The organism is Dactylosporangium sp. NPDC050588 (assembly GCF_040654975.1).
Classification (GTDB): Bacteria; Actinomycetota; Actinomycetes; order Mycobacteriales; family Micromonosporaceae; genus Dactylosporangium; species Dactylosporangium maewongense.
Genome location: NZ_JBFAJA010000092.1, coordinates 1 through 55031, shown reverse-complemented (window position 1 = coordinate 55031; position 55031 = coordinate 1). Strand labels below are relative to the sequence as shown.

Annotated in this window: 48 protein-coding genes; 28 read left to right on the top strand and 20 right to left on the bottom strand. The window is 71.4% G+C overall.

All coding sequences use genetic code 11. From position 1 onward, the window contains the following. Positions 1–34: 34 nt before the first annotated feature. Complete coding sequence (locus AB0I21_RS46375; RefSeq protein ID WP_360570683.1) at positions 35–1252, bottom strand: heparin lyase I family protein; 1218 nt, start codon at positions 1250–1252, stop codon at positions 35–37. A gap of 48 nt (positions 1253–1300) precedes the next feature. After that, positions 1301–2620, bottom strand: coding sequence for a discoidin domain-containing protein (locus AB0I21_RS46370; protein ID WP_360570681.1), 1320 nt, complete (start codon positions 2618–2620; stop codon positions 1301–1303). 217 nt (positions 2621–2837) lie between these two features. Here AB0I21_RS46370 and AB0I21_RS46365 point away from each other — a divergent pair, with 217 nt between their 5' ends. Beyond that, entirely contained in the window at positions 2838–3146 is a 309-nt protein-coding gene (locus tag AB0I21_RS46365; protein ID WP_360570680.1) for an alkaline phosphatase D family protein, read from the top strand. Positions 3147–3272: 126 nt separating this feature from the next. On the opposite strand, the gene AB0I21_RS46360 is transcribed toward AB0I21_RS46365, so the two are convergent. The 5 genes from AB0I21_RS46360 to AB0I21_RS46340 all read right to left on the bottom strand — a co-directional run bounded on the left by AB0I21_RS46360 (position 3273) and on the right by AB0I21_RS46340 (position 11236). Further along, the gene (locus AB0I21_RS46360) at positions 3273–4163 is read right to left on the bottom strand and encodes an NAD(P)-binding domain-containing protein (RefSeq protein WP_360570678.1); all 891 of its coding nucleotides are present in this window, start codon (positions 4161–4163) and stop codon (positions 3273–3275) included. A gap of 1914 nt (positions 4164–6077) precedes the next feature. Continuing rightward, on the bottom strand, positions 6078–7472 hold the full coding sequence (locus tag AB0I21_RS46355) for a sugar porter family MFS transporter (protein ID WP_360570676.1): 1395 nt from the start codon (positions 7470–7472) through the stop codon (positions 6078–6080). Between the two features lie 194 nt (positions 7473–7666). Then, positions 7667–8884, bottom strand: coding sequence for an alanine racemase (locus AB0I21_RS46350; protein WP_360570674.1), 1218 nt, complete (start codon positions 8882–8884; stop codon positions 7667–7669). After that, positions 8874–10460, bottom strand: coding sequence for a D-aminoacylase (locus AB0I21_RS46345; RefSeq protein ID WP_360570672.1), 1587 nt, complete (start codon positions 10458–10460; stop codon positions 8874–8876). Before AB0I21_RS46345 ends, AB0I21_RS46350 begins: the two co-directional genes overlap by 11 nt. Before the next feature lie 11 nt (positions 10461–10471). Beyond that, positions 10472–11236, bottom strand: coding sequence for an IclR family transcriptional regulator (locus AB0I21_RS46340; RefSeq protein ID WP_360570670.1), 765 nt, complete (start codon positions 11234–11236; stop codon positions 10472–10474). 148 nt (positions 11237–11384) lie between these two features. On the opposite strand from AB0I21_RS46340, the gene AB0I21_RS46335 reads away from it, so the two are divergent. From AB0I21_RS46335 to AB0I21_RS46265, 15 genes are all read left to right on the top strand, one after another. After that, entirely contained in the window at positions 11385–12878 is a 1494-nt protein-coding gene (locus AB0I21_RS46335) for a M81 family metallopeptidase (protein WP_360570668.1), read from the top strand. 9 nt (positions 12879–12887) lie between these two features. Continuing rightward, positions 12888–13346 (top strand): RidA family protein, encoded by a 459-nt coding sequence (locus AB0I21_RS46330; RefSeq protein WP_360570666.1) that lies wholly within the window; start codon positions 12888–12890, stop codon positions 13344–13346. Between the two features lie 177 nt (positions 13347–13523). Next, positions 13524–14717, top strand: a complete 1194-nt coding sequence (locus tag AB0I21_RS46325) for a sugar ABC transporter substrate-binding protein (protein WP_360570664.1) — start codon at positions 13524–13526, stop codon at positions 14715–14717. A gap of 12 nt (positions 14718–14729) precedes the next feature. Further along, positions 14730–16616, top strand: a complete 1887-nt coding sequence (locus tag AB0I21_RS46320) for an ATP-binding cassette domain-containing protein (protein WP_360570662.1) — start codon at positions 14730–14732, stop codon at positions 16614–16616. After that, positions 16613–17395 carry an SDR family NAD(P)-dependent oxidoreductase gene (locus AB0I21_RS46315; RefSeq protein ID WP_360570660.1) on the top strand — a complete coding sequence of 261 codons (783 nt, stop codon included), beginning with the start codon at positions 16613–16615 and terminating at the stop codon, positions 17393–17395. The genes AB0I21_RS46320 and AB0I21_RS46315 overlap by 4 nt, the downstream gene beginning before the upstream one ends. A gap of 63 nt (positions 17396–17458) precedes the next feature. Then, positions 17459–18745, top strand: coding sequence for an aspartate aminotransferase family protein (locus tag AB0I21_RS46310; RefSeq protein ID WP_360570658.1), 1287 nt, complete (start codon positions 17459–17461; stop codon positions 18743–18745). Between the two features lie 3 nt (positions 18746–18748). Further along, positions 18749–19957, top strand: coding sequence for an enolase C-terminal domain-like protein (locus AB0I21_RS46305; RefSeq protein WP_360570657.1), 1209 nt, complete (start codon positions 18749–18751; stop codon positions 19955–19957). After that, entirely contained in the window at positions 19957–20718 is a 762-nt protein-coding gene (locus AB0I21_RS46300; protein WP_360570655.1) for an SDR family oxidoreductase, read from the top strand. The genes AB0I21_RS46305 and AB0I21_RS46300 overlap by 1 nt, the downstream gene beginning before the upstream one ends. Next, complete coding sequence (locus AB0I21_RS46295) at positions 20715–22196, top strand: M81 family metallopeptidase (RefSeq protein ID WP_360570653.1); 1482 nt, start codon at positions 20715–20717, stop codon at positions 22194–22196. Before AB0I21_RS46300 ends, AB0I21_RS46295 begins: the two co-directional genes overlap by 4 nt. Continuing rightward, positions 22193–23227, top strand: a complete 1035-nt coding sequence (locus tag AB0I21_RS46290) for a hypothetical protein (protein WP_360570651.1) — start codon at positions 22193–22195, stop codon at positions 23225–23227. The genes AB0I21_RS46295 and AB0I21_RS46290 overlap by 4 nt, the downstream gene beginning before the upstream one ends. Before the next feature lies 1 nt (position 23228). Then, entirely contained in the window at positions 23229–24095 is an 867-nt protein-coding gene (locus AB0I21_RS46285; protein WP_360570649.1) for an SMP-30/gluconolactonase/LRE family protein, read from the top strand. Further along, positions 24092–25129 (top strand): alcohol dehydrogenase catalytic domain-containing protein, encoded by a 1038-nt coding sequence (locus AB0I21_RS46280; RefSeq protein ID WP_360570647.1) that lies wholly within the window; start codon positions 24092–24094, stop codon positions 25127–25129. The genes AB0I21_RS46285 and AB0I21_RS46280 overlap by 4 nt, the downstream gene beginning before the upstream one ends. A gap of 15 nt (positions 25130–25144) precedes the next feature. Next, on the top strand, positions 25145–26242 hold the full coding sequence (locus AB0I21_RS46275; RefSeq protein WP_360570645.1) for an alcohol dehydrogenase catalytic domain-containing protein: 1098 nt from the start codon (positions 25145–25147) through the stop codon (positions 26240–26242). A gap of 11 nt (positions 26243–26253) precedes the next feature. Beyond that, entirely contained in the window at positions 26254–27252 is a 999-nt protein-coding gene (locus AB0I21_RS46270; protein WP_360570643.1) for an alcohol dehydrogenase catalytic domain-containing protein, read from the top strand. Then, complete coding sequence (locus AB0I21_RS46265; protein ID WP_360570641.1) at positions 27249–27989, top strand: SDR family oxidoreductase; 741 nt, start codon at positions 27249–27251, stop codon at positions 27987–27989. Before AB0I21_RS46270 ends, AB0I21_RS46265 begins: the two co-directional genes overlap by 4 nt. 61 nt (positions 27990–28050) lie before the next feature. Here the strand turns inward: AB0I21_RS46265 and AB0I21_RS46260 are convergent, their stop codons facing one another. From AB0I21_RS46260 to AB0I21_RS46215, 10 genes are all read right to left on the bottom strand, one after another. After that, complete coding sequence (locus AB0I21_RS46260) at positions 28051–28929, bottom strand: slipin family protein (protein ID WP_360570639.1); 879 nt, start codon at positions 28927–28929, stop codon at positions 28051–28053. Positions 28930–29160: 231 nt separating this feature from the next. Continuing rightward, on the bottom strand, positions 29161–30687 hold the full coding sequence (locus AB0I21_RS46255) for a M1 family metallopeptidase (RefSeq protein ID WP_360570637.1): 1527 nt from the start codon (positions 30685–30687) through the stop codon (positions 29161–29163). 216 nt (positions 30688–30903) lie between these two features. Beyond that, complete coding sequence (locus AB0I21_RS46250; RefSeq protein WP_360570635.1) at positions 30904–31884, bottom strand: DUF2804 domain-containing protein; 981 nt, start codon at positions 31882–31884, stop codon at positions 30904–30906. A gap of 47 nt (positions 31885–31931) precedes the next feature. Beyond that, positions 31932–33176 carry an iron-containing alcohol dehydrogenase gene (locus tag AB0I21_RS46245; RefSeq protein ID WP_360570634.1) on the bottom strand — a complete coding sequence of 415 codons (1245 nt, stop codon included), beginning with the start codon at positions 33174–33176 and terminating at the stop codon, positions 31932–31934. 54 nt (positions 33177–33230) lie between these two features. After that, the gene (locus tag AB0I21_RS46240; protein ID WP_360570632.1) at positions 33231–34691 is read right to left on the bottom strand and encodes an NAD-dependent succinate-semialdehyde dehydrogenase; all 1461 of its coding nucleotides are present in this window, start codon (positions 34689–34691) and stop codon (positions 33231–33233) included. Between the two features lie 113 nt (positions 34692–34804). After that, positions 34805–35881 carry an ABC transporter ATP-binding protein gene (locus AB0I21_RS46235; protein ID WP_360570630.1) on the bottom strand — a complete coding sequence of 359 codons (1077 nt, stop codon included), beginning with the start codon at positions 35879–35881 and terminating at the stop codon, positions 34805–34807. Beyond that, a complete protein-coding gene (locus AB0I21_RS46230) occupies positions 35881–36948 on the bottom strand; it encodes an ABC transporter ATP-binding protein (RefSeq protein WP_360570628.1) in 1068 nt (355 codons plus the stop codon). The genes AB0I21_RS46235 and AB0I21_RS46230 overlap by 1 nt, the downstream gene beginning before the upstream one ends. Beyond that, positions 36948–37859 carry a carbohydrate ABC transporter permease gene (locus tag AB0I21_RS46225; protein ID WP_360570626.1) on the bottom strand — a complete coding sequence of 304 codons (912 nt, stop codon included), beginning with the start codon at positions 37857–37859 and terminating at the stop codon, positions 36948–36950. Before AB0I21_RS46225 ends, AB0I21_RS46230 begins: the two co-directional genes overlap by 1 nt. Then, on the bottom strand, positions 37859–38809 hold the full coding sequence (locus AB0I21_RS46220) for a sugar ABC transporter permease (RefSeq protein ID WP_360570624.1): 951 nt from the start codon (positions 38807–38809) through the stop codon (positions 37859–37861). The genes AB0I21_RS46225 and AB0I21_RS46220 overlap by 1 nt, the downstream gene beginning before the upstream one ends. After that, on the bottom strand, positions 38806–40170 hold the full coding sequence (locus AB0I21_RS46215; RefSeq protein ID WP_360570622.1) for an extracellular solute-binding protein: 1365 nt from the start codon (positions 40168–40170) through the stop codon (positions 38806–38808). Before AB0I21_RS46215 ends, AB0I21_RS46220 begins: the two co-directional genes overlap by 4 nt. A gap of 357 nt (positions 40171–40527) precedes the next feature. Here AB0I21_RS46215 and AB0I21_RS46210 point away from each other — a divergent pair, with 357 nt between their 5' ends. The 3 genes from AB0I21_RS46210 to AB0I21_RS46200 all read left to right on the top strand — a co-directional run bounded on the left by AB0I21_RS46210 (position 40528) and on the right by AB0I21_RS46200 (position 42842). After that, complete coding sequence (locus AB0I21_RS46210; protein WP_360570620.1) at positions 40528–41331, top strand: GntR family transcriptional regulator; 804 nt, start codon at positions 40528–40530, stop codon at positions 41329–41331. Between the two features lie 88 nt (positions 41332–41419). Next, positions 41420–41989, top strand: coding sequence for a DJ-1/PfpI family protein (locus AB0I21_RS46205; RefSeq protein ID WP_360570618.1), 570 nt, complete (start codon positions 41420–41422; stop codon positions 41987–41989). 19 nt (positions 41990–42008) lie between these two features. After that, positions 42009–42842, top strand: a complete 834-nt coding sequence (locus tag AB0I21_RS46200) for an alpha/beta hydrolase (RefSeq protein ID WP_360570616.1) — start codon at positions 42009–42011, stop codon at positions 42840–42842. Positions 42843–43053: 211 nt separating this feature from the next. On the opposite strand, the gene AB0I21_RS46195 is transcribed toward AB0I21_RS46200, so the two are convergent. Genes AB0I21_RS46195 through AB0I21_RS46185 form a run of 3 tightly spaced genes read right to left on the bottom strand, consistent with a single transcriptional unit; the run spans position 43054 to position 48500 of the window. Beyond that, positions 43054–44697: a glycosyl hydrolase family 8 gene (locus AB0I21_RS46195; RefSeq protein WP_360570614.1), complete on the bottom strand. Its 1644-nt coding sequence runs from the start codon at positions 44695–44697 to the stop codon at positions 43054–43056. Between the two features lie 12 nt (positions 44698–44709). Further along, a complete protein-coding gene (locus tag AB0I21_RS46190) occupies positions 44710–46083 on the bottom strand; it encodes a carbohydrate-binding protein (RefSeq protein WP_360570612.1) in 1374 nt (457 codons plus the stop codon). A gap of 35 nt (positions 46084–46118) precedes the next feature. Continuing rightward, a complete protein-coding gene (locus AB0I21_RS46185) occupies positions 46119–48500 on the bottom strand; it encodes a PQQ-dependent sugar dehydrogenase (RefSeq protein WP_360570610.1) in 2382 nt (793 codons plus the stop codon). 343 nt (positions 48501–48843) lie between these two features. Between AB0I21_RS46185 and AB0I21_RS46180 the strand changes: the two genes are divergently transcribed. From AB0I21_RS46180 to AB0I21_RS46140, 9 genes are all read left to right on the top strand, one after another. After that, on the top strand, positions 48844–49017 hold the full coding sequence (locus tag AB0I21_RS46180; protein WP_360570608.1) for a DUF6767 domain-containing protein: 174 nt from the start codon (positions 48844–48846) through the stop codon (positions 49015–49017). A gap of 35 nt (positions 49018–49052) precedes the next feature. Next, the gene (locus AB0I21_RS46175; protein ID WP_360570606.1) at positions 49053–49184 is read left to right on the top strand and encodes a universal stress protein; all 132 of its coding nucleotides are present in this window, start codon (positions 49053–49055) and stop codon (positions 49182–49184) included. A gap of 94 nt (positions 49185–49278) precedes the next feature. After that, positions 49279–49875 (top strand): universal stress protein, encoded by a 597-nt coding sequence (locus AB0I21_RS46170; RefSeq protein WP_360570604.1) that lies wholly within the window; start codon positions 49279–49281, stop codon positions 49873–49875. 2 nt (positions 49876–49877) lie between these two features. Then, positions 49878–50444, top strand: coding sequence for an RNA polymerase sigma factor (locus AB0I21_RS46165; RefSeq protein ID WP_360570602.1), 567 nt, complete (start codon positions 49878–49880; stop codon positions 50442–50444). Next, a complete protein-coding gene (locus tag AB0I21_RS46160; protein WP_360570600.1) occupies positions 50441–51283 on the top strand; it encodes a zf-HC2 domain-containing protein in 843 nt (280 codons plus the stop codon). The genes AB0I21_RS46165 and AB0I21_RS46160 overlap by 4 nt, the downstream gene beginning before the upstream one ends. Positions 51284–51303: 20 nt before the next feature. Next, on the top strand, positions 51304–52101 hold the full coding sequence (locus tag AB0I21_RS46155) for an ABC transporter ATP-binding protein (protein WP_360570598.1): 798 nt from the start codon (positions 51304–51306) through the stop codon (positions 52099–52101). Continuing rightward, a complete protein-coding gene (locus AB0I21_RS46150; RefSeq protein ID WP_360570596.1) occupies positions 52098–53441 on the top strand; it encodes a hypothetical protein in 1344 nt (447 codons plus the stop codon). The genes AB0I21_RS46155 and AB0I21_RS46150 overlap by 4 nt, the downstream gene beginning before the upstream one ends. Continuing rightward, positions 53438–54052, top strand: a complete 615-nt coding sequence (locus tag AB0I21_RS46145; RefSeq protein ID WP_360570594.1) for a hypothetical protein — start codon at positions 53438–53440, stop codon at positions 54050–54052. Before AB0I21_RS46150 ends, AB0I21_RS46145 begins: the two co-directional genes overlap by 4 nt. 176 nt (positions 54053–54228) lie before the next feature. After that, positions 54229–54978, top strand: coding sequence for a DUF2795 domain-containing protein (locus AB0I21_RS46140; RefSeq protein ID WP_360570592.1), 750 nt, complete (start codon positions 54229–54231; stop codon positions 54976–54978). Positions 54979–55031 lie beyond the last annotated feature (53 nt).

Below are 55031 nucleotides of genomic sequence, written 5' to 3'. Positions count from 1 at the left end.
GGCGGCGGGCCTCACCCGCCGCCGGCCCGCCGCGTCACTGGCTGAGCGCGGTCGCCTCGGTGATGCTGGCCCAGCCGTTGCCCTCGGCGTTGTTCCACCACGCGTACTTCACGTAGCGGGCCTGCCGGGCCGGGAACGTGGTGACCTCGGGCTGCAACGTCTTGCCGCTGCTGCGGCCCTCCCACGCCTTCACGTAGGTCACGTTGTCGACCGACGTGTAGATCGTGTAGTCGTTCCACCGCACGTCACCACGATGCCACGCCACCCCGGCACCACAGATGCTCCGCTGAGCACCCAGATCGACCGTCAGGAACGCCCCGAAACCGGAACCCGACCAGCGCGTCGTCAGGTTGCCGTCGACCGCGTTCTGCGGCGGGTTGATGGCCTCATAGGTGCTGGCCGACACCCCCGCCACCGGCTGCGCGCGGTTGCAGGGGCCACCGCCGGAGCGGGCCGGGTCGACGTCGGCGAACGTGGCGCGCTGGTCGCCGAGGCGCAGCGCGTCGTAGTACATGGTCCGCTGCGTGGTGTCCGACGGGTTCGTGCTGCCGGGTTTCCAGTCCCACTTGTAGATGCCGAACTTGAAGTACGGCGAGCCCTGCGAGTCGGCGTGCGTGCGGCCCTGGAAGCCGAACTTGTACACGCCGTTGCGCCACACCTCCAGCAGCCCGCCTCCGTCGGTGCGCCAGACGACGTGGAACACCCAGTCGGTCCAGGTGCCCGTGCTGTAGGCGTCGAGGTCCACTTTCTGCGAGCGCAGCGGCATGTCGAGCATCCACCGGCCCTTCTCGGTCATCAGCGCCAGCGGCGGGGAGCCGCCGCCGCACCGGGTCGCGTCGCACTGGTGCCACTGGCTGACGATCTCCGCCGATCGGTCGTACACCCACGAGGTGGGCAGGTAGATGCTGAACCCGTACCACCGCTCGGCGTTGGCCGGCTGGCTGTCGGGCTGGGTCAGCTCGGAGCGTTTACCGTTGGAGACGATCGCGTCGTCCTTCTTGAGGTCGAACTTGGCGGCGTATCCGCCGTCGCGCTTCACGTCGCTGACGATCTGGATCGAATCGGTGCGGGCGGCCTGCTTGATCCAGCCGGGCGGGGGCACAGTGCGGTCGGCCGGATCCTCGAAGTTGAGCGTCTCGAACACGCCGGCCGGGTCGGCCTGGGCCGGGGTCGCGGGCGACACCAGCGCCAGTCCGGCCGTGGCCAGACCGCACGCCAGCAGCGCCAGCAGCGGCCGCCATCGTGATGTCATCGGGGGTACCTCCTCTGTGGGTGTTCGCTGTCGAAGGTGTCGGGCGGCTCAGTGGCAGGCGACCGGGCCACCCTGATCGCGCGTGGTGCCGTCGATGTCGACGAACCGCCACGCGTAGTCGTTCGTGCCGAGTTCGAGGCGCAGGACGCCGTGGGTGCCGGCGATGCGCCGCTCGCTGTTGGCGACGGTGGTGCCGAACGGGCGCAGGCCCGCGCCGCCGGTGCCGACGACGAACTCGCGGATGCCGGCCGGGGACGCGACGCCGTCGGGGCGCTGCGGCGCGAACCGCTCGTAGTCGTGGTCGTGGCCGTTGAGGACCAGGTCGGCGCCGGCGGCGTACAGCGCGTCCCAGAACGGCTTCACGTTGGGGAAGTTGCCGTGGCCGCTGCCGGAGCTGAACTTCGGCCGGTGCCAGTAGGCGGCGACGCATGGCTTGGTGGTCGCGGCCAGGTCGGCCCGCAGCCAGGCCAGCTGGGCGCCGCCCTCGTTGCGGTCGTACTCGGAGTTGAGCGACACGATGTGCCAGTTGCCGAGGTCGAAGCTGTACCAGCTGGCTCCCTGGGGCTTCGCCGCCGGACCGAAGTAGCGGAAGTAGCCGTCGGCGCCGGTGACCTCGTACTCGTGGTTGCCGGGCGTGGGGTGGAACCGTCCCTTCAACGGCCCCCACGTCTTGTCGAAGTACCGCAGGAAGTCCTCGTAGGTGTCGTTGCCGTTCTGCTGGTCGCCCAGCCCGAGGATGCGCGCCGGGTCGATCTGCCCGGTCAGCGCCGCCGTACGGGCGGTCGGGCAGTCGGCGGCCACGCACGTCTGCGAGATGTCACCGACCGCCACGACGGTCTGCGTGCCGCCCGTGGCGTCGACACCGAGGACCGCGGCCTCGCTGATGCTGGCCCACAGGTGCTGCTCGGCGTTCTGCCAGAAGGCGATCCGGACGAAGCGCGCCTCGTGCGGGGTGAACGCGTAGGTCTCCATCGCCCGCGTGGTGCCGGTGCTGCGGCCCGCGTTGACGTTGCGGAATGTCGTGCCGTCCGCGGACGTGTAGACGGTGTAGTCGTTCCAGCGCTCGTCACCGCGGAACCACGCCACCTGCACCGCGCACAGGGTGGCCCGGGCGGGCAGTTCGAGCTGGAGGTAGGCGCCGAAGCCGTAGCCGGACCAGCGGGTGTCCGGATTCCCGTCGACGGCGTGGGCGGGTGGGTTGATGTCCTCGTACGTGCTGGCGCTGACCACCGACGGCGTCTGCCGCGTGCCGCAGCCGGCCAGGGCCGATCCGGCGAGCGGATCGGCCGGCGGCCGGGCCCGTGCGGGAGCCGCGGCCGCGAGCACCACGACGATCGTGAACAGGACGAACAGGGGTCGACGGAGCATGGTGCCTCCTGCACGGCGGAGTCGACCGCCCCCGCGACACCGCGCGGGCGAGCGGTCACCGACAGGATCAGGATCGAGGTGCTCCGATCCGGGCACATGAGTAAAGGACACTCAAATGACCGACTTGGCACGACCCGCCGTGGACGATCGGGCCCGGCGGGCCGGCATCGACGGCCCATGAGTCGGTCACTGTCCGCGTTCGGTGGCATCTGGATGGGTGCGTGTCATTGCGCTGCGGGTCATCTCCTCGCGCACCGTCGGGGTCGAGTTCCTCGGCACGTCGATCACCTCCGGCGGCGACGGGTCCGACCTGGACACGCGTGGCACCGAGTGGCTCGCCAGCAACCCGCACATGAAGTTCTACAACGCACGCCGCGGATACGTGCGCTGCCTGCTCACCCACGACCAGATGCGCACCGACTACCGGATCGTGCCGTTCGTGACCCAGTCGGGGGCGCCGGTCTCCACCCGGGCCAGCTTCGTGGTGGAGAACGGGCGGCCGGGCGCCCAGGCGGACACGGCCTGACGGACCCGGACCCCGGCGCGGCCCGGAAGCCGCGCGGCGCCGGGGTCCCGACCGGGCGGGCGCTCCTGCACCGTGTCGGATCCGCACTTGGGACCCGCAGCGGGGAAAGTGGAGACGGCGGCAATCCTATTCGCCGTGCAGACCCGGTTCGCCTGCTTGTCCTCGTCCTGGCTCGTTGCGGAACCTGGGAAGGGCTGTGGCGTGGGAGGTCAGATCTACGAAAACGGGCGGCGGAGAAGTGGCTTCCGTAGCGGCCCAGAGACGGCGACGCCCGGCCGCCGAGATCGGCAGGTTGTCTTCTCCGCCGGCAGCCAGCAGCACATCGAAGTCGACGGCAGAGTCGCGAAGGGCACGCGGATTGTCGCGATCCAACGCACGTTTCACCACCGCCGCCATCGGACCGCGGGCCAGCAGATCGAGCGTGGTCTGGTACGAAGCACCCAGAACATCAGCCAGGTCGAGGGCTTCACGCAGCCCCGCCTCGGCAGCCATGACGACCACATTGGTGATGAGTTTGTAAGCCACGCCTGATCCGAGCGGCCCGACACGAACGACCTGCCCAAAAGCGTCCAGGATCGGCTCGGCCAAGGCCGTCGCATCGTCGGAGCCCGCCAGCAGCACGGTCAGCGCGGCTTCCGAGGCGTACCGCACGCCACCGATGAGCGGAGCGTCGACGAGGTGAACGCCTGCCGGCATCTGCGATGCGAGCGACTGCAGCATGGCCGGAGTCGTGGTCGACAGGACGGCCAAGGCTGCTCCGGGTCGCATTCCGGCGAGAATGCCACCCTCCCCCAGATGTGCCCCCGGTATGTCGGCGGACATCACGGCACTGATCACCACATCAGCATCACGGGCTGCTGCCGCCGGGCTGTCAGCTCCGACAGCTCCCAGCGCCGTCATCGCATCGATCCGCCCCGGCACGACGTCGAAGACACTCACCCGGTGGTTGGCGCGCAACAGATGGGGAACCATGCGAGAACCCATGTCCCCAAGGCCCACGAAACCGACAGCGACCATGGCATTCCTCCTCGTGCGGAGCGCTCGGCACCTGGCGCTACAGCGCCCTGATGATTCGGAACGCGTACCCGCCGCACCGCCGCCGATGTACCGGAGCACACCGATTCACCACAAAGATCGCCTGGGCACCCTTCGCGCTGCACCAACCAACGTCCAGCGCAACTTGTCCACAACAACTCGAAGTAAACGACACCGGGATCACACGACACTAGGGTGCCTGGCATGCTCGATGATCTCGACACGGTGGACTGGTCGGCGCTGACCCACCGCGACGGGCTCGGCGGACGATGTTCCCGAATTGCTGCGCGACCTCGCCGCCGGCGACGACCCCGCCCTGCTCGACCTCCTCTCCACCATCGTCGACTTCGAGGAGATCGTGTACGAGGCTGCGGCGTTCGCCGTGCCGTTTCTCGTGCGGATCGCGGATGCGCCCGACGCCGACGCCCCAGGCGTTCTGCGCCTGTTGTCGCTGATCGCCGGCGGAGGATCCTTCGCGGACCGCTACGGGCATTACGGGGTCCCACGCTCGCAGCGGGACACGGCCGAGGCGAGGGCGCGAAGGGAGACCGAGCGATCGTGGGTCGCCGCCGCCCACGCGGCCGTCGCCGAAGCGCTACCCACCTACACGCGACTGCTGGCCGACCATCCGGACGCGAAAGCGCGTGCCGCCGCAGCCCGGATCATCGGTCTCGCGAGACGTGACGCGCACAAGACGGGCGCGGCGAGCCTCGACCGCGGCACGACCGAGGCCCTGTGGCACGCCGCCAGATCCGACGACGAGGTCGTTCGGGCTACCGCGATCTTCGCGCTCGGTACCGTCGGTGAAACTGTCGAGGAATGCCTGAGCGACTCGGAGGCCGTGCCCAGGCTGGTCGCGGCCGTCGTCGTCGCTGCGGCCGCGTCACCGGCGGACGGCCGGGAGGCGCCGACCGAGGCCCTGGTGAAGCTCATCGAGGTCGATGCCGCCGCATCCATCGAGACATTCCCCGAGGTGCCGATGGGCAGGTACCGGGAGGAAACGCTGATCTGGGTGGTCAACCGCCTGGACGCCCACTGGAAGCTGCAGGTGGACCTGCTCACGGCGTGGTTGCGGCACCCCGACGACGCGGTCCGCGGATTCGCCGCTCATGCGGCCGTCATACCGATGCAGACGTGGCGTCCGGCGGCCGCCCGGCTGGTTCCAGAACTGGGCCGCGCGCTGTCCGATCCGTGCGACGAAGTGCGCAAGTGGGCCAGGTCGTACCTGCACTGTGCCGGACGCGCCGCCGCCGCTGTTGCCGACGAGCTGTGGACAACCGTCGAACACGAGACGTGGCCGTTGACCGCGCTCAGCCGCCTCCAGGACCCGCGCGCCGACGCCCACATCGCGCGGCGCCTGTCCGCCGCGCCAGGCGACGGCGAGCCTCTGCACATCGGCGGGCTGCTCGAGGCCATCGGCGTTCTCGGACCCTGGGCGGTCGCCACCCGCGACGTGATCGTCGACGCGATCGAGCGCGTCGAGCCGGGCGACGTCCGCAGCGAGCTGATCATCGCGGCCGGGCGGGTGGCCGCGCCGGTCGACAAGCTGCTGCCGGTGCTTCGTCGTCAGGCCTCGTCGCACCCTCACGCGACCAGCCTGCTCGTCGGCGACCTCGGTCCCGCGGCCCGCGAAGCGTTGCCCGAGCTGACCGCGCTGCGGGAACATCCGGATGCCGTTGTCCGGGTCAACGCCGCCCGCGCGATCTGGCGGATCACCGGCGACCTCGACGGCCTGCTGGTGGCACTGCGCGCCGGCCTCGACATGCACCGGGCGTTGGAGGTGCTCGCCGAGGTCGGGCCGGCGGGCAGCGAGTTGGCGCCGCTCCTGCCGCCGATGTTCGACGCGGATGACGAGTGGCATGCCCTGTGGGCCGCCGTCGCCTACTGGCGCCGGCGTCAGGAGACCGCCCCGGCGCGGCGGCGCAGGGTCCGTTCGATGTCCTCCAGGCTGCGGCCCTTGGTCTCCGGCAGGTTGCGGAACAGGTACAGGATGCCCAGCACGCCGAAGAAGGCGTAGAGCCAGAACAGCCCGGTGGCGCTCAGCGCACCGATCGCCGTGAGCACGGTCAGCGAGATGAGGAAGTCGAGGGTCCAGTGGGTGACGGTGCCGACGCCGGCCGCCTTGCCGCGCACTGCGGTCGGGAAGATCTCGCTGTTGATGAGCCAGATGCCGAGGCCGAGGCTCCCGGCGAACGCGGCAATGTACACGCACAGCACGGCCACCAGGACGGCCCCGGTGATGCCGGTCTGGCTCGGGAGCAAGTACAGGATGCCGAGCACGACCAGGCTGACCACGACGATCGCGGTGCCGCCGAGCAGCAGCGGGCGCCGGCCGACCCGGTCGATGACGAGCAGCGCCACGATCGTGACGAGCATGTTGACCAGCCCGATACCGACGGTGGACAGCAGCGCCGCGGCGTCACCGAACCCGGCCCGGGTGAGCAGGGTCGGTGTGTAGTAGATGATCGCGTTGACGCCGACGAGCTGGTTCGTCGCGGCGACGGCGACGCCGAGCAACACGGCCGGACGCAGCTGGCGGCCGAACACATCGCGGATCGACATGTCGCGCTCCGCCGCGCTGATCTCGCGGATCTCGGCCAGTTCCTCGTCGGCCTCGCGCGGTCGGCGGGAGCGCAGCATGACGGCCCGTGCCTCGTCGTCGCGGCCCCGCGACAGCAGCCAGCGCGGGCTCTCGGCCAGGCCGAGCAGGCCGAGCAGCATCACCGCGGCCGGTACGACGGCAAGCCCGAGCATCCAGCGCCAGCCCTGGTCCACCCCGGAGAACGCGAAGCCGACGAGGTACGACACGAAGATGCCGACGGTGATCATCAGCTGCTGCAGCGACACCAGGCGCCCGCGCGCCTGCCGGGGTGCCATCTCGGCGATGTACGTGGGCACCACCAGCGACGACGTGCCGATCGCCAGGCCGAGCACGAACCGGGCGGCGATGAGTACCCCCGGGTTCGGGGTGAACGCCGACGCGAGCGCACCGATGCAGAACACGGAGGCGGAGACGATGAGCAGTCGCCGCCGGCCGAAGCGGTCGACGAGCGGCCCGCCGCCGAGCACGCCGCCGATCGCGCCGAGCAACAGCGCGGCGACGACCACCTCCTGCAGCGTGCTCGACAGGCCGAACGCCGCCGTGAGGTACAGCAGGGCGGCGGAGATGACGCCGGTGTCGTACCCGAACAGAAAGCCACCCAGCGCGGCGACGAGTGCCGGACCGAGGACCGACCAACGCACGGTGACGGTGGCGCTACGAGGGCTCTCCGCTGCGGGGTAGCTGGCCATGTCGGCGCACCTCCTGCGTGGTCCGGAGGACAGCCCTACCCCGTTGCGACACGTTCACTCCCTGGTGATGCGATCCGCGCGTCGGTCGATGGCGTGAGAGCCAGGCCGGCGGTGTACCGGATGTGCATGTCAAGTTGTGGCCCTGGTGGTTCGGGTTCGATTCCCGACGATCGCCCCGACGCCGTCCGGCCACGTCAGAAGTAGGTCCGGCCGACCTCGACGACGGTGTGGTCGTCGTCGACGACCGGGATCGCCCGCCATTTGTCGAAGGTCGTGCACGGGTGGGAGATGCCGAAGCCGATGACGTCACCGACCGCGAGCCCGCTGTCCGCGGGGATCGACAGGTAGGCATGCTGGTCGTTGACGGCTGTGACGGTGATCGCCGGGGCCGTCGTGGTGCCGGTGGCGGTGTTGTGGAGCAGTCGCGCGATGGGGAGGCCGGCGTCGGCCGAGGCGTCGCGCTTGCCCAGCCCGGCGATCGCCAGGGTCGGCTCCGGGCGGGACAGGACCGGCGCCCAGATCTGCAGCGCGTCCCGGAGCTGATACGGCGCGCGCGGCCGGGCGCCGAACGGGGAAAGTTCGTGGCAGACGCCCGCGTCGTGGGTGGCGTAGCAACCACTGCGGAGCACGATGGTGTACGGCATGCCGTCCAGCGCAGGCTTGAGCACCGCGACGGCCCGGTCGAAGTAGGCGCTGCCGCCGACGGTGACGATGGGCTCGGGCACCGACGCCAGCCGTTCGTCGTGGACGGTCCGGGCCACCGCGGCGACGCGGTGCAGCAGATGGTCGACCCGGGCGAGCGTGTCGGCGAGGTCTGGGCCGTCGATGATGCCCTCGAACGCGGCGACGCCGGCGAGGTCGAGCGGCCCCGCGGCGACGGCGCGGGCGAGCGCGATCGCCTCGGTGTCGCCGCGGATGCCCGTGCGTCCGCCGGGGACGCCGAGCTCGACGAGCACCCTCAGCCGGTCGCGGTTGTCGGGTGCGATGCCGCGCACGAGTGCGTCGAGGGCGGCGGGGGAGTCGACGAAGGCGTGGAGCTCGAGGTACGGGCGGCGCAGGAGGTCGTCGAGGAGCCGCAGCGAGCCGGGGTCGACGACCTGGTTGGCGAGCAGGATGCGCCGGGCGCCCATGGCGGCGAGCGCGGTGGCCTGCCAGGCGGTGGCGGCGGTCATCGCCCATGCGCCGTCACCGAGCTGGCGGCGGACGATGGGCTCGAACATGGTGGTCTTGCCGTGCGGGGCCAGCGTGACGCCGTGCTCGCGGCAGAAGCGGCGCATCGTGGCGAGGTTGTGTTCCAGGGCCTTGCGCAGCACCACCGCGGCGGGCAACGGGAACGCGTCGGTGAAGAGGTTGCGGCCGATCGGGTCGCCGTCCGGCAGACCTTTTTCGACAACAGTGGTTTCAGCGACCATGGCGCAGCACCCGGCCGGGACGGGCGCCGGTGACGGCGCCGTCGCGCACGACGAACCGGCCGTTGACGATGGTGTGCAGGACGCCGGCCGGCGCCTGCCGCGGCTGGGCGAAGGTGGCCCGGTCGGCGACGGTGGCCGGGTCGAACACCACGAGGTCCGCGGCGTGGCCCAGCGCGACCCGGCCGCGGCCGGTCAGGTGGAGCCGGTCGGCCGGTGCGGAGGTCATCTTGCGCACGGCCTCGCCGAGGCCGAGCACGGGCCGGTCGCGGACATAGCGGCCGAGCACGCGGGGGAACGTGCCGAACGCGCGGGGATGTGGCCGGTCGGGCTGCTCGCGCAGCGGCTGGGCGTTGCCGTCGGAGCCGACGATGGCCAGCGGGTGGGCGAGGAACCGGGTCATGTCGGCCTCCGTGCGGTAGTGCAGGACGACCTGGACGGCGCTGCCCAGCTCGGCGCACAGGTCGAGCAGGACCTCCTCCGGCGCCTGGTCCCACCGCGCGGCGATGTCCTGCACGGAGCGGCCGGGCAGGTCGTCGCGGTGTCCGGCGGCGGTGACCACGATGCGGTCCCAGTGCCACGGGATGCCGCCGAAGAATCCGGTGCGGATGTCGGCCAGTGCGCGCTCCCGCCAGGCGGGTTCACGGTGGTGTCCGCGCAGTTCGGCCGGGCCGCCGGCCTGGGTCCACTCCGGGAGGTACTGCACCATCGCAGAGGAGGACGCGTCGTACGGATACACGTCGAAGGCGACGTCGAGCCCGGCGGCGGCGGCCGCGTCGAAGCGCTCCAGCGCACGGTCGGCGTGCCCCCATCGGGCCGGGTCGTTGAGCGCGAGGTGCGAGAACTGCAGCCGGCCGCCGGCCCGCCGGGTCGTGTCGATGGCCTCGTCGATCGCGTCGAGCTCGCCGCCGGCGACCGCGCGCGCGTGGGTGGCGTAGAGGGCGTCGTGCCGCGCGCAGACCTCGATCAGGGCACCGATCTCGGCGGCGTCGCCGAGCGCCGAGGGCGTGTGGGTGAGTCCGGTGGAGAGGCCGAACGCACCCGCCGCGAGGGCCTCGTCGAGCAGGCGCGCCATGTCGGCGATCTCGGCGGGGGTCGCCGGCCGGTAGGGGTTGCGCATCGCCGCGATGCGCAGCGCGCTGTGCCCCGTCAGCATGGCCACGTTGAGCGCGGGATGGGCGGCGGACATGGCCCGGGCATACGAGTCGTAGCCGTCCCAGCGGATCGGCGTGGGTGCGTCGCCGAGGCGGGCAAGGTGGTCGGTCAGGTCGTCGTGCCGCTCGGGGTGGACCGGGAAGGCGGAGTAGCCGCAGTTGCCGACGACCTCGGTGGTGACGCCTTGCAGCGCTTTGCTGTCGCCGCCGGGGTCGTGCAGGAGGCTGACGTCGGAGTGGGTGTGGATGTCGACGAAACCCGGGGCTAGCGCGAGTCCGTCCAGGTCGAGCACGGAGCCGGCGTCGATGCCGGGTCCGGGCGGTGTGACGGCGACGATGCGGCCGCCGGCGATCCCGACGTCGCGGCGCAGGGGTGGCGCACCCGTGCCGTCGAACACGTCGGCGTTGCGCAGGAAGAGATCCATGGTGGGCATGCTCAGCCGAGCGCTGCGCCGAGCTCGCGGCACACCTCGACGAGGCGCCGGCCGACCACGCCGACCTTGTCGTCGTCCATCCGCGCGGTGGGCGCGGAGATGCTGATCGAGGCGACCGGTCGCCCGGCGCTGTCCAGGATCGCGGCGGCGACACAGCGCGAGCCGACCTCATTCTCCTCGTCGTCGAGCGCGTAGCCGTCGCGCCGGTACCGCGCGAGCTGCGTCAGGAGGTCCTCGACCGACATGGTGGTGTTCGGGGTGAGCGGCTTCCAGGTGCCCTCGTCGAGCTGGGCGAGCGCCTGCCGCTCGGGCAGGACGGCCAGGATGGACTTGCCGAGCGCGGTGGAGTGCAGGTTGTCGCGCAAGGCGATCTGCACGGTACTGCGCAGCCGCTGCGCGCTTTCGATCGTGTCGAGGTAGACGACGGCGCCATGGCTGACGACGCCGAGGTTCACCGTCTCGCCGAACTCGTCGTTGAGTCGCTGCATCGCCGGGCGTGCGTGGCGGACCAGGTCGGTGGAGTTGCGCGCGGCGCGGCTGAGCCCGTAGAGCGCCGGCCCGAGCGAGTACTCCCGGCGGGCCTCGTCGCGCACCACGTAGCCGCGCTGGTCGAGGGTCTTGAGGATGCGGTACGCCGCGGGCTTCGTCACGCCGGTGTGCTGGCACAGCTGCACAACGGTGCAGGGGGCGTCACTGGCGAGCCGGTCGAGGATCTCGAGGGCCTTGACCAGGACGCCGACCTCGTCGGATTTGCGTTCGTTCGGCACAGCGGCGCTCCGTCTCCGGGGATCTGTTCCGCAATCAGGACGGAGTGTACGGATGGCGGAACGGTCCTGCCACCCGCCGAGCGGTCCTCGATGATCCACCGTTCGGTCCGCAATGCGGGACGGGATTTCGGTTATCGTACCGACGGAGGTGAGGATCTTGCGGATCGGCCTCGGAGGGATCTGGCAGGAAACAAACACGTTCGTGCCCGAACCAACAACATTGGCGGATTTCCGCCGGTATCAGCTTTTCGAAGGTGCCGAGCTGCTCGCGCAGCTGCACGGCACCGGCACTGAGCTGGGTGGGGCGATCGAGGCCGTCGAACGGCACCGGGCCCGCCCGGTCGGGCTGCTCTTCGGCGCCGCGCTGCCCTCCGGCACCGTCGAGCGCGGCGCATACGAGACGATGCTGCGGATCCTGCTCGAGCGGGCCCGCGCGGCGGCACCCCTGGATGCTCTGGTGCTCTCGCTGCACGGCGCGATGGTCGTCGACGGGCACCCGGATCCGGAGGCCGAGCTCGTCGGCGCACTGCGCACGGTGCTCGGCCCGGTGCCGATCGGCGTCACGCTGGACTACCACGCCAACGTCGGCGCGGACCTGCCGCGGCTGGCCGACTTCCTGGTCGGGTACCGCACCTACCCGCACACCGACATGGCCGAGCGCGGCGCGGAGGCGACCGATCTCATCATGCGCGCGCTGCGCCTGGGCCGCCGCCCCGACCGGCAACTGGTCAAGCTGCCGCTGCTCAGCGTGCCGCCGGCGCAGGAGGACGCCGCGGAGCCGATGCGCGGCGTCATGGCGGCGGTCACGGAGCTCTGCGCCGCGCCCGGCGTCTGGACGGCCAGCGCGCTGCCCGGGTTCGCCTACGCGCAGAGCGACCGGCTCGGCTTCAGCGTCTACGTCGCGGCCGACGACCACGCCGCGGCCCGGGCCCGGGAACTCGCCGCCCACGTGTGGGACCACCGTGCCGCGTTCACCGCGCGGCTGGAGTCCCCGGAGAAGGCCGCCGCCGTGGCGCTTCGTGGACCCGGCCCCACCGTGCTGGTCGACGTGGCGGACAACGTCGGCGGCGGCTCACCCGGCGACGGCACCGCGCTGCTGCACGCCCTCGCCGCCGCGCACGTCACCGGCGCCGTGGCGGTGCTGTGGGACCCGGCCGCGGTGGACGCCATCCACGCCGTGGACGCGGGCGAGCTGGCCCTGCCGATCGGTGGGCGCAGTGATCCGCTGATGGGTGAGCCGTATCGGGCGGCCGGCCCGGTGCGCCGCTACGGTGCCGTGTCGTACGTGCGCACCGGCTCGTACATGCGCGGACAGCGCGTCGAGATGGGCCGCGTCGCGGTGCTGCTGGACCGGATCGGCGCCCTGGTGCTGACCGAGCACCGGGTGGTGCCCTTCGATGACGACCATCTGCGGGCGCTGGACCTCGCGCCCCAGCGGGCCCGGGCGATCGTGGCCAAGGGCGCGATCGCGTGGAAGGCCGCGTTCGCCGGCTACGCGGCGCAGACCGTCTACGTCCGCACGCCCGGCTACTGCCCCGCCGACCTGGGCCAGCTCAGCTATCACACCCGTCCGGCGCCGCTGTATCCGCTGGAGCGCGACCGCGCCTGGGAAGCCACCGTGACCGCGGCACTGTCCACATAGGAGGTCTTCATGAGCCCTGACGAGCGGCTCGCGGCCGTCGAACCGCGCCCCTGCCCCCCGGCGGCGCCGCCGCCGTGGTTCCGCCCGGTGGCGGTGGTGGACGGGTTGGCCTTCGTCTCCGGGCAGGTCCCGTTCGGCGCCGACGGCACCCTGGTCGCGACCGGCCGGCTCGGCGCCGAGGTGGACGAGGCCACCGGTGCCGCATGCGCCAGGCAGTGCGCCGTCAACCTGCTCGCCGCGCTGGACCGCGCCTTCGGTGGCCTGTCCGGGGTCCGGCTGGTGCGGCTCACCGTTTACGTTGCCGCGACCGGGGCGTTCACCCGGCATCCCGCGGTGGCCGACGGCGCTTCCGAGCTGCTGGCCGAGGTGCTCGGGCCGGACGGCGCGCACGCCCGCTCGGCGATCGGCGTGGCGAGCCTCCCGCTCGGCTGCCCGGTGGAGATCGAGGCGGTCGCCCGCGTCGGCTGACCTACCCGAGTCGACGTGGGTAGGTCAGCCGGGGTTGAGTCCGCAATGCGGACCGGGGCGCTGTTTCGATGCAGGTCAGAGACCATGCGGCCATTGACAGATCGATGGCAGCGTCCCACCCTATTCCGTATAGCAGACTCGTAGTCCGCATAGCGGAATCGACTATGGGGAGTGGCAATGCGTGAGAATCCGTTCGGCCGGGCGCGCATGGACCGGCGTGACCTTCTGAGACTCAGCGTGTTCGCCGGAGCCGGACTTGCTCTCGGCGTGCCGCTGTCCGCGTGTTCCGTGGACAGCGGATCGACCAGCGACAGCGGCGCCAGCGGCGGCACCAAGCCTGTCGGCAACGGCCTGACCACCAAACAGACCCTGGCGCCGTTCGCGTTCGGCGGCGCCGCCGGCACGAAACCCGGCATTCCCAAGCGGATCGCCTGGGCCAACACCTCCGACGCCGAGTTCTTCCTCCAGATCACCCGCGCCATCGAGCAGGCCGCCAAGGAACGCGGCCTGGAGTTCGTGACCGCGATCGCCAACGACGACTCGGCGAAGAACGTCGAGCAGATCGAGACGTTCCTGCAGCGCGGCATCGGTGCGCTGTGCATCCAGCCGCTGGACGCCAACGCCCAGGCGCCGCTGATGAAGCGCGCGATCGAGGCCGGCGCGGCGGTGCTGTCCCTGGTGACGCCGCCGAGCACCTCGCAGGCTGTCGCCGACCAGTACAAGGTCGGCAACGCCCAGGGCATGGCGGCGGCGAAGTACATCACCGAGAAGCTCGGCGGCAAGGCGAAGGTCGTCTACTTCAACACCGACACCATCGAGGTGCTCAAGGAGCGTCACCGGGGTGTGCTGGAGGGCTTGAAGACCGCCGGTGCCGGCGCCGAGATCGTCTCCGACATCCAGCCGTCCGCCATCACCCAGGACGGCGGCTTCAAGGCGATGAACACCATCCTGCAGCAGCATCCGGACGTCAACGTGATCCTCGGCGGCGACACCTACTGCCTCGGTGCGCTGTCCGCGCTCGCAGCCGCCGGCAAGGCCAAGCCGGACATGTACCTGTCCGGCATCGACGGCGACGAGCAGGCGCTCGCCGAGATCCGCAAGGGCGGTGCCTACAAGGCCAGCTTCGCCTTCGCCTACCCGCTCATGGGGTACGCGTGGGGGCAGTTCGCCGCAGACTGGCTGGACGGCAAGCCGATCCCGCAGGTCATGCAGTTCAACGCGATCGAGCTCAACTCCGGCACCGCGATCGACAAGTACCAGGCCGACATGAAAGCCGTCGCCGAGACGTGGAAGAACGCCAGCACGTACTTCACGATGCTGGGCTCGATCCGCTACCAGGAGCGCGACCAGTTCATCAACTACGCCGCCTGAAAGGGCCGAACGTTGTCGTCTACCTCGCTTCGCAGCCGCCGGCTCGACTTCCGTTCGGGCCGGCCCACGCGGTACCTCTCACCGGGCGAGTCGAGCCGCCGCCTCGGGCTCGGCCTGCTCTGCGTCGTGCTCGTGGCCTACTTCGGCATCTCGTACGACAACTTCTTCACCGTCTCCAACGGACTGACGATCCTGATGAACGTCAGCTCGATCGCGATCGCCGCGATCGGTGCGATGTTCCTGCTCGTGTCCGGCAATGTCGACCTGTCGATCGGCGGGCAGTACGCGCTGATCTCGGTGGTCACCGCGCTGTTCGCGCGGGACACCGGCAACGCGGCGATCGCGGTCGTCGCAGGGTTGGTCAGCGGCCTGCTGCTGGGCCTGATCAACGGGATCCTCGTGCGGTACATGAAGATCTCACCGCTCATCGTGACGCTGGGCACGATGGCGGTGTTCAAGGGCATGGCCTACCTGGTCGGCAGCGGAAAGTCCGTCTTCGGGTTCAGCGAGGCGTTCATCTTCCTCGGCCGTGCCCGGATCAACACGGTCCCGCTACCGGTCATCATCGCCGCGGTGCTGTTCGTCATCGGAGGCTTCTGGCTGCTGCGGACCCGCACCGGGCTGCGCCTGTTCGCGATCGGCGGCAACGCGCAGGCCGCGCGGCTCAACGGCGTCAACGTCGACTGGATCGTCGTGCGTCTCTACGTGGTCAACGGCCTGCTCATGGGGGTGGTCGCGGTGCTCACCACGGCCCGGCTCGGCAGCGGCACGCCACAGATCGGCACGTCCTTCGAGCTCGACGTCCTCACCGCGGTGATCCTCGGCGGAGTCGGCTTCGCCGGCGGCAGCGGCCACCCGGCCGGGGTGTTCGCCGGTGTCGCCACCATCGGCATCCTGGGCTCCGGCCTCATCTTCGCCGGGCTCGAGGACTGGTGGCAGCAGATCAGCAAGGGCCTGGTGCTGCTGCTGGCCCTCGGCGCCGACCAGATCGCGGAGCACCGCCGGGCCCGCAAGGCCCGCCAGGACGCCCCCGACCCGGTCGACACCGGCGGGGCGGCCGACGCCGGACCACCGGGCGCCGCGGCCGACGAATACGGCCTGGGCATTGAGCGGACCAGATCGCCCGGCGCGGTGGTCCTCGCGGCATCCGGGCTGTCCCGCCGGTTCGGCTCGGTCTTCGCGCTGCGCAACGGCACCTTCTCGGTGCGCTCGGGCGAGGTCGTCTGCATCGTCGGCGACAACGGCGCCGGCAAGTCCACCCTCATCAAGCTCATCTCCGGGGTCTACAAACCCGACTCCGGCCGGATCGAGATGGCCGGGTCCACAGTGGACTTCAACGGCCCCGCCGACGCGCGGCACAGCGGCATCGAAACCGTGCACCAGGACCTCGCGGTCTGCCCCAACCTCGGCATCGCGCACAACCTGATCCTCGGCGACGAACCGGTCCGGCGGATGTTCGGCTTCATCCCGGTCCGCGACGACGCCGCCGCCGTGGCCCGGGCCAGGACCCGGCTGGCGTCGCTCGGTATCACGCTCACCGACATGAATCGCTCGGTCGGGCGGCTCTCCGGCGGCCAGCGGCAGTCGGTCTCCATCGCGCGCGCCATGAAGGAGGACGTCAAACTGGTCATCCTGGACGAGCCGACCGCCGCGCTCGGCGTCACCCAGACCCGCAACGTGCTGCGGATCGCCCGGCAGGCCGCGGAGAACGGCGCCGGCGTCATCCTCATCAGCCACGACATCCGTACCGTGTTCGCCGTCGCCGACCGGATCGTGGTCCTGCGCCTGGGCGAGGTCGTGTACGACGGCGCGGTCGCCGCGATCACCCACACCCGGTTGCTGCACCTCATGGCCGGGCTCGAAGACGTCGACACCCCCGTTGAGGAGACCGCCCGATGACCGACAGGACCCTTGCCGACTTCGACCTCACCGGGCGGCGCGCCCTGGTCACCGGCGGCGGCGACGGCCTGGGCCGGCAGATGACCGAGGCGCTGCTGGACGCCGGCGCGGCCGTGGTGATCTGCGGGCGACGCCCCGAGCCGCTGGAGCGCACCGCCGCCGAACTCGCCGACCGCGGCGACGTCACCGCGGTGCGTGCCGACGTGACCGTACCGTCCGATGTGGACTCGCTCGTCACGGCCGCCGGGGACGTCGACATCCTCGTCAACAACGCCGGCCTCGCGCACCGCGCGCCCTGGCCGCAGGTGGAGTCGGCCGAGTGGCGGCGCATCATGACGCTCAACGTCGAGTCGCCGTTCTGGCTGTTCCAGCGCCTGGTGCCGGGCATGGTCGACCGCGGCTGGGGGCGGGTCGTCAACGTCGCGTCGATCTACGGCATCGTCGCCGGGGATCCCGGGCGGTACCCGGGCATCGGCCTCGACATCGCCTCGTACTTCGCCAGCAAGCACGCGCTGATCGGGCTCACCAAGTTTCTCGCCGTCCAGGTCGCCAGCACCGGGGTGACCGTCAACGCGCTGTGTCCCGGCATGTTCCCGAGCCCCGCCAACGACGACGCGTTGCAGCCCGAGGTGATCGCCGCGCTCAACGCCGGCACACCGATGGGCCGGCTCGGCGGCGACCGGGAACTGCGCTCGGCGCTGCTGTTCCTGACGGCACCCGCGTCCTCGTTCGTCACCGGCCAGAGCGTGGTGGTCGACGGCGGATGGACCTCCTGGTGAAGTGAGCCGGTTGCCCCGCCGCATCTAGATCATCTCCCGGCAGCACTGTGACAGGAGCAGCACATGCAGTTCGAGACCTCCCGCACGCTGATCTCCGGCGCCGCCGCGTCGGTGGCCGGCGGGGTCAACAGCGCCTTCCGGGTGGGGATGCGCCCCCATCCGCTGGTGTTCACCGCCGCTGACGGGCCCTTCCTCACCGACGTCGACGGCAACCGGCTCCTCGACTACTTTCTCGGCATGGGCCCGATGCTGCTGGGCCACCGCCCACCGGCGGTCGTCGAGGCCGCGCACGCGCAGCTCGACCGAAGCATCCTCGTCGCCGGGCAGACCCAGGCCGAGTTCCGGGCCGCCGAACTGCTGGTGCGGCTGGTGCCCTCCGCCGAACTGGTCCGCTTCTCGGTCTCCGGCAGCGAGGCCGTCCACGCCGCCCTGCGGGTCGCGCGCGCCGCCACCGGGCGCTCGACCGTGCTCAAGTTCGAAGGCCACTATCACGGCTGGTTCGACAATGTCCTGTGGAGCGTCGCACCCGACCCGGCAGACGCGGGGCCGGCCGGGGCCCCGACACCGGTCGCCGGGTCAGCCGGCCAGGCACCCCCCACGGACATCGTCGTGCTCGGCTGGAACGACGCCGGAGCGGTCCGGGACAGGCTCGCCACCCGCGACGTGGCCGCCGTCATCATGGAACCGGTGATGTTCAACAACGCCGGCATCCTGCCGCTGCCCGGCTACCTCGAGGCCGTCCGGCAGGCCTGCGACGAGACCGGCACGGTCCTCATCTTCGACGAGGTCATCACCGGCTTCCGGGTCGCCCCCGGCGGCGCGCAGCAGCAGTTCGGCGTCATGCCCGACCTGACCGTCCTGGGCAAGGCCCTCGCCAACGGCTTCCCCGTCGCAGCCCTCGTCGGGCGCCGCGACCTGATGCAGCTGCTCGCCGACGGGCGCGTGCTGCAGGGCGGCACCTACAACACCCAGTCCGTGGCGATCGCCGCCACCGTCGCCGCCCTCACCGAGATCAGCACCGGCCGACCACACGAGCGGATCGCCGTCACCGGCGCGCGGTTGATGGACGGGCTGCGCAAGGAGTTCGCCGACGCCGGCGTCGACGCGCAGATCGTCGGCTACCCGGCCGTGTTCCAGGTCCGCTTCGGCGCGGTGCGCCCCGCCGACTACCGCGAAGCCCTGGCGGCCGACCGCGAAGGCTACCTGGACTTCGCGCACGCGCTGCTGGGCCAGGGGATTCGGGTGCTGCCGCGCGGCACCTGGTTTCTGTCCACCACCCACGAGGAGGACCACATCGACGCCACGCTCGAGGCCGTCCGCACCGTGCTGGCCGCACGGAAGGGAAGCTGACCGGTGAAGATCGTCGACATCCGGGCCACGCCGGTGACCGTGCCGCTGCGCCGCCCACTGCGCTGGTCGTTCGGGGTGGAGGTCGCCACCACCCGCACCATCGTCGAGCTCATCACCGACGAGGGCCTCGTCGGGCTCGGCGAGACCCGCGGCGGCGACGAGATCGTCCGGGCCCTGGAGCTCAACCGGGACCTGTTCATCGGCGTCGACCCGCACGAGGTGTGGCGGATCACCCGCCGGTTCAGCATCTTCCGGATGACCAGCGAGCAGCTCGCCCTCGTCGGCGCCGCGAAGCTGGCCGGCGCCGCGGTCGAGATGGCGTGCTGGGACCTGCTCGGCAAGGCGCTGGGCAAACGCTGCGGCGACCTCTGGGGCGGCATCGAGACCGAACGCGTCGAGTTCGCCGCCTACGTCTTCTACCGCTACGCCTCCATGACCGACGTCGGCGACGGCGACCGGCCCGAGAACGCCGCCGACCACGCCGAGGAGCTCTTCGACACATACGGGTTCCGCGACATCAAGTTCAAGAACGGTGTCCTGCCGCCCGAGCAGGAGATCGCCTCCGTCCGCATGATGCGCGAACGGCTCGACGGACGGCTGCGGTACCTGCGGATCGACCCCAACGCAGTCTGGTCCGTCGAGACGAGCATCCGGGTCCTCAACGAGCTCGCCGACTATGGCCTCGAGTTCTGCGAGGACCCGACCTGGGGCATCGAGGGCATGTCGCTGGTCCGGGAACGAACGCCGGTACCGCTGGCGACCAACATGTGCTGCGTGACGTTCGAGCAGATCCCTCTGGCGGTACGGGCCCGCGCCGTCGACGTCATCCTCGGCGACGTGCACTTCTGGGGCGGTCCCAGCTCCGTGCTGCAGCTGGCGAAGGTCTGCGAGACCTTCAACCTCGGGCTCAGCCTGCACAGCGACCGGGAACTCGGCATCTCCACCGCCGCCGTCCTGCATGTCGCCGCCGCCGAGACGATGGTCAGCCATGCCGTCGACACCCACCTGCTCGAACAGGCCGACGACGTCATCACCGAGCCGTTCACCTTCCACGATGGCACGCTGCAGGTGCCGGCCGGGCCCGGCCTCGGCGTCGAACTCGACCACGACAAGTTGCGCTTCTACGCCGAGGCGCACCGCCGCTCCGGCGAGGGCAGCGAGTTCGTGGACCCGGCCCGCTCCGGGTTCCGGGCGAAGTTCCCGAGGTACTGATGACGGGCCCGCTCACCGGCCGGGTCGTGCTGGTCACCGGCGCCGCCGGCGGGATCGGCCGGGCCATCGCGGCGAGGCTCGCCGCCGACGGCGCCCGCGTCGCCGTGCATCACCTGCCCGGCGACGCCGCCGAGGAGGCGACCGCCGCCGACCTCGCCGCGCGCCTCGGCGGGATTGCCGTGGCGGCCGACGTCCGCGACGCCACGCAGGTCGCCGGCATGGTGGACCAGGTCCGCGAGCGGCTCGGGCCGGTGTCGGGGCTGGTCTGCGCGGCCGCCGCCTCGGTCGCCGGGCGGGGCGACTGGCGGCAGCTCACCGCCGGCGACTGGGCCGACGTCCTCGCCGTCAACGTCACCGGCGCCTTCCTGTGCGTTCAGGCCGCCTACCCGGACCTCGTGGCCACCGGCAACGGCGCCATCGTCCTGTTCTCGTCGGTCACCCCGCTGCTGGGCCGCACCGGCAACCTGCACTACGTCACGTCCAAGGCGGCGATCATCGGGATGACCCGGTCGCTGGCCCGGGAGGCCGGCCCCGACGCCGTGCGGGTCAACGCGATCGCCCCCGGCGCCATCCGCACCCCGGCCGAGGCCGTCTACGGCACCGCCGAGGAGGTCGCCGACGCGATGTACGCCGTGCAGGCGCTGCGGCGGCGCGGCGAGCCCTCGGACGTGGCCGCGGTGACCAGCTTCCTGCTCGGCGCCGATGCCGGCTTCGTCACCGGCCAGCTGCTTGTCGTCGACGGCGGATGGGTGATGCCATGACCGCCGCCGCGAGACCGCGGATCGCGGTCGCCAGCATCGTGCAGGAGACCAACACCTTCTCCCCGCAACCATCCACACTGGACGACTACACGGCGCACGGGCTGTGGCTCGGCGCCGACGCCGCCGAACTGGCCGCCGGCACCAACACCGAGCTCGCCGGCGCGGTCGAGGCGCTGACCGCCGCCGGCGCCACCGCCGTGCCGCTGCTACGGGCGTGGGCGATGTCCGGCGGCGTGCTGCGCGCCGGTGCGTTCGAGCGGCTGCGGGACCTGCTCACCGGCGGGCTCGCCGCACAGCCGGTCGACGGTGTGCTGCTGTGCCTGCACGGCGCCCTCGTGGCCGAGTCCGACGTCGCCGCCGACGCAGCCTTCACCGAGGCCGCTCGCGCCGTCGTCGGCCCGGACGTGCCGATCGTGGTCACGCACGACCTGCACGCCAACGTGACCGGCCGGATCGTCGCCGCCGCCGCCGCGCTCATCGGCTACCACACCTACCCGCACGTCGACCAGGGCGACACCGGGCGCCGGGGCGCCGAGCTCGTCCTGCGGGCACTGCGCGAGCCCGTCGGCACCGTCCTGGCCAAGCGGCCCATGCTCGTACCGGCGGAGTCCCAGGCCCTCGCCGACCCGCCGATGCGCCGCCTGCGCACCCTGGCCGACGCGGGTGGCACCGGTATCCTCGACGTGTCGCTGTTCCCTGTCCAGCCCTGGCTCGACGTTCCCGACCTCGGCTTCGGCGTCACCGTCACCCACGCCGGCAGCGAGCGCGCCGCGGCCCTCGCGCATGCCGAGCACCTCGCCACGGCGGCCTGGGGCCACCGGGCCGCGTTCGCCGTCGACGCCGTGCCGCTGCCCGCGGCCATCGAGCGCGTCCGGGCGGCGCGGGGGACCGTGCTGCTCGTCCAGTCGGCCGATTCGCCGACCGCCGGGGCCACGGCGGACAGTGCTGCCGTGATCGGCGCGCTCCTCACGCACGGGCGCGGCATCCGCGCGTACGCCACCGTCGTCGACGCGCCCGCCGTCGCCCAATGCTTCGCCGCCGGCCAGGACGGCACCGTCGACACCCCCGTGGGGGCCACCCTGGACGACCGGTGGGACGGGCCGGTGCCGCTGCGGGGCACGGTGTCCCGGCTCGGCGCCGAACCCGTGGTCCTGACTGGCGACTCGATGACCGGCCTCACGATCTCGATGGGACGCTGGGCCACGGTGAACACCGGCACCGGCCTGACCGTGCTGCTCACCGAGCGGCCCGCGCCGACCTTCGACCCGGCCGGTTACCGGCACGCCGGCCTCGACCCGGCTGCCGCGCAGGCGGTCGTGGTCCGCTCGGCGACGATGTACCGGGCCGGCTTCCGGGGACTGTTCGTCGAAGCCATCCTCCTCGACCTGCCCGGGGCGAGCACGCCACGCCTGGACTACCTGACCTTCGAGCGGGCGCCGCGCCCGCTGTACCCGATCGACTTGGACGGCACCTCATGACGACGCTTCGACCGCTGCGGGTCGGTGACAACCGGGTTCCGGTGTACTACGCCGGTGGCCGCCGGATCAGCGCATTCCGGGGCGCCTCCGAAGTGGACGGTCCCGAGGACTGGGTCGGGTCGGTAAGCGCGCTGCCGGCGGCGATCCTGCCGGCGGGCGCGCCGGCCGGCACCGGCATCTCCGCGACCGAGGACGGCCCGCTGCGGCAGCTCATCGCCGCCGACCCGGCGGGCTGGCTGGGCCCCGGACCCGCCTTCCCCGAGGGCGAGACGGGCCTCCTGGTGAAGCTCCTCGACGCCGGTGAACGGCTGCCGGTGCACTGCCATCCGACCCGAGCCTTCGCCCGGGCCCGGCTCGGCAGCTTCTTCGGCAAGACCGAGGGCTGGATCGTGCTCGACGCCGAACCGGACGCGAAGGTGTGGCTCGGCCTGCGCGAGACCGCCACCGCCGGGCTCTGGCGCGACCTGGTCGACGCCCAGGACACGCACGGCATGCTCGCCCTGATGAACGAGCTGCCCGTCCGCGCGGGCCAGGTGCTCTACGTGCCGGCCGGCCTGCCGCACGCGATCGGCCCCGGCGTCTTCATCACCGAGCTGCAGGAGCCCACGTCGTTCTCGATCCTCGCCGACCACGACGCGTTCGGCGTCGGCGCGGACGCCGCGACGCTCGGCCTCGGCTGGGACCTGGCACTGTCCTGCTTCGATCTCGGCGGCTACGGCGACCGGCTCGACGCGCTGCTGCCGGCGCCGACGGTGCTGCGGCGCAGCGGGTCCGACCGGCTCAGCAGCCTCTTCGCGCCCGCCGCCGACGAGTTCTTCCGGGCCTGGCTGGTCGAGTGCGCCGGCACTGTGGCGCTGCCCGGCACCGGCTTCGCCGTCGTCGTCGTGACCGGCGGCACCGGCCAGCTCGAACACGGCGACGCGAGCCTGCCGATCAGCGCCGGGCAGACCTGGGTCGTACCGGCGGCGGCCGGGCACCTGCGGTTCAGCGGCGTGCTGACGGCGATCGTCTGCCTGCCACCGGAGCGCTGACATGCCTTCGCACCTGCACGCGCTGCCCTCGTATCGGCCGGCGGCGGACGAGACGCTCGACACGCGGTGCGTGCTCGGCGAGAGCCCGCTGACGATGCCAGGGACCGGCACCCTGCATTGGGTCGACGCCGGGCGCGGTGTGCTGCACACCTACCGGGCCGGGGTGCGCAGCGAGGTGCGCGTCACCGGCGGCGTCCTGGCGGCCGTGGTCGCCGGCGCGGATGGCGAACCCGTCCTCGTCGTCGACCGGCAGATCCGGCTCGCCTCCGGCCGGATCGTCGCCGAGCTGCCGGACGACCCGGCGGGCGTGCGGTGCAACGACGCGAAGGCCGGCCCGGACGGGCGGCTGTGGACCGGCACCGTCGTGCCCGATACCCCCGGCGGCGGCGCGCTGTGGTCGGTCGACGCCGCGGGCACGACGGTCCGGCACTGGGACGGCGTCAGCCACGGCAACGGCATCGCCTGGGACCCGCTCGGCGAGACGCTGTACGTCGTCGACAGCGGCCCCGGCACCCTGTCACGGGCCCCGTTCCGCGACGGAGACCCCGGCCCACCGGAGGTGATCCTCACCATCCCGCGGGCACAGGGCATCCCCGACGGGCTCACCGTCGACGCCGGCGGGGACCTGTGGCTGGCCGTCTGGGGCGGGCACTGCGTGCTGCGGCTGCGTCCCGACGGCACCCCGGCGGGCCGGATCGACCTGCCCGAACGCAATGTCACCTCCTGTGCGTTCCACGCCGGACGGCTCGCCGTCACCACCGCGGCCGACGACGTCGATCCCACCGCGCCCGGCGGCGCGGTCCACCTGCTCGACCTGGGGCGGCAGGGGCCGCCCGGCCACCATTTCGGTGAGAGGAGCGCCCGATGACCGGGCCGCACGACGAGATGACGCAGGTCTGGATCACCGGACCGGAGACGGTCGAGGTCCGGCGGGTGCCGGTGCCCGAGCCCGGGCCGGGAGAGGTGCTCGTCGCCACCGCCTACGCCGGCATCTGCGGCTCCGACCTGCACACGCTGAGGCGCGGCCATCCGTGGCTGCCGTACCCGATCCGGCCCGGCCACGAGGCCTCCGGGTTGACGGTCGCGGTCGGCGCCGGGGTGACCGCGTTCGCCCCCGGCGATCCGGTCTACCTGCGTCCGGCCGTCGCCTGCGGCGACTGCTTCTACTGCGGGCGCGGCAAGGAGAATCTCTGCGTCAACCTCGTCGGCATCGGCTCGCACCGGCCGGGCGCCTTCGCCGATGCCTTCACCGTCCCGGTCGCCGCGCTGGCCCGGGTCCCCGGCGGGGTCTCGCTGACCGCCGCGGCGATGATCGAGCCGCTCGCCACCGCCGTGCATGCGACCGGCATCGCCGGCCCACTCAGCGGCGCCACCGTGGCGATCCTCGGCGGCGGCTCGATCGGCCAGTCCGTCCTCCTCGCCGCCCGCGCCGCCGGGGCCGCCGCCGTCGTCGTCACGGACCCGGTGCCCGGCAAACGGGATCTCGCCAGCGGTCTCGGCGCGACCGCGACCTTCGACCCGGCCGGCCCGGCGCTGTCCGCCGGCATCCGCACCGCGCTCGACGGCCGCCCCGACGTGGTCTTCGACTGTGTGGCGAGCGCCGCCTCCCTCGGCGACGCCGTGGACCTCGCCACCCGCGGCGGCCGCGTGGTCGTCGTCGGGGTCGGCCACGGCCCGCTCACCGTGGCCATCGAGACCATCCAGGACCAGGAGGTCAGCGTCGCCGGATCGGCCATGTACCTGCCGGCCGACTTCGCCGCCGCGGAGCGCCTCGTCGCCGCCGGCGGTGCCGTCGAACGGCTGGTCACCGCGACCCGACCGCTGACCGATGCGCGGGCCGCGCTCGCCGCCGCTGGAGCGGGCGCCGACGTGAAGATTCAGTTGACCGGTCCGGCAGCCTGAACAGGAGTGTGTCCCATGCAGGTCCCTACCCCTGTGCTCTTCCGCGCAGGCTCGCCGCACGAGGTCGTCGCGGTCGATGTCGACGAACCCCGCGCCGGCGAGGTCCGCGTCCGGATGGCCGCTTCCGGCGTCTGCCACAGCTGCCTGTACGCGATGGACGGCCAGCACGCCGGAATCCCCATGCCCATCGTGCTCGGTGACGAGGGCGCCGGCGTCGTGGAGTCGGTCGGGCCCGGCGTGACCACCGTTGTCCCGGGCGACCACGTCGTCGTCTCCTGGGCACCCGGCTGCGGCCGCTGCCGGACCTGCCGCCAGGGGCTGCCGGCCCTGTGCGGGGACCAGCCGCCGCTGGGCCGCATGGGCGACGGCGAGACCCGCTACCACCTCGACGGCGCCGACGTGTACCACTACGGCCCCGCGACCAACGCGCCGCTCGCGGTCCTGCACGAGCGGGCCGTCGTCCCGGTCAGCCCGAAGATCCCGCTCGACCTGGCCGCGATGATCGGCTGCGCGGTCGCCACCGGCGTCGGCGCGGTCCGTTCCACCGCCCGGGTCCGGCTGGGCGAGAGTATGGTCGTCGTCGGCTGCGGCGGGATCGGCGCCAACGTCCTGCACGCCGGCGCCCTGGCCGGTGCGTATCCGATCGTGGCCGTCGACGTCGTCCCCGGGAAGTTCGACACGCTACGCGCGATCGGCGCCACCCACTGCGTCGACGCCACCGCACCCGACGCGCTCGACCAGGTGCTGGCGGCGACCGGCGGCGGCGCCGACTTCGCGTTCGTCACCACCAGCGCCGCACCCGCATTCGGCCTCGCCCTGCGCAGCCTGGCCCGGCGGGGCACCTGCGTGCTGATCGCCGGCTACCCCGACGACACGACGGTCGCCTTCGACCCTGGCCACCTGCTCAACGGCGAACGCCGGATCATCGCGTCGAAGTACGGGTCCTCGAACCCGCCCGTCGACTTCCCTGACCTGGTCGACCTGTACCTGGCGGGCCGGCTCCCGCTCGCCGACATGGTGTCCGGCCGGTGGGGAGTACACCAGGTCGACGAGGCATACGACGCACTGCGCCGTGGCGAGGCCACCCGCGGCCTCATCGTCTTCGACTCGTGAAGGAGGGTGACATGCGCGCAGTGGTGGTGACCGGACCCGGACAGCTGAGCCTCGAACACCTGCCCGATCCCGCACCGGACCGCGACGGCGTCGTCGTCGCGGTGCGCTCCTGCGGCATCTGCGGCACCGATCTGCACCTCGTCGCCGGCGACCTCGGCAGTGACCGCTTCCCGCTGGTGCCGGGGCACGAGCCCTGGGGTGAAGTGGTCGCGGTCGGCGCCGGCGTCACCGGCTTCGCCCCCGGCGACCTCGTCGCCGTCGACCCGTCCCTGCACTGCGGCCGCTGCGACCCGTGCCGCCGAGGCCGCGGCAACATGTGCACCGACTGGCGCGCGATCGGCGCCACCGAGCCCGGCGCGTGGGCCGAGTTCACCCCGGCACCGGCCGCCAACCTGTACCGGCTGCCGGAGACGTTTCCGTTCGCCGTCGCCCCGCTTGCCGAGCCGGTCGCCTGCGCCGTTCGCGGCCTGGAACGACTCGCCGCCAGACCCGACGAGCCTGTCGTCATCTTCGGTGCCGGCACCATGGGCATGGTCCTGGCCGTCCTGCTCGACCTGCGCGGCGTCGGCCCGGTGACCCTCGTCGACGTCAACCCCGCCCGCCGGGCACTCGCCGCCCGGCTCACCGGAGCCACGGTCTGCGCACCGGAGGAGGTCGCAGGCCTGCGCGCGCCGTGGGTCATCGAGGCCACCGGCAACCCGGCAGCGTTCGGCCAGGCCCTCGCCTGCGTCGCGCGGGCTGGCACCCTGCTCGTCTTCGGCGTCGCGTCACCCACGGCGACGGCCGAGGTGTCCCCGTACCGGATCTACGCCGACGAGCTGACCATCGTCGGCTCGATGGCGATCCTGCGCAGCTTCCCGGCCGCGATCGACACCATCGGCCGCCACCCCGAACGTCTGGCGCCCCTGGTGACGGACACCTTCGCGCTCGAACGCTTCGACGACGCGCTGCGCACGGTCAGCGAGGGCCGCAGCGTCAAGACGGTCCTGTCCCCGGCGGCGACACCGTGACCGGCCGCGTCCTGGTCACCGGCGCCCGTCGCGGCATCGGCGCCGCCGCCGCCCGGGCCCTGGCCGCTTCCGGCACGACGGTCGTGCTGCACCACCTCGGCGCGCCGCTGGAGATCGCGATGGTCGCGGCGCAGTGCCGCGACCTCGGCGGCGAGGTGCTGGTCCTCGAGGCCGACCTGTCCGTCGCCGCGGACGTCGCCGCCCTGGCAAAGGCGGCCGGACCGGTGGACGTCCTGGTCAACAACGCTGCCCGCGCCTCGAACGTCGGGCTCGACGCGTTGAGCATCGCCGAGTGGAATGCCACTTTCGCGGTGAACGTGACCGCGCCGATGCTGCTCGCGCAGGCGTTGGCGCCGGGCATGGCGACCCGTGGTACCGGCCGGATCATCAACATCACCTCGGCGACCGTGCGGATGGGCGGCCCGTCCGGCCCGTCGTACGTGGCGAGCAAGGCCGCGCTGGTCGGCCTGACCCGGTCCCTGGCGCGGACCCTGGGCCCGTCCGGCGTGACCGTCAACGCGATCTCGCCGGGCGCGATCATGACGGAGAGCGAGGTCGAACTGGCGGCGGGCCGGACCCCGGCGGAGATCGACGCGGAGGTGTTCGAGCGGCAGGCCCTGCGCCGCCGCCTGGTTCCCGACGACCTGATGGCCGCGGTGCGCTGGTTGGCCGGCGACGGCGCCGCCGGCGTCACCGGCCAGGTCATCGAGGTCGGCGGCGGCCTCGTCTACCGGTAGCGCGCGGCGCTCCCGAGGACCTGTCGTCCTCGCGGGTGAAGCGGTCCGCAACGGTGCCGCTCTACGTCCTTGCGATGTGTGCGGCGTCGAAACTCGGGTTGCCCATTTCGCGGCCGCGCAGGCCGGCGCGCGGCGTGGACTCGGACAACTCGGTGGCGTGCGCCGTCTCTGATGCCGGGGCCGGGACTCGCACCGACTCCGGCTTGTCCAGAAAGCGCAGCAGTTCGACTGGGAACGGCAGGACCAGCGTCGAGTTCTTCTCGGCCGCCACCTCGACCACCGTCTCCAACAGCCGCAATTGCAACGCGGTCGGCGTCTGCGCCATCGCGGCCGCGGCGTCGGCGAGCTTGTGCGACGCCTGCAGCTCACCGTCCGCGGTGATGATCCGCGCGCGCCGCTCGCGCTCCGCCTCGGCTTGCCGGGACATCGAGCGTTTCATCGACTCCGGCAGCGAGACATCCTTGATTTCCACCCGGTCGATGTGGACGCCCCAATCGATCGCCGGGCTGTCGATCATGACTTCCAGGCCTTGATTGAGCCGCTCGCGATTGGTCAACAGCTCGTCGAGGTCGCTCTTGCCGATGATCGAGCGCAACGACGTCTGTGCCACCTGGAGGACCGCGAACATGTAATCCTGCACGTTGACGACGGCGCGGACCGGGTCGGTGACCCGGAAGTACACCACCGCGTCGACTGTGACGGTCACGTTGTCCCGGGTGATCCCGTCCTGTGCCGGGACCGGCATGGTGACGATCTGCAGGTTCACTTTCTGCAACCGGTCCAGCAACGGCACGATCAAGGTCAGGCCGGGCCCACGCGTCGTGTCTCGCAGACGGCCGAGCCGGAAAATCAGACCACGCTCGAATTGCCGGACGATCCGGACGCTGGCCACAAACCCGGCCATCGCCAACAGCAGCACCGTGATGAGGAATGGACCCATGGCATGTCGCCACCATCCGTGCGCGTCTAGGTCTCCACGGTCACTATAGCGCGGCGTGCGTGGTGCGCTTCGATGTGCCGCAGCGTCGTGTAGCGCCGCGCTCCGCCGGGGTGGAAACCCCCGCACCTGGCCGTTGTAGACCGCGATGGCGCGCACGGGGAACGACGCCATCGTGTCTGTCTCGATCTTGCCGATCGGCGAACGCAACAGAACACGGCGGTGCGGCTCCGATCACCGGCCGCAGCCCGCCATGATGCGGGGTGGAAGGCCTGCCGGCGGTGCGCAGCCTCCGCCGGCCGTCGCCGGGCCGGCGAGCGCCACCGGTGCCGGGTCCGGGTTCGGAGGCTTCTGCGGGCCGGCGAGCCAGTCCATGATGAACGGCCGCAGGTCCCGTCCGGCGACGCGGGAGGCGAGCGCGGCGAACTGTTCGGTGGAGCCGTTGGCGTACCGGCGTTCCGCTGCCCACGTGCGCAGGATCCGGAAGAACGTGGCGTCGCCGACGTGCATGCGCAGGGCGTGCAGGGTCATGGCGCCGCGGGTGTACGCCGAGAGCCCCCACGGCCGCTCACCGGCCGGATCGTAGGCGGGCGCCCAGAACGGGTGGTCGATCGGGAACTCGTAGAACTGGTTGAACTCGTGCTGCACGGTGAACCAGCCGTCGTGCTCGCCCCACATCCACTCGCCGTAGGTGGCGAAGCCCTCGTTGAGCCAGGTGTCGTACCAGTTGGCCACCGACACGCTGTCGCCGAACCACTGGTGGGTGAGCTCGTGCGCGACGACCGTCGCCTGGTACCTGCTGGTGCCGGACGTGAAGTACGAGGCGGGGTACGTCGGCCGGGTCTGGGTCTCCAGCGCGAACCACAGCGTGTCGGCCCGGTCGACGATCGCGCCGTTGGCCTCCATCGGGTACGCGCCGAACAGGGTCTCCAGGTAGTCGGTGATCTCGTCGGTGCGTCCGACGACCGGGTCGGCGACCTCCGGGGCGAGCGCGGCGTCGACGGCGATCACGGTCGGCCGCCCGTCGTGCAGGTGCTGATCGACGCGGAACCGGCCGACCGCCATCGTGCTCAGGTAGCTGGCGACCGGAGTGAGCGCCGCCCACCGCCACGTCGTCCAGCCGTCGCGGGTGGACGAGCCGAGCGGCACGCCGTTGCCGATCGCGGTCAGCCCCTCGGGCACCGTCAGGCGCATCGAGTAGGTCGCCTTGTCCCGCGGGTGGTCGTTCACCGGGAACCACAGCGTCGCGGACTCCGGCTCGCCGGCGATGATCGCGCCGTCGTCGGTGCGGATGAAGCCGTACTCGTACGCCGGCTCGCCGGGGATGTCGCTCGGGTAGCTGTACCGGACCGGCACCCCGTGGTAGCGCACATCGACGGTGAACGGCTGCCCCTTGCGCAGGCCCCGGGCCGGGGTGATGACCAGCTCACCGCCGTCGCGGGTCCAGGCCGCGGGACGGTCGTTGACGCGGATCGCGTCGACGGCCAGGCCGGTCAGGTCGAGGTCGAAGCGGGACAGGTGCTGAGTGGCGGCGGCGAGGATCGTGGCGTGGCCGGTCAGCTCGTCGGTGGCCGGGGCGTAGCGCACGTCGAGGTCGTAGTGGCGCACGTCGTAGCCGCCGTTGCCCGACAGCGGGTAGTGCGGGTCGCCGAGCCCGGGCGCGCCCGGGGTGAAGGTTACGGGTGCGGCGGCCGCGGCAGGTGCCACCGGCGCGAGCCCGAGCAGCGTGGCAAGGCTCGCCGCGGCAAGACGTCTTCCCATCGATGTACCCCCCGTGGTCTCGTGGATGTCGTCACTCGGAAGGACCGTTGAAGCATCGACGAGGTTGCACGGGTGCGGGCTCCGACAAAGAACTGACGTCGTGCCCGCGATCCCGGCCGGGGTGAGCGCGACCGTCCACACGCAACTGTCCGACGTGGAGGATGAGCTCCACGGCCTACGACCGGCGCGTGGTCGGCAGGTCAACGCCCGGCTGCGCTACCAGCGGTTGTGAGCCTCCTCGGCCCACCCGACCAGGCCGTCCAGACTCACCCGGCCGCCGTCGTCCGCCTGGACCCAGCCGGAGAAGTGTCCGAAGCACTGGTGGGTCTCATTGGCCACGATGCCGAGGTTGGTGCGCGCGATCTTCTCGTGGAACGGGTGGAACTCCACCTCGACCCGGTCGCCGCTGATCCGCCACGGCCGCAGCCAGTCGCGGCGGTCGTAGCTCCAGCGCAGTTCGGCGCCGAGCTTGTGCAGCCGCCCGCCGGCGATGAGCGCGTTCTCGGTCGAGCCGGTACCGTCGGTCCACTTGCCGCCGAGCTGGATCGACACGCCCGGCGCGCTGCCGGCCGCCCAGTTCCACCGGATCGCGTACGGCCATTTGCCCCGGCCGTGGTCGAGCACGGCGAACGAGTCCTCCCCGGCCACGGCGTGCGCCGTGCCGTTCACCCGCAGCGAGCCGTGCACCGGACGGCCGACGTCCTTGACCGTGTACTGGAACCGGCGAGCGCTCCACGGGACCACGACGCCGAGCGACTCGTGGCCGGGCGGCAGCGGCACGATGAGGTCGATCTCGACGCCGGGTGCGGTGGCGCGGATCGTGCTGCCCTCGGGGGTCTGGTCGATGTCGATCGACAGGCCGGCGCCGCGCACGCTCGCGGTGCCCGCGCCGCTGACGGGCGGCAGTTCGGCGCCGCGGGCGAAGGGGACCACCGCGTCCTTGCTGACCTCGACCTTCGTTGCGCGGTCGAGCACGTAGACGCCGTGCACGCCGGCGTAGTCCAGCGACGATGCGACGAGGCCGACGATGTGGGTGGGCGTGACGATCCCCCAGTACTCCCAGCGCTTGGCCCTTCCCCAGCCGCGCAGGTTCGCCCGGTGCAGCGGCCGGCGGGTCCAGCCGACCGCCGCGGGGTTGAGCCGCCCGTTCGGCAGGCACAGGTCGACCGGCTCGACGATCTCCTTCTCGTGCGTCACGAGGGCAGCGTAGCCGCCTTGACGAGCAGGCGACGGAGCAGTTCGGGTCAGATGCTGGGTCTGGTGGGGAGCCGGGGCCTGTGTCGGGTCCGGTCCCCGAGCCAGGCCGCTTCGAGGATCGCGGTGAGGCTGGCGGTGTCGGTCGGGCCTGGGTGGTTCTGCATCAAGCGGGTGATGCCGCCGGCCGTCTCCGCGAAGCGTGGGAGGTCGGCGCGTGCCACCCCGATGTCCGCCAAGGTGGCAGGCATGCCGATGTCGGCGAGGAGCCCGTCGAGCCAGGTGAGGAACGCATCTGCGCCCTCGGCATCCGAGGCGTCGGTCACGTCGAGCCCGCACACGCCGGCGAGGATGGTCAGCCGGTCGTCGATGGCGTCCCTGGCCGCGTCCAGCGCGTAGGGCAGCAGCAGCCCGACGCCCAGGCCGTGCGGCGTGTGGGTGGCCGCGCCGATGAGGTACTGGAAAGCGTGCGGGGCAGCGTTGCCGGCGTGGGAGAAGGCGATTCCGGCGAGCATCGACCCGTAGGACATGTCTGCGCGCGCGTCCGTGTCGCCTCCGTCCCTGACGGCGCGGCGCAGGCTGCGGGCGATCCGCTCCGCGGCCAGCAGCGCGTAGTGGTCGGTGATCGGGTTGCGGCCGAGGAAGACCTGTTCCACCGGGTCGCGCGGGCTGTGGGCACGGGGGCGCGCGGTGAAGCTCTCCACCGCGTGACAGAACGCGTCGATGCCGGAGTGGGCGGTGACGGTCGCGGGGCAGGTGTAGGTGAGCTCGGGGTCCACGATGGCGAAGTCGGGCACGATGTGGACGCTGGAGACCCCCACCTTCAGCGCGCGGTCCGGGTCGGTCAGCACCGAGACCGGCGTGAGCTCCGAGCCGGTGCCTGACGTGGTCGGGACCGCGACGAGAGGAATCGTCGGCCCCGGCACCTTCGACTCGCCGTAGAAGTCGCGTGGCGTGCCGCCGTGGCGCCGGATGACGCCGACGATCTTGGCGAGGTCGATCACCGTACCGCCGCCGATGGCGAGGATCACGTCGGCGTTCACCTCCGCGGCGACCGAGACGGCCAGGGCGACGTCGGAGAGTGGCACGTCCGGGGTGGCGTCGGCGAACACCGCGACGACCTTGGCCTTCTCCCGTACGGCGGCCACGATCTCGGCGACGCCCGGCTGTCCCAGCAGAATCCGGTCGGTCACGATGAGGACCCGGGAGCCGCACTCGGCCACCACGCGCGGGATGTTCTGCGCGACCCCTTCGCCCACGATCAGCTGGCGTGGTCCGCGGACGGTCTCAAGCATGTCAGGGCCTCTCTGGAACGTCGGCGGCGATGTGCTGGGCGGACGGCGAGCCGGTCACGGCAGGTCGATCGCCGCGTAGGTGACGTCGAGGTACTCGCGGATGCCCTCGTGCGAGCCCTCCTTGCCGATCCCGGACTGCTTCACGCCTCCGAACGGAGCTGACGGGTCCGAGATCAGGCCACGGTTGACGCCGAGCATCCCCGTCTGCAGTCCTTCGGTGAACCGCAGCGCCCGTTGGAGGTCCCGGGTGAAGACGTATCCGACCAGGCCGTACTCGGTGTCGTTGGCCTTGGCCAGCACCTCGTCGTCGGACGTGAACGACATGATCGGCGCCACCGGGCCGAAGATCTCCGCCTGCAGCATCCGCGCGTCGTCGGGCACGTCGACGAGGACCGTCGGCGGGTAGAAGTGGCCCGGCCCGTCCGGGCGCTCGCCGCCCACCAGGACGCGGGCGCCGCGGTCGACCGCGTCGGCGACGAGCTCGTCGATCTTGGCGACCGAGGGCTCGTCGATCAGCGCCCCGACGTCCACGCCGTCGTCGAGGCCGTGGCCCACCGAGAGCGCGGCCATCCGCTCGGCGAAGCGCGCCACGAACTCCTCGTGCACCGGCTCCTCGACGTAGATCCGGTTGGCCGCGATGCAGGATTCCCCGAGGTTGCGCATCTTGGCCACCATGGCGCCGTCGACCGCGACGTCCAGGTCCGCGTCGGCGCACACGATCAGGGCCGCGTTGCCGCCCAGTTCCATGGAGGTGCGCAGCACGTTGTCCGCCGCCTGGCGCAGCAGCACGCGCCCGACCTCGGTCGACCCGGTGAACGAGAGCTTGCGGGTCCGGCGGTCTGCCAGCAGCGCTGAGACGACCGCGCCGGCACGCTTGGTGGTGACCACGTTGACGACGCCCGGGGGAACGCCGACCTCCTCCATGATGCGGGCCAGCAACAGCATGGTGAGTGGTGTCTGGGCGGCCGGCTTGGTGATCGTCGTGCAGCCCGCCGCCAGCGCGGGAGCGATCTTTCGGGCACCCATGGCCAACGGGAAGTTCCAGGGCGTCACGAAGACGCACGGCCCGACCGGCTTCGGCACGGTGAGGATGCGGTACCCGCCGGCCGGAGCGGTGTTGTAGCGCCCCTCGACGCGTACCGCCTCCTCGGCGAACCAGCGGAAGAACTCGGCGCCGTAGGTCACCTCCCCGCGGGCCTCGGCGAGCGTCTTGCCCATCTCGAGCGTGATCAACCGGGCGACCTCCTCGGACCGTTCGGTCAGTGCCCGGTACGTCGCGGTCAGCAGCTCCGATCGTTTTCGCGGCGGGGTCGCCGCCCACTGCGCCATCGCCGTGCTCGCCGCGTCCAGAGCGGCGAGCCCGTCGGCGACGCCGGCGTCCGCCACCTCGGCGATGGTCTTGCCGGTGGCCGGGTCCTCGACGGCGAAGGTGGCTCCGCCGGCGGCGTCGCGCCAGGCGTCGCCGATCCGGAGCCGCCGGTGCTCGGGGGCCAGGACGTCCATCGGGTCACGCATTGGGGGTCGCCTCCTGTGACGTTCGTGGTGATGGGCAGCGTGAGCTCAGCAGGTCGCGCCACGCGCGTTGAGGAAACGGCGCACCGGTGACGGTCCGCCGGGGCGCTACGCGGCTACCTGCCTGCCTCGGACAGCGCCAGCCCGGTGTCCGCGTCGAACAGGTGCGCCCGGTCCAGGTCGACCGTGACGCGCAGCCGCTCGCCCGGCGTGCCGGTGACGGTGGGCCGGGCCTTGACCTTGAGCATCTCCGTCCCCACTCGGACGTCGACCACGGTCCGGTCGCCGAGCGGTTCGAGCCCGTAGAGCTCACCCTCCAGTGACGCGTCCCCGCGCTGCTCGACGGACAGGTCCTCGGCGCGTACGCCCAGCAGCAGCGGACGACCGTCCTCGGCCGTGGTCCAGCGGGGCCGCGGCAGGGTCCAGCCTGCGGCCCCGACCAGGCGGTCTCCCTCGGCGTGGCAGGCGAGCAGGCTGATCCGCGGGCTTCCGACGAAGCCCGCGACCCACTGGTTGGCCGGCCGCTCGTACACCTCGGTCGGTGTCCCGACCTGTTGCACCGTGCCCTCCTTGAGGACCGCGATCTGGTCGGCCATGGACAGGGCCTCGACCTGGTCGTTGGTCACGTAGACGAACGTCGCCCCGAGGCTGCGGTGGATGCGGGTGAGCTCGGTGCGCATCTCGACGCGGAGCTTGAGGTCGAGGTTCGTCAGCGGCTCGTCCATGAGGAACGCGCGGGGGCGGCGGACCAGCGCCCGGGCGAGGGCGACCCGCTGCATCTCGCCGCCGGACAGTTGTGCGGGACGGCGCCGCAGCAGCCGTTCGATGTGCAGCAGTTTCGCCACCTGCTCGACGGCGGCGGCGATCTCGCCGGTTGTCTTGCGGCGTGCCCGCAACGGTGAGGCGATGTTCTCGTACACCGTGTGCCGCGGGTAGAGGGCGTAGCTCTGGAAGACCATGGCCAGGTCGCGTGCGGCCGGTTCGTCGCCGGTCGCGTCCCTGCCGTCCAGGTGGACCGATCCGGCGTCGAGCTTGTCCAGGCCGGCGATCGCTCGCAGGGTCGTCGTCTTGCCTGCCCCGGAGGGCCCGAGCACGACGAAGAACGAGCCGTCGGGGACGTCCAGTGTCACCCCGTCCAGGGCCTGGACCTCACCGAAGGACTTGCGCAGCCCGTGTACTGCCACGGTTCCCATCAGGCCACCAGCTCTTCCGTGCTCACGTCGTAGACCGTCGGGGTGCCGCCGGAGTGCCGCAGCCCGACCGGTGCGTCAACGGCGAAACGGATCGTCGGTGGCATCCGGACGCGGACGTCGCGCCGGCCACCGTGGTCGATCACGTAGATGATCTCGTCGCCCAGCCCTTCCGCCGCGACGACCCGGGCCGGGACGGAACGTTCCGCCCCTGGTGCGGTGACTTCGAGCGCCTCCGGCCGGACGCCTGCGATGAGGCCGCGGTCGCGCGGCACGCCCGGCGGTGGCGTGAGGTCCAGCCCGCCCTGGCTGCGCAGCTTCCCGTCGGCCACCTCCACCTCGATGAGGTTCATCGGCGGGGAGCCGATGAACGCGGCGCAGAACAGGCTCGCGGGACGGTCGTAGACCTCCAGCGGTGTGCCGATCTGCTCGACGCGGCCCTTGTTGAGGATGGCGATCCGGTGACCGAGCGACATCGCCTCGACCTGGTCATGGGTGACGTAGACCATCGTCGTGCCGAGCTGCCCCTGCAGGTGTTTGATCTCCGTGCGCATGTCCGCTCTCAGTTCCGCGTCCAGGTTGGTGAGCGGTTCGTCCATGAGGAATGCGCGCGGTCGCCGTACGAGGGCACGAGCGAGCGCGACGCGCTGCTGCTCCCCGCCGGACAGCCGGCGCGGCCGCCGGTCCATGAGCGGGCCGAGTCGCATCAGCCTGGCGGCCTCGTCGACCCGCTTGCGGACCTCCGGCTCGGGCAGTCCCTCGGCCCGCAGTGGGAACGCCAGGTTGTCGCGGGTCCGCAGATGCGGGTAGAGCGCGTAGAACTGGAACACCATGGCGATGTCGCGCTCGGCGGGCGGCAGGTCGTTGACCAGTGTGTCGCCGATGCGGATGTCGCCGGTCGTCTGCCGCTCCAGGCCGGCGATGGCCCGCAGCGTGGTCGTCTTGCCGCAGCCGGAAGGGCCGAGCATCACGAACAGCTCGCCGTCGCCGATGGACAGGTCCACGTGGTCGACCGCGACCGTCCCGTCCGGGTAGCGCTTGTGCAGCGCGGTGACCTCGATGCCGGCCATCAGCGTCGCACCGCCCCGAGCGTCACGCCGGCGATGAGGTGTTTGCGCACCAGGTAGGCGAAGACGAGCACCGGTAGGGCGAACACCACGGAGGCGGCGGCGACGAGACCCCAGTCGACGGTGGTGCCGCCGATGAGGCCGGCGATGGCGGGCGGGGCGGTCCGCACGTCGTCGCTGGAGGTGAGGAAGATGGCGAACACGAACTCGTTCCAGGAGAAGATGAGGGCGAAGACCGCCGTCGCGGCGATGCCGGGCACGAGCAGGGGGAGGGTGAATTTCCGGAACGCCTGCAGGCGGGTGTAGCCGTCGAGCATGGCGGCGTCCTCGTACTCCGCGGGGACCTCGTCGACGAACCCCTTCATCATCCAGATCGTGAACGGGACGTTGAATGCGGTGTAGATGAGGATCAGGCCGAGCTGGGTGTTGATGAGCCCGACCTGGCGGTACATGAGGAAGATCGGGATCACGACCACCACGGGCGGCATGAAGCGGGTGGACAGGATGAAGAACAGCTGGTCCTTCTTGGCCTTCATGGCGAAGCGTGAGTAGGCCCAGGCCGCCGGGACCCCCAGCACGGTGGCCAGCACCGTGGAGACGCCGGCGACCACGACGGAGTTGAGGAACGAGACCGACAGGCCCGAGCGGCCGTTGCCGGAGGAGACGAACACGTCCTTGACGTGGTCCATGGTGACGGTGAAGTCGAAGAACTTGGCCGGCACGGCGTAGACGTCCCGGTTCTGCTTGATCGACGTCTCGATCATCCACAGCACCGGGAAGAGCATGACGACGGCCAGCACGGTCAGCAGCACGACCTCCAGAACGGCGCGACCCCGGCCGCCGAAGCGGCGTGTGGGTGGCGTGTGGTCCCGGACCGGACCGGTGGACACGGCCTCGTCGACGGAGACGGCCATCAGTCCTCCTTGAGCTTGTTCAGGTAGCGCAGGTAGAGCTGCGTGAGGACGATGACGACGAGAACCATGAGGATCCCGTAGGCCGAGGCGGTTCCGGTGTTGAAGCCCAGGAACGCGACCTTGTAGACGTGGAACGACAACGTCTCGGTCGACACCCCCGGACCTCCGCTGGTGAGGATGTAGACGAGGTCGAACTGCCGGAAGGCCTCGATCGCCCGGAACAGCACGGCGATGAGCAGCAGCGGCCACACCAGCGGCAGCGTGATGGTGCGGAACCGGAACCACTCGGACGCCCGGTCGATCGAGGCGGCCTCGTACAGGTACTTGGGGACCGCGGTGAGGCCCGCGAGCGCGATGAGCATGATGAATGGCGTCCATTGCCAGGTGTCGACCACGATCAGGGAGAGCAGCGCCGTCCGCTGCCGGGTGAGCCACTCCACCTGCCCCAGGCCGAGCGAGCCGAGCATGCTGTTGACCACGCCGAACTGCGCGTCGAGCATGAACCGCCAGAACAGCCCGACCACGACCGGCGACAGCATCATCGGCACCAGGAACAGCGTGGTCAGCAGGCCCCGGCCGCGGGTGCGCCGGGAGATCAGGTAGGCGATGGCGAAACCGAGCACGGTCTGCAGGGCGACCGCGCCGGCAACGAAGATCAGCGTCGTCAGGGTTCGCTGGTGGACCTGCGGCGACGTCAGGATGGCGGTGTAGTTGCCGAACCCGATGAACTCGGCGGGCCCCCCGCGGGTGGCCGAGTAGTCGGTGAAGGACAGGTAGAGCGTCCACAGCAACGGAAACACCGACATGGCGAGCAGCAGCAGCAACGCGGGGGCGGTGAAGACCACGGCGAGCCCGCGGTCGCTCAGCCGGCGGGACCGGCCCCGCGCAGGCGGCGTCGCGGACGCCACCTGCCCGGAGTCGTCGGTCTTCAGCGGGACGGGGTCACTCACAGCCCGCCGCCGCCCTTGCGGTTGCTCGAGTCGAGCACCTTCTGCTGCTCCTTGGCGATGTCGTTGAGCGCGTCCTTCGGCTGCTTCGCGCCGTTGAGCGCCGCGTTCACGTTGGTGTTCTCGATGTCGACGAGGCGCGCGTACTCGGGCACGTTCCACATGTCCCGCATCCGCGGCACCGAGTCCGCGTACACCTGGTTGAACGGCGAGGCGTTGAGGAACTCGGGCGACTGCAATGCGTCCGTGCGCGACGGCACGCCACCGGCCGCGGCCCACTTCTTCTGGATGTCGGCCTGCTCGAACCACTTCATGAAGTTCAGGGCCTCCGCCTGGTTCGGCTTGGCGGAGTAGGCCGAGATGTGCATCCCCATGCCGCCGAGCGGCACCAGGTTCGTCTTCTGCGCCGGCAGGGTGGCGAAGCCGAGCTTGGTGAGGATCTGCTCCCGCGTGGTGCCGAGCGTCGACTGCTTCGGGTCGAGCAGGCCGCCGCTCGCAGCGATCCACTGGAACGCGATGCAGGCCTTGCCCTGGGCGACCGACGCGTTCACCTCGTCGATGAACCAGTTGCCGGATCCCTTGGCGGTCAACGGCTTCATCTTGTTGACCAGGACGTCCATCGCCTCCTGCCCGGCCTGGTCGTTGAGGACGCCGTCGATCTTGCGGTCCTTGGCGTTCCAGAGGTTGCCGCCGTAGACGCCGTTGACCGTGTTGTAGGTGACGGCCGCGGCATCGGAGCCGTTGGCCTGGTGGAACGCCAGCCCGCTGATGCCGGGGTTGTCCGCCTGGCACTTCTCGGCGGCCGAGATCATCTGGTCCCAGGTCTGCGGCGGCTTGTCGCCGATCAGGTCCTTGCGGTAGATCATCGTCCACGTGTCGCCGAGCAGCGGCAGGCCGTACAGGCTGGCGTTCTCGTCGCGCTTACCGGTCTCCGCCTGCGGGAACTGGCCGTAGGCCGCCAGCAGATACGGATTGTAGGCCTTGACGTCGATGTTCTTGTTGACGAAGTCGGTGATGTCGAGGATGTTGCCGTTCGTCACGGCCTCGCCGATGTGCTGCGAGTCCAGGATCGCGATGTCGAAGTCGGTCTTGCGCGCGGCGAACTGGGTGAACATCGCGTCGTGCCAGTTTGCGTTCGGTACGGTGTTGACCTTGATGGTGACGTTCGGCCGTTCCTTCTTGTACTCCGCGTTCGCGAACTCCTCCAGCGCGTGGGCGGGCGGCCAGTCGAACCAGATGAAGCTGAGGGTCAGCGGGTCCTGGGTGAGCGCCGGAATGCTCGCCGGCGCCTTGGGGGCGCCCGCCTTCGCGTCGTCGTCCTGGCCGCCGCACGCCGCCACGGTCGTGGCCAGCAGTAAGGCCACCGCCGCGAGCTGCGCCTTTCGGCCGGGGACGGACAGTCGTCCTGTTCGCTGTGGGTACCGCATCCTCTGCCTGCTTTCTCGGTGGGGACTTCGGGAGCGTTGCTGCGTGCTTCGCCGAGCAGGTGCCGGGGGTGTTCAGGCGTGTTGCCGGCCCGTCGCGGGCCTTACCGCAGACCGGCGTCACGGGTACGCCGCGAGTTCGAATGTCGTTCGGTCCTTGGACGGCGGGCCAGTGGCGAGCCGAGCAGGACGTCGAGCATGCTCGTGGGAGCCTCAGGTGATCGAAGTTGCGTGCTGGCGGGCGGTTCCGCGAGGGTGCAGGATGACTGGCATCCTCACTTTTCCTATACGATCTGAGTGGCCGTCAGCATGCAGCAGCTCTGCGATCGATGTCAACAGGCTCGCGAAGACGCACGAAGGGGACCTCACGTCACGATGGACGACGAAGCGACGCTCGGGTGGGGCCACGGCGCCATGACAGGCGCGATGCCGCCGGGAAGATCTCGCGGCCGGCTCGCCGACGAGGTGTACGACACGCTGCTCGGACAGCTGATGTCGCTACGGATCGAGCCCGGCTCCCGCGTCACGATCGACGTCCTGGCGCGCGAGCTGGGGGTCTCGCAGACGCCGATCCGTGACGCGCTGAACAGGATGGAGGCCGAGGGTCTGGTCGTGCGGGTGCCCCATGCCGGATACCGCATTCCCCCGCAGATCACCCGGCAACGGTTCGAGGACATGCTCGAGATCCGCCTGCTCCTGGAGCCGGCGGCGGCGCGCAGATGCGCCGAGCGGGCATCCCCGGAGCAGGTGGCCGGCCTGCGGAGCATGCTGGAGGAGATGGCGGAGCTGGAGCGGGGCGTCGGGCCCATGGCCTACGGCGCCTTCGGGCTGCGCGACGCCGCCTTTCACGATCTCATCGCCCTGAGCGCGGAGAACCAGGTCATCCGCGAAGCGCTCGCTCGCCTGCACACCCACGTGCACCTGTTCCGGCTGCACCACGACATCCAGGTCACCCACCTGGCGATGGCCGAGCACGAAGCGATCGTGGCCGCGGTCGCCGCGCGTGACCCCGACGCCGCCGCTTACGCCATGCGCCGGCACATCCTGCGCTCCGGCGAGCGGTTCCGGCGGCTCTTCGACGGGATGGCGGTGGAGGCTTGACGGGCAGGCCGGCCCGAGGAATGCTGACGCAACCGGATCGGATCGTATTGGATTGGTTCCCCCGTCCCCCAGATGCGAGGAGAAGCAGGTGCCCAGAGCACTGCTCCTGACCGGCGACGCCGCCGAAGAGCTCGACACCATGTACCCCTACTACCGCGTGCAGGAGGGCGGCTGGGACGTTGACGTCTCGTCACGGACGATGCGCGACGTGCAGCTGGTCATCCACGAGTTCGACCCCAATTCCGACGCCTACGTGGAGAAGAACGGCCGGAAGCTGCCGGTCGACGTGCCCTGGTCCGAGGTCGACGTCGAGCGCTACGACGCCCTCATCATCCCCGGCGGACGCGCCCCCGAGTGGATCCGGGTCGATGCCCACGTCAGGCGCATCACCGAGCACTTCTTCGCGCGAAACCTCCCGATCGCGCTGGTGTGCCACGGCGCGCAGGTGCCGGCGGTGTACGGGCTGCTGAAGGGCCGCAAGACGGCGTGCTTCCCGCCCATCACCGGTGACATGGAGAACGCGGGCGCGACGGTCATCGACGCCCCCGACGTCGTGGACGGCAACCTCGTCTCCTGCCGCGGCTGGCCCGACATGCCGCAGTTCGGCCGGGCGATGATGGAGCTGTTCGCGAAGTCCGTCAACGCCGACCCGGCATGAGTACCCCTGACCTGCCCCGGTGACGGCGTTTCGGACCGTCACCGTCGACGGATCCGGTGTCCACGTCATGGAGGACGGCACGGGGCCCGCGGTGCTGATGCTGCACGGCTCCGGACCCGGCACGACCGGGTCCGGCGCCTGGGCGACGACGGCGCAGGCGCTGGGCACATCCTGGCGCCTGGTGGCTCCCGACCAGGCGGGGTTCGGCCGTACGCCGGTCCCGGCGGGCGCCGTCGGCGGGCTCCGGCTGTGGACGGAGCAGGCCGCGGGCCTGATGGACGCGCTCGGTATCGAGCACTACGCCGTGGTGGGCCACTCCATGGGCGGCGCCGTGGCGCTGGCGTTGGCGGCCGCGCGTCCCCAACGGGTCACCCGGGTCGTGGCGGTCTCGACGATGGGCGCCCCCGGGGCGCCGCTGTCCGCCGACCTCGACGCGATCTGGGCCGCCCCCGCCGGCCCGCTCGGGGCGCGGGACATGTTGCGTCGCCTCGTTTTCGACCAGGCGCTGGTGACCGAGCCGGCAGTCGATGCCCGTGCCGCCGCGATGCGAGCGGGGGAGGCCGCGTTCGCGTCGCTGTTCCCACCACCCAGAGCACGTTGGGCCGACGCGCTCGCCCTCCCGGCGCAGACGCTGGCAGCGATCCGCGCGCCCGTGCTGCTCGTCCACGGCGCCGAGGACCGGGTCACCCCGATCGAGACGGCCGCGCTGCCCCTGCTCGGACACCTGGCCGATGTCCGGCTGCACGTGTTCGGGCGATGCGGCCACGTACCGGCGATCGAGCACCCACACGACTTCAGGCGACTCCTGTCGTGCTTCCTCGCCGGGGACGCGGTCACGAGGAGGCCGGTGTGAAGGCTGCCGTCTACGGACGGGAGATGGCGGGGTGGTCGGCCACGTCACGGTCTGTCCGACGTGTCCACCGCGACCCCGGCAACTTTCCCGTACCGGGAGGCTGAGCAGCACCTGCCGCGCCGGGCGACCGGCGCCGCCGCCGTCCATCCCACCGATGCACACGTGGTCGGGTCCGGTGCCCAGCGGGGGACACCGGACCCGACAGTTGCGATCAGGGAGCCCAGAAGTTGCCGCTGACGACGATCATCACCTGGAGCTGGATGCTCGTCGAGTAATAGTCGTTGCTGGTGAACGACGTGTTGACCATCTTGGTCCACAGCGCGTCGAGCCACGGCTGGCTGCCGGAGTCAGTGAGCGCCGCCACCGCGAACGGTGCGAAGAACGCCGGCTCGCTGCCGGAGGAGATCGCCGTGCCGCTGAGCGAGTAGCCGACGGCGATGCTGTTCGGGTTGCCGCCGGTCTTGCCCCGCACCCAGGTGTTGAGCCTGCGGGCCGAGGCGAGCGAGGCGGCGTTGCCGCTGGTCACCGCATCCGCGCCGATACGCCACGGGGTGCGGCAGGAATTCCAGAAGTACTTGCCGTCGTTCGGGTCCTCGAGCACCTCGCCGGGCGCCGGCCGCGCCGTGGTGTTGGTGTCGACGACGAAGTCGGGCAGCAGCCCGGTGCTCGACGCGTACCGGCTCTGCAGGTCGGTGATGAGGCTCTGGTGCGCGGTGCGGATGGTGTCCCACGTCGTGTCACCGGTGGCCGTCTTGAATGCGCGGAAGTGGTCGATCATGAAGTCGGACGGCCGGGTCGTCCAGTAGAGGCTGTCGCCCGGGGTGCTCCAGTCGCCGAGGAGCAGCAGATGGGTCGTAGGGTTGACCTCGTTGGCCTTGATCGCATTGATGTGTCTGATGGCCAGCTGCTTGTAGTTGTAGGTTCCGGCGCTGCCCCACTGCTTGTCGGCCAGGAGCAGCCCGTACGCGACGTCGAGATCCCCGTCGGTCGCCGAGTCCGAACCGTTGACGCTCTTGCAGGCCGTGTCCTGCTCAGCTGCGAGCAGATCGGGATTGTGTACGGACGGATGGGCCAACATGTATTTGACCAGTCCGTCGAAGACGGTCTTCGCGTTCGGGTCGGCGCCGGCCATGGTGGCCACGATCACCATGCCGTAGCCCTGCGCCTCGGCGACATAGGGGTGATCGGCGTCCGGCGAGATGATCTCGTACCAGCCGTTGCCGCAGTTCTGCCTGACGAACGCGGCCTTCCACTTGTTGTAGTAGGTGACGACCGCCTGGTCCACAGTGGACTGCGTGCCGCTCGGCCTGAGCGTGCCGCTCACATAGGGGAAGAGGTGACTGCCGAAGGGCACGGCCGGACCGCCCGGCGGTGGTCCGGTGTCCACGGCGACGCTGAGCTTGTCGACGTTGGGCCCGCCGTTGGCGGTGGTCGCGGTGGCGCGGATCGTGTTCGTGCCGGCGTTCACCGCTGCCGTGACCGTCTTGGTCTGCCAGGTGTCCCAGTTGCCGGTACCGGGGAAGGACAGTGCGCCGGAGACCACCGTGCCGTTGACGGAGATGTCCATCGGCCGGTTCGTCGTGGTGCCGTTCGCATACCGCAGGACGATCGTGGCCGTGCCGGCCGCCGACGCGGTCACCGACCACTGGACGTAGGAGCCGCTGACGTTGTCGTAGTTGACGAATCCGGTGCCGGTGTAGCCGGTGTGGTTGGACTCGACCACACCCTGCGAGATCGTCGCGCTCTCGGCCTGATAGTCCACGGACGCCGCCGCTGCCGCCGGTGAGGCCAATGGCGACAGTGCCACGACCAGCCCGACTGCGGACAGCGCCGAACCGAACTGTCTGAGCTTCATGGGGATCCCTTCTCAGCCGGTGTACTGGACGAGCACCTTGGTGTATGCGTACGCCGCTTGCGAGACGCCGCTGCACGAATCGGCGTCGGAACCGCTGCCGCAGGCCCGGTCGCGGTTGACCGACCAGAACGTCAGGCGGGCCAGGTGGTGCTGTTGCGCGTACGCCAGAATCGTCTGGAAGTCGGCGAGCGTGACGGTCTCGTCGGTCTCGTCGGTCTTGCCGTTCATCGACGAGATGCCGATCCTCGTATAGGCCACGGCATCGCTGTAGCCGTAGGCGTTCTTGACGGCGTTCTTCAGGCCGTCGGCGGCACTGACCGACGCGGCGCCCATCGTGCCGCTGTGCCCGCCGAAGTCGAACGGCATGATGGTCCAGCCGTCATTGTTCAGGCCGGTCGCGGCGCCCTTGTTGATGAGATCGATGCCGTCGGAGTCCGGCCCGGTCGGGGTCGTGCCGAACGTGACGAACGTCTTGATGCCCGGGTTGTTGGTCTTGATCGTCTTCAACGCTGTGATGACCCGCTGCCGGACGGTGGCGTTGGAGAACTCGGTCGCCTCGATGTCGATGTCGATCGCCTTGAGCTGGTATGCGTTGATGACCTTCTGGTACGCGCCGGCGAGCGCGGATGCCGACGAGCACTTCTCGCCGAGCTTGTTGCCGCTCCAGCCGCCGAAGGAGACGATGATGTCCCCGCCCGCGCCGCGGATGGCGTTGATCTTCGCCTGGTCGTCGCCGCCGGTGAGCGGACGCGAGCCGTCCCACAGCGGGTTGCATCCGCCGTCGGAGAGCATGAAGGCGAGCGTGAAGAACTTGATGCCGGTCGCCGACATCACCGAGGTCGGGCTCTGCGGGTTGCCCCAGCCGAAGTACTCGTACGGCGCGACGGCCATGCTGGGCCCGCCGGTACTGCCGTCGACGACCGTGAGCTTGTCGACGTTGGGCCCGCCGCCGGCCGTGGTGGCGGTGGCCCGGACCGTGTTGGCGCCGGCGTTCAGCGTCGCGGTGACGTTGACGTCCTGCCAGGTGTCCCAGTTGCCGGTGCCGTTGAACGCCACGCCGGACGCGACGGTCGTGCCGTTGACACTGATGTTCATCGGCCGGCTGGTGGTCGTTCCGTTGGCGAATCTGATGGTGAGCGTCGCGCTGCCGGCGGCCGCGGCGGTCACCGACCACTGCACGTACGAGCCGCTGACGTTGTCGTAGTTCACGAATCCGGTGCCCGTGTAGCCGGCGTGGTTGGACTCCGCCACGCCCTGCGAGATGGTGGCGTTCTCCGCCTGGTAGACCGTCGTGGCGGCCTCGGCGGACGGGACATGCAGTGCGAGTGGCGTCATCGCCGCCACGACGCCGACCGCGAGCGCGGTCAGGCCCGCGCGCCTGCTCATGAGTCGCATCGTTCCTCCAGGGGGTTCGGAATCGACTAGCTGATCGCGATCCGGAAGATCTGGTCGGAGCCGGCGGCCGCACCGCCGTTGTTGTCGCAGTTGGTGGTCGACAGCCACAGTTGATCGGCGCCCGGCACCTTGACCACGGTGCGCAGCCGCCCGTACGTGCCGACGTAGTACGCCGTCGGTGTGCCGGTGTTCTCGCCGTCGAGCAACGGGATCCGCCACAGCCGCTGGCCGCGCAGCGCCGCCATGTACACGACGTCCCGGACGATCGCGATCGCGCTCGGCGAGGCGGTGCTCACCGACCACTGCCGCTTCGGGTTCTCCATCCCGGAGACGCTGCAGGTGCCCTCACACGTCGGCCAGCCGTAGTTGCGTCCCGCTTTGATGAGGTTGAGCTCGTCGAACTGGCTGTTGCCGAACTCGGCCTCCCACAGCCGACCCTGCGAGTCCCAGGCGATGCCCTGTGGGTTGCGGTGGCCGTAGCTGTACACGAGCGTGCCGAACGGGTTACCGGGCGCCGGGGTGCCGTCGGTCTTCATCCGCAGGATCTTGCCGTTGAGCGAGTTCTTGTCCTGGGCGAGATCGGGCGTCTGCGCCTCGCCGGTGGTCGCGTAGAGGTAGCCGTCAGGGCCGAACGCCAAGCGACCGCCGTTGTGGTAGCGGTTCTTCATGATGCCGGTGACCAGCGACGTGTACGCCGAGAGCGTCGTGCCGTTGTAGGTCATCCGGGCGATGCGGTTGCCTTCGGCGGCGGTGTGCATGAAGTACACGTAGTGGTTGCTGTTCCAGTTCGGGTCGACCGCGACGCCGAGCAGGCCGCCTTCGCCGTTGGTGGTGACCGTGTTCGGCACGGTGCCGACCTGGGTCCTCGCGCCACTCAGGGTGACCTTGAAGGCCTTGAAAGAGTCGCGTTCGGTCGCGATCGCCGTCTGGCCGTCCGGCAGCCAGGCGAGTCCCCACGGGATCGTCCAGCCGGTCGAGACGGTGGTGATGCTCGAGGGCACGCCCCCGCTGCACGCGGTGGTGGTGAAGGTCCTCGCGTTGCTCGGCGAGGAGGTGTTGCCGGCGGCGTCCTTCGCGACCACGGTCAGCGTGTACGTGGTGTTGCACGCCAGCCCGGTGACCGTCGTCGAGGTCACGTTGCCGACCGACTTGAGCACCGAGCCGCCGGCGCCCAGCACGTCGTACCCCGTCACGCCGACGTTGTCGGTCGACGCGGTCCACGACGTGTCGACGGAGCTGCCGGCGACGTTGGCGGTGGCGAAGCCGGTCGGCGGGGTCGGCGCCTGTGTGTCGGAGCTGGCGAGGGTCCGGCAGATCGCCTGCGGGCTGCTCGTGGATACGTTGCCTGCCGCGTCGCGGCCGAAGACCGACAGGCGGTATTCGAAGTTGGGCTGCAGGCCGGTCAGGGACTTCGCGGTGGCGCTCCCGGCGGCCTCACCGATCTTGTTGCCGTCGTGGTAGATGTCGTACGCGACGACGCCGACGTTGTCGGTCGAGGCACCCCACGACAAGTTGATGCTGTTCTCGGTGATGGTGCTGCAGGCGGGCTGTCCGGGCGCGGTCGGCGGTGCGGTGTCGCCGGGGACGCCGGTGCTGAGCCGGTCGACGTTGGGCCCGCCGTTGGCGGTCGTGGCGATGGCCCGGATCCGGTTGGTGCCGGCGGAGAGACCGACGGTTACCGTCACCGTCTGCCAGGTGTCCCAGTTGCCGGTGCTCGGGAACGACAGGGCACTGCGCACGAGGGTGCCGTTGACCGTCACGTCCATCGGCCGGTCGACGCTCGCGCCGTTCGCGACACCGTTCGCGTATCGGATGGCGACGCTCACGTTGCCCGCGGTGGCGGCCGGGATCGACCATTCGACGTAGCTTCCGACGATGTTGTCGTAGTTCACGAAGCCGGTGCCGGTGAACCCGGTGTGGTTGGACTCGACCGCGCCCTGTGAGACGGTCGCGTTCTCCGCCTGGTAGTCCGACGTCGGCGGCGCGACGTCGACGTCGATCCGGTCGACGTTGGGGCCGCCGTTGACGGTCGTCGCGACGGCACGGATCCTGTTGGTGCCGGCGGTCACCGCAGCGGTGATGGTCTTGGTCTGCCACGTGTCCCAGTTGCCGGTGCCCGGGAACGACAGCGAGGTGGCGACCGCCGTGCCGTTGACGCTGACGTCCATCGGCCGGTCGGTTGTGGTGCCGTTGGCGAAGCGGAGCCCGATCGTCGCGGTTCCCGCCGTGGCGGCGTTGACGGTCCACTCGACGTAGCCGCCGGTCGCGTTGTCGTAGTTGACGAATCCTGTTCCGGTGAAGCCGGTGTGGTTGGACTCCACGGCGCCGCCGGAGATGGTGGCGCTCTCTGCCTCATACCGGGTCGCGGCGGCCTGCGCCGGTTCCGCCAGCGGAAGGATCGCTGCCACCACTGCTGCCGCCAGCAGGGGAGTGATCCATCGTCTCGCCTGTTGCCGTCCTCTGGAACCCATCGAGCCTCCAACTGAGGAGCCTTGAATTGTTAGGCAAGTTGCCTGACAGTTAATACAGATGGGATCACCGCATCGACGGAGGTGTCAAGCGTTTACAAACATCGATCTCGCGACTCGGCCGCCGCACCGGGGGCGACGCCGGCGGACAACCGTCGCGAACAACGGCGGACGCCTGTACCGGCCGGCACGTCAAACGGCGCGCGCCTCCCGGTCCACCGGCATCGCTCGTAGGGCCTATCGCCCCTGTGCGGCACTGCGGGAGGGGAGCCACGATGGAGTCATGAATGATCATCCCGGACGCCGGCCCGAGCCCCGGTGCCCGGTGCGGCCGGGTGAGCCCTGCACGCTCTGCCATCCCGGCGCGAGCGGGCCGCAGGACTGCGGGCTGGTCTACCTCGTGATGAGCGACCCGCAGCTGCGCGAGGCGGTGCGGGTCGGCGCGCGGGCGAGCTGACCGGAACTGTGACTGGAGGACGGGAGGAGTCAACGATGACGGGTGACGACGTGGTGGGCCGGATTGTTGTGGGCGTCGACGGGTCGGAGGCTTCGAAGGATGCGTTGCGATGGGCGGCGCGGCAGGCGGCGTTGACCGGTGGTTCGCTCGACGCGGTGACGGCCTGAGCACCAGCCTGCGGGACCGGCTGTGGTCCGGCGCCAGGCACATTGACGCGTTCGTCGAGGCCGTCGAGCGGAGGGCCAGCGCGAGGCCGACCGGATGGCCGCGGTCGGCGTCACCCTGGCCACCGCCGCCGGCTGGAGCGCCGAACCGCTCGTCGTGTCCAGCTACGGCGGTGAGGGACTGCGGTTCGCCGAGCAGGTCGACGCCGATCTGGCCATCGTCGGCTCGCGCGGGCTCGGAGGCGCCCGCGCGGTGCTGGGCAGCGTGTCCGACATGGTCGTGCACTACACGCACCGGCACGTCCTCGTCGTGCCGCATCCACTGCTGATCGACGAGTTCGCGGCGCTGGCCACCGGGGCGGTGCTCGTCGGGTACGACGGCTCCGCCGGTGCGCGGGCCGCGCTGGCAACCGCGGGCCGACTGTTCCCGGACCGGACACTGCTGGCAGCGACGGTGCAGGACGGTGAGGCCACCGACGAGACAACCGGTCCGTTGCCGGTCGGCGACCGCGAGCGGCACCAAGGCGCTGGCGGTGCCCGCTCCGGAGACGAAGGCCGACTGCCGCTCTTCACGCAAGCCGGTCACCGTGCCGGACCAAACGCAAGGCCTGTCCTGCGGGCTCGCGGCGATGTGCATGTGACTCAGGTCACGTCGTTTGGTGATCCGCCGGGTGCCTCGCGGTCGACCATCTAGACGTGGGAGGAAGTGATCAGGACGAGGAGCGGCTGCTGCGGCGGGTCGCGCGCGCCGATCTGGACGCGTTCGACGAGCTGTACCGGCGGACCTCGCCCTGGCTGGCGATCCGGTTGCGCCGCCGCTGCGGCGACGACGGCATCGTCGCCGAGGTGCTGCAGGACACCTACCTGACGGTGTGGCGGGCGGCCGGCTCGTTCACCGGGCTGCGGCAGTCCGGCGGGGCGGACGCGCCGGGCGGCACGGCCGTCGGCTGGATCTGGACGATCGCGGCGCGCCGCCTCGTCGACGCGCTGCGCCGGCGGTCCCGCCTGCAGGAGGTGCCGACGGACGTGCTGCCCGAGCGCAGCGCGCCGGCCGCCGAGGACGAGGCCCTTGCCGGGTCGATCGGCCTGGAGCTCGGCGCGGCGCTGGACAGCCTCGCGCCGGAGCTGCAGGCGGTCCTGGCCGCGATGGTCCTGGACGGGCTCACCGTGCGCGAGACCTCGATCCTGCTGGGGTTGCCGGAGGGCACCGTGAAGAGCCGGGCGCGGCGCGCCCGCACCGCGCTACGGGAGGCGCTGACATGACCGCGCACGTCGCACCCCACGTCGCACCGGCGGCCCTCGCCGCGTACGCCGCCGGCACCCTCGGCCCCGACCCCGCCACCACCTGGACGATCGAGGTGCACCTGGAGCGGTGCGCGCAGTGCCGGGCGCGGCTGGGCGAGCTGGCGGCCCCGCCGCTGCGGGCGCTGCTGGACGACACCCGCACCACGATCCTCGCCAAGGCGCGCAGCGGACCGCGGCCGGTGCCCCGGTCGCCGCTGCAGGGGCGGCTGCGACGGTGGCGGCTGCGGTGGACCGGCTGGTCCGTGCTCGGCTGGGCCGCCATGACGTGCAGCGCGATCCTCGCCGCCGTCCTGCTCGACTGGAACTATCCCGACCGGCCCTCGGTGGTGCTGCTGCTGGCGCCGGTCGCGCCCCTCGCGGGACTGGCGGTCACGTGGTCCCACCGGGCCAACCCGGCCTGGGAGACGATCGCCGGGACCGCCCGGGCCGGGCTGGAGCTGTTGCTGCGCCGTACCCTCGCCGTCCTTGCCCTGGTCCTGCCGCCGCTGACGGTGGCGGGGCTGGCTCTGGGCCGCAACCCGGCGCTGTGGCTGCTGCCGTGCCTGACGTTCACCGCCGCGACGCTGCTGCTCGGCAGCCGCATCGGCGTGCCGCTCGCGTCCGCCCTGCTCGGCGGGGGCTGGCTGGCGGCGGCCGGCGCGGTGACGTTCGGTCACGGCAGCGCGTCCGCCACGGCGCCGGCGGAGGCCCTGATCCGGGCCGAGACCATGCCCGCGTGGGCCGCCGCCGCCGTCGTACTGGCGCTGCTGACCGCACTGCGCGCCGACCACCTGCGAAACCCCGCCACCTGGCGCTGACCTTGACAAAGGAGACGACATTGGTACGCGCAGTGAGCGCCGACGAGGTGGCACCGAGCCGGCATGCCTGGCCCATCGAGGCGGCCGGACTGTCGGTGAAAGCCGGCCGGCACCTCGCCGTCGACGGCCTCGACCTTCGCCTCGGCACCGGCGTGCACGGGCTGCTCGGCCCCAACGGCGCCGGCAAGAGCACGCTGATGCGGGCCCTGGCCACGGTCGTCCGCCCGCACCGCGGCACGCTGCGGCTGCTCGGCATCGACGCCACCGCGGGCCGGGCGCTGCGGCCCGTGCGGGCCCGGCTCGGGTACCTGCCGCAGCAGTTCGGCTTCTACCCCCGCTTCACCGTCCGCGACGCCGTGGAGTACATGGCCTGGCTGCGGGAGATGCCGTCCTCGGCGGTGCCGGCCGCCGCGCAACAGGCCATCGACCGGGTGCGGCTCACCGACCGCGCCGACGCCAAGCTCAAGTCCCTGTCCGGCGGCATGCTGCGCCGCGCCGGGATCGCGCAGGCGATCGTCAACGAGCCGGACCTGCTGCTGCTGGACGAGCCGACCGTCGGGCTGGACCCGGAGCAGCGCGTGGAGTTCCGTGAGCTGATCCGCGAGCTCGGCGCCGACAGTTGCGTGCTGGTCTCCACCCACCTCGTGGAGGACGTGGTCGCCGCCTGCACCGACGTCGTGCTGATGGGCGACGGCAGCCTGGTCTTCCAGGGCGTGCCCGCCGACCTGATCCGGCACGGTGAGACCGGCGGCGTCGGTGACAGCCCGGCCGAGCGCGGCTATTCGGTCCTGCTGCACCGGCACCGGGACGCGGCATGATCCGGCCGCTGCGCACCGAGCTGCGCCGATCCAACGCCCCGGCCGTGGCCGTGCTGCTGGTCGTGGTCGGCGGGCTGTCCGCCGCCAGCATGTACACCTTCTGGCAGGGCCAGTGGCTGCGCCTCGGCTACGTGCACACCACCGGCATGTTCATCCTGATGCCACTCGCGCTGGCCGGCGGCGCGGTCCTCGGCCGCCGGGACCGCCGCACCCGCGCCGAGGACCTGCTGCTGAGCACCGGGCGGCCCCGCTGGCAGCGCGCGCTGCCGGCGATGGGCGCGCTCGGCATCGCCGTCGCGGCCGCGCACCTGCTCGTCCTCGCCGCCGGCGCGGCCCTGCTCGCCGGCACGTACCTGGGGCTGCGTGGCGCCGTCGCGGCCCTGGTCGACGCGCTGGTGCTCGTCGGCGCGGCCTGGACGGGCATGGCCGCCGGCCGGCGCTGGTCCGCGCCGGTGGTACCGCCGTTGCTCGCCGCCGCCGTGCTGGTCGTGCAGGTCGGCGCGTCGGAGATCGCACACGGCGACGACCGGCTCGGCAACCTCTCCCTGATGATCTCCTGGCCGCCGGACACCGTGTGGGAGACGACGTCCAGCCGCCTGCTGCTGAGCCACCTCGCTCTCGGCGCCGGGCTGCTGCTGACCGGCGTCCTGCTCGCCGCGGGCGCGTCGGTCCTGTGGCGCGCGGGCGCGTTCGCCGGCCTCGCCGCCGGCGTCGCCGGTCTGGTCCTCATCGCGAACCCGGGCCCGTCCGGGATCTGGCAGCTGGACGCCGGCGCGTACCGGTACGTCTGCGCCGACGGCACCCCGCAGGTCTGCGTCACCGCCGTGCACGCCCACCTGCTGCCCGGCGTCTCCGCCGACGCCCGCCGCGCCCTGCGCGCCCTCGCGAAGCTGCCCGGCGCACCGACCCGCGCGGTCGAGCTACGGCTGGACACCATCGGCGAGAACGACAGCGACCAGTGGTTCCGGCCGAAACCGCCGCCTGGCACCGTGCAGTTCCAGCTGGAGGTCGACCCCGGCACCGGCCGCGACCCCGACGTCGCGGAGAGCATCGTCATGGGCGGCGGCACCCGCTGGTCCGGGTGCGGCCACGGCAGCGACGACGTGGCCCAGGCTGTCGCCGCCGCGTGGCTGCTGGACACCGACACCGTCCGGCTGTGGGACTCGTGGTCCGGCTTCGACTACGCGGACAGGTACCAGCCCGAGGTGCGGGCCGGCGTGCAGGCGTTGCGGGCGCTGCCCGGGGCCGAGCAGCTGCACCGGGTGACCGCGCTGCGCGACGCGGCCGCGCGCTGCGAGCAGGACCTGATGCCGTACCTCACCGGTCAGGCAGCACCGTGACCCGCGGCCTGCGGCTGTACCTGCGTTCACGGCGGGTCCCGGTCGCCGTCGCCGGCTCGGCGGGCGCCGTGGCGCTGGTCGTGGCCGCCTGGTCCAGCATGATGGACCGCGCCGGCGTGCCCGCCGGCCTCGCGGTGCTCACCACCGCGATGGCGGCGGCGCCGTTCGGCCCGACCCTCGCCGGCCCGGACCCGGCACTGGACCGGACCGCCGCGCTGCCGTGGCCACCGCGCCGGGCGGCGCACCTCGTCGCCTGCTGCATCGTGGTCGCCGCCCTGCTGCTCGCCGCCCGCCCGTTCGGCGCCGACTTCGGCCCGGTGTGGGTCGTGCTGCGCAACACGGCCGGCCTGATCGGTGTGATCGGCCTCGGCGCCGCCGTCGCCGGCGCCCGCGCCGCCTGGCAGGTGCCGGTGGCGTGGGCGGCCCTCGCCGCGTTCATGGCCGCCCCCGGCGGGCCGCGGTGGCGGCACGCGGCGCTGTGGATGGTGCAGGAACCGGGCAACCGCATCGCCACCGTCACCGCCGCGACGCTGCTGGTGGCCGGTGTCGCCGCGTACGCGATCCGCGTCGGCCCCCAGGTCGCTCCAGTCGAGGCGACGATGGACCAGTAGGCGACTGCCGGGCTCCGGCACGGAGCTGCCGCAAGCCGACGCCGGGCGCGCTCCTCGTTACTCGGCTGTTGAGCTGGGCAAACGCGAAATCATCCCGGTTCGGTGAGGTCCCGGCCCGAGGCGATTCCGTGGCATGGCCTCGGCTTGGAGCATGCACCGGTGGGTACTGGCAGAGCATGACTGCTAGCGCGATCGAGGTCCAGCGGTACCTCGGCGACGTCCACTACCCGACGAACAAACAGGGTCTTGTCGAGGAGGCTCGCGAGCACGGTGCCGACGACAACGTCGTGCGGACCTTGCAGGACCTTTCCCGTGACCGGTTCGCCTCACCGAACGACGTGAGCCAGGCCATCAGCGAGCCGTCGACACAGCGCGACATCGTGGAGATCCTGCTCGCTCGGCATACCGAAATCAAGCAGATGTTCATGCGCGTCGGCTCTGCTCAGGCGGGGCAGAAGGAGCAGCTGTTCCACGATCTGGTCCGGATGCTGGCCGTGCACGAGAACGCCGAGGAAGTGGTCGTGCACCCGGCGGCGCGTGACCTGATTCCCAACGGAGATTCGGTGGTCGGCGAACGGCTTCAAGAGGAGTCCGAGTCGAAGCGGGCGCTCGCCGACCTCTACGACCAGGGGATCGATCATCCGGAGTTCGACCGGCACCTTGGCGTCCTGGCCGAATCGGTGCTGGCGCATGCGGCGCAGGAGGAGCGGCTGGAGTTCGCGCAACTGCGCCAGCACGCCGACATTGACCGGCTGCGCCGGATGGCGGCCGCGTTCGAGGCGGCCGAGTCAGTTGTTCCGACGCGCCCGCACCCGTCGGCTGGCGAGTCCGCGACCGTCAACCTCATGGTCGGCCCGCCGACCGCGGTGTTCGACAAGATCCGCGACGCGATGCGCGACTGGCGTAAGCGCACGGGCGACGAATGAATCACTCGGCCTGACGTCCTGTGGCGCGCGGCACCACGAGCGGCCCCGCCGCC

What these genes read in the sequence shown, in the direction of transcription:
- AB0I21_RS46175 (WP_360570606.1), top strand. Translation starts at nt 49,053, where the DNA reads ATGACGGGTGACGACGTGGTGGGCCGGATTGTTGTGGGCGTCGACGGG.
- AB0I21_RS46255 (WP_360570637.1), bottom strand. Translation starts at nt 30,687, where the DNA reads ATGGGAAGACGTCTTGCCGCGGCGAGCCTTGCCACGCTGCTCGGGCTC.
- AB0I21_RS46355 (WP_360570676.1), bottom strand. Translation starts at nt 7,472, where the DNA reads ATGGCCAGCTACCCCGCAGCGGAGAGCCCTCGTAGCGCCACCGTCACC.
- AB0I21_RS46300 (WP_360570655.1), top strand. Translation starts at nt 19,957, where the DNA reads ATGACGGGCCCGCTCACCGGCCGGGTCGTGCTGGTCACCGGCGCCGCC.
- AB0I21_RS46375 (WP_360570683.1), bottom strand. Translation starts at nt 1,252, where the DNA reads ATGACATCACGATGGCGGCCGCTGCTGGCGCTGCTGGCGTGCGGTCTG.
- AB0I21_RS46245 (WP_360570634.1), bottom strand. Translation starts at nt 33,176, where the DNA reads ATGCTTGAGACCGTCCGCGGACCACGCCAGCTGATCGTGGGCGAAGGG.
- AB0I21_RS46235 (WP_360570630.1), bottom strand. Translation starts at nt 35,881, where the DNA reads ATGGGAACCGTGGCAGTACACGGGCTGCGCAAGTCCTTCGGTGAGGTC.
- AB0I21_RS46290 (WP_360570651.1), top strand. Translation starts at nt 22,193, where the DNA reads ATGACGACGCTTCGACCGCTGCGGGTCGGTGACAACCGGGTTCCGGTG.
- AB0I21_RS46225 (WP_360570626.1), bottom strand. Translation starts at nt 37,859, where the DNA reads ATGGCCGTCTCCGTCGACGAGGCCGTGTCCACCGGTCCGGTCCGGGAC.
- AB0I21_RS46285 (WP_360570649.1), top strand. Translation starts at nt 23,229, where the DNA reads ATGCCTTCGCACCTGCACGCGCTGCCCTCGTATCGGCCGGCGGCGGAC.
- AB0I21_RS46350 (WP_360570674.1), bottom strand. Translation starts at nt 8,884, where the DNA reads ATGGTCGCTGAAACCACTGTTGTCGAAAAAGGTCTGCCGGACGGCGAC.
- AB0I21_RS46240 (WP_360570632.1), bottom strand. Translation starts at nt 34,691, where the DNA reads ATGCGTGACCCGATGGACGTCCTGGCCCCCGAGCACCGGCGGCTCCGG.
- AB0I21_RS46275 (WP_360570645.1), top strand. Translation starts at nt 25,145, where the DNA reads ATGCAGGTCCCTACCCCTGTGCTCTTCCGCGCAGGCTCGCCGCACGAG.
- AB0I21_RS46295 (WP_360570653.1), top strand. Translation starts at nt 20,715, where the DNA reads ATGACCGCCGCCGCGAGACCGCGGATCGCGGTCGCCAGCATCGTGCAG.
- AB0I21_RS46325 (WP_360570664.1), top strand. Translation starts at nt 13,524, where the DNA reads ATGCGTGAGAATCCGTTCGGCCGGGCGCGCATGGACCGGCGTGACCTT.
- AB0I21_RS46190 (WP_360570612.1), bottom strand. Translation starts at nt 46,083, where the DNA reads ATGAGCAGGCGCGCGGGCCTGACCGCGCTCGCGGTCGGCGTCGTGGCG.
- AB0I21_RS46330 (WP_360570666.1), top strand. Translation starts at nt 12,888, where the DNA reads ATGAGCCCTGACGAGCGGCTCGCGGCCGTCGAACCGCGCCCCTGCCCC.
- AB0I21_RS46315 (WP_360570660.1), top strand. Translation starts at nt 16,613, where the DNA reads ATGACCGACAGGACCCTTGCCGACTTCGACCTCACCGGGCGGCGCGCC.
- AB0I21_RS46360 (WP_360570678.1), bottom strand. Translation starts at nt 4,163, where the DNA reads ATGGTCGCTGTCGGTTTCGTGGGCCTTGGGGACATGGGTTCTCGCATG.
- AB0I21_RS46310 (WP_360570658.1), top strand. Translation starts at nt 17,459, where the DNA reads ATGCAGTTCGAGACCTCCCGCACGCTGATCTCCGGCGCCGCCGCGTCG.
- AB0I21_RS46170 (WP_360570604.1), top strand. Translation starts at nt 49,279, where the DNA reads ATGGCCGCGGTCGGCGTCACCCTGGCCACCGCCGCCGGCTGGAGCGCC.
- AB0I21_RS46230 (WP_360570628.1), bottom strand. Translation starts at nt 36,948, where the DNA reads ATGGCCGGCATCGAGGTCACCGCGCTGCACAAGCGCTACCCGGACGGG.
- AB0I21_RS46345 (WP_360570672.1), bottom strand. Translation starts at nt 10,460, where the DNA reads ATGGATCTCTTCCTGCGCAACGCCGACGTGTTCGACGGCACGGGTGCG.
- AB0I21_RS46270 (WP_360570643.1), top strand. Translation starts at nt 26,254, where the DNA reads ATGCGCGCAGTGGTGGTGACCGGACCCGGACAGCTGAGCCTCGAACAC.
- AB0I21_RS46370 (WP_360570681.1), bottom strand. Translation starts at nt 2,620, where the DNA reads ATGCTCCGTCGACCCCTGTTCGTCCTGTTCACGATCGTCGTGGTGCTC.
- AB0I21_RS46195 (WP_360570614.1), bottom strand. Translation starts at nt 44,697, where the DNA reads ATGAAGCTCAGACAGTTCGGTTCGGCGCTGTCCGCAGTCGGGCTGGTC.
- AB0I21_RS46280 (WP_360570647.1), top strand. Translation starts at nt 24,092, where the DNA reads ATGACCGGGCCGCACGACGAGATGACGCAGGTCTGGATCACCGGACCG.
- AB0I21_RS46260 (WP_360570639.1), bottom strand. Translation starts at nt 28,929, where the DNA reads ATGGGTCCATTCCTCATCACGGTGCTGCTGTTGGCGATGGCCGGGTTT.
- AB0I21_RS46140 (WP_360570592.1), top strand. Translation starts at nt 54,229, where the DNA reads ATGACTGCTAGCGCGATCGAGGTCCAGCGGTACCTCGGCGACGTCCAC.
- AB0I21_RS46150 (WP_360570596.1), top strand. Translation starts at nt 52,098, where the DNA reads ATGATCCGGCCGCTGCGCACCGAGCTGCGCCGATCCAACGCCCCGGCC.
- AB0I21_RS46180 (WP_360570608.1), top strand. Translation starts at nt 48,844, where the DNA reads ATGAATGATCATCCCGGACGCCGGCCCGAGCCCCGGTGCCCGGTGCGG.
- AB0I21_RS46160 (WP_360570600.1), top strand. Translation starts at nt 50,441, where the DNA reads ATGACCGCGCACGTCGCACCCCACGTCGCACCGGCGGCCCTCGCCGCG.